General features: G+C 56.1%; 55 protein-coding genes and 2 pseudogenes (1 of these 57 running past the window's edge). 42 read left to right on the top strand and 15 right to left on the bottom strand.

The window, feature by feature from the left end:
• Positions 1–171, bottom strand: partial view of a hypothetical protein gene (locus KGL31_06410; protein MDE2321536.1) — the 5' end (the start) only. It extends 216 nt beyond the left edge of the window; the window shows 171 of its 387 coding nt (coding positions 1–171); its start codon is at positions 169–171; the stop codon falls past the left edge of the window.
• 260 nt (positions 172–431) lie between these two features.
• Here KGL31_06410 and rplU point away from each other — a divergent pair, with 260 nt between their 5' ends.
• The 38 genes and pseudogenes from rplU (at position 432) to KGL31_06220 (ending at position 37006) form a co-directional block, all read left to right on the top strand.
• Positions 432–743, top strand: a complete 312-nt coding sequence (gene rplU / locus KGL31_06405) for a 50S ribosomal protein L21 (protein ID MDE2321535.1) — start codon at positions 432–434, stop codon at positions 741–743.
• Positions 744–765: 22 nt separating this feature from the next.
• On the top strand, positions 766–1020 hold the full coding sequence (gene rpmA, locus KGL31_06400; GenBank protein MDE2321534.1) for a 50S ribosomal protein L27: 255 nt from the start codon (positions 766–768) through the stop codon (positions 1018–1020).
• Positions 1021–1070: 50 nt separating this feature from the next.
• Positions 1071–2150 carry a GTPase ObgE gene (gene obgE, locus KGL31_06395; protein MDE2321533.1) on the top strand — a complete coding sequence of 360 codons (1080 nt, stop codon included), beginning with the start codon at positions 1071–1073 and terminating at the stop codon, positions 2148–2150.
• Positions 2147–3325, top strand: coding sequence for a glutamate 5-kinase (proB, locus tag KGL31_06390; protein MDE2321532.1), 1179 nt, complete (start codon positions 2147–2149; stop codon positions 3323–3325). Before obgE ends, proB begins: the two co-directional genes overlap by 4 nt.
• Positions 3326–3341: 16 nt before the next feature.
• On the top strand, positions 3342–4592 hold the full coding sequence (locus KGL31_06385) for a glutamate-5-semialdehyde dehydrogenase (protein ID MDE2321531.1): 1251 nt from the start codon (positions 3342–3344) through the stop codon (positions 4590–4592).
• Positions 4593–4767: 175 nt separating this feature from the next.
• A complete protein-coding gene (locus KGL31_06380) occupies positions 4768–5025 on the top strand; it encodes a hypothetical protein (GenBank protein MDE2321530.1) in 258 nt (85 codons plus the stop codon).
• Between the two features lie 81 nt (positions 5026–5106).
• Positions 5107–5799 (top strand): nicotinate-nucleotide adenylyltransferase, encoded by a 693-nt coding sequence (gene nadD, locus KGL31_06375; GenBank protein ID MDE2321529.1) that lies wholly within the window; start codon positions 5107–5109, stop codon positions 5797–5799.
• 46 nt (positions 5800–5845) lie between these two features.
• Complete coding sequence (rsfS, locus tag KGL31_06370; protein ID MDE2321528.1) at positions 5846–6262, top strand: ribosome silencing factor; 417 nt, start codon at positions 5846–5848, stop codon at positions 6260–6262.
• Between the two features lie 177 nt (positions 6263–6439).
• Positions 6440–6793 (top strand): TraR/DksA family transcriptional regulator, encoded by a 354-nt coding sequence (locus KGL31_06365; GenBank protein ID MDE2321527.1) that lies wholly within the window; start codon positions 6440–6442, stop codon positions 6791–6793.
• A 221-nt stretch (positions 6794–7014) separates the two neighbouring features.
• Positions 7015–7527 carry a ComF family protein gene (locus KGL31_06360; protein MDE2321526.1) on the top strand — a complete coding sequence of 171 codons (513 nt, stop codon included), beginning with the start codon at positions 7015–7017 and terminating at the stop codon, positions 7525–7527.
• Between the two features lie 241 nt (positions 7528–7768).
• Positions 7769–8770 (top strand): type I glyceraldehyde-3-phosphate dehydrogenase, encoded by a 1002-nt coding sequence (gene gap / locus KGL31_06355; GenBank protein MDE2321525.1) that lies wholly within the window; start codon positions 7769–7771, stop codon positions 8768–8770.
• Positions 8771–9017: 247 nt separating this feature from the next.
• Positions 9018–10979, top strand: a pseudogene (tpiA, locus tag KGL31_06350) (triose-phosphate isomerase).
• 43 nt (positions 10980–11022) lie between these two features.
• Positions 11023–11394, top strand: a complete 372-nt coding sequence (gene secG / locus KGL31_06345; GenBank protein MDE2321524.1) for a preprotein translocase subunit SecG — start codon at positions 11023–11025, stop codon at positions 11392–11394.
• Positions 11395–11559: 165 nt separating this feature from the next.
• Complete coding sequence (locus KGL31_06340) at positions 11560–11883, top strand: hypothetical protein (GenBank protein MDE2321523.1); 324 nt, start codon at positions 11560–11562, stop codon at positions 11881–11883.
• 1 nt (position 11884) lies between these two features.
• A complete protein-coding gene (locus KGL31_06335; GenBank protein MDE2321522.1) occupies positions 11885–13687 on the top strand; it encodes a glutamate mutase L in 1803 nt (600 codons plus the stop codon).
• A gap of 13 nt (positions 13688–13700) precedes the next feature.
• Positions 13701–14840, top strand: a complete 1140-nt coding sequence (locus tag KGL31_06330) for a hypothetical protein (GenBank protein MDE2321521.1) — start codon at positions 13701–13703, stop codon at positions 14838–14840.
• Positions 14837–16099 carry a hypothetical protein gene (locus KGL31_06325; protein ID MDE2321520.1) on the top strand — a complete coding sequence of 421 codons (1263 nt, stop codon included), beginning with the start codon at positions 14837–14839 and terminating at the stop codon, positions 16097–16099. Before KGL31_06330 ends, KGL31_06325 begins: the two co-directional genes overlap by 4 nt.
• Positions 16096–16734 carry a hypothetical protein gene (locus tag KGL31_06320; protein MDE2321519.1) on the top strand — a complete coding sequence of 213 codons (639 nt, stop codon included), beginning with the start codon at positions 16096–16098 and terminating at the stop codon, positions 16732–16734. Before KGL31_06325 ends, KGL31_06320 begins: the two co-directional genes overlap by 4 nt.
• Positions 16731–17543: pseudogene (locus KGL31_06315) on the top strand (hypothetical protein). The gene KGL31_06320 and the pseudogene KGL31_06315 overlap by 4 nt, the downstream one beginning before the upstream one ends.
• Before the next feature lie 77 nt (positions 17544–17620).
• Positions 17621–18346: a hypothetical protein gene (locus KGL31_06310; protein MDE2321518.1), complete on the top strand. Its 726-nt coding sequence runs from the start codon at positions 17621–17623 to the stop codon at positions 18344–18346.
• A 254-nt stretch (positions 18347–18600) separates the two neighbouring features.
• Entirely contained in the window at positions 18601–19254 is a 654-nt protein-coding gene (locus tag KGL31_06305; GenBank protein ID MDE2321517.1) for a response regulator transcription factor, read from the top strand.
• 362 nt (positions 19255–19616) lie between these two features.
• A complete protein-coding gene (locus KGL31_06300) occupies positions 19617–20087 on the top strand; it encodes a response regulator transcription factor (GenBank protein ID MDE2321516.1) in 471 nt (156 codons plus the stop codon).
• A 61-nt stretch (positions 20088–20148) separates the two neighbouring features.
• On the top strand, positions 20149–21468 hold the full coding sequence (locus tag KGL31_06295; protein ID MDE2321515.1) for a hypothetical protein: 1320 nt from the start codon (positions 20149–20151) through the stop codon (positions 21466–21468).
• A gap of 359 nt (positions 21469–21827) precedes the next feature.
• Entirely contained in the window at positions 21828–22724 is an 897-nt protein-coding gene (locus tag KGL31_06290) for a polysaccharide biosynthesis/export family protein (GenBank protein MDE2321514.1), read from the top strand.
• Between the two features lie 165 nt (positions 22725–22889).
• Positions 22890–25247, top strand: coding sequence for a polysaccharide biosynthesis tyrosine autokinase (locus tag KGL31_06285; GenBank protein MDE2321513.1), 2358 nt, complete (start codon positions 22890–22892; stop codon positions 25245–25247).
• A gap of 217 nt (positions 25248–25464) precedes the next feature.
• Positions 25465–26742, top strand: coding sequence for a tetratricopeptide repeat protein (locus tag KGL31_06280; protein MDE2321512.1), 1278 nt, complete (start codon positions 25465–25467; stop codon positions 26740–26742).
• Positions 26743–26787: 45 nt separating this feature from the next.
• The gene (locus tag KGL31_06275; GenBank protein ID MDE2321511.1) at positions 26788–27192 is read left to right on the top strand and encodes an endonuclease domain-containing protein; all 405 of its coding nucleotides are present in this window, start codon (positions 26788–26790) and stop codon (positions 27190–27192) included.
• 306 nt (positions 27193–27498) lie between these two features.
• On the top strand, positions 27499–27738 hold the full coding sequence (locus KGL31_06270; protein MDE2321510.1) for a type II toxin-antitoxin system MqsA family antitoxin: 240 nt from the start codon (positions 27499–27501) through the stop codon (positions 27736–27738).
• Between the two features lie 36 nt (positions 27739–27774).
• Positions 27775–27927 (top strand): hypothetical protein, encoded by a 153-nt coding sequence (locus KGL31_06265; GenBank protein MDE2321509.1) that lies wholly within the window; start codon positions 27775–27777, stop codon positions 27925–27927.
• A gap of 144 nt (positions 27928–28071) precedes the next feature.
• Positions 28072–28356, top strand: a complete 285-nt coding sequence (locus tag KGL31_06260) for a BrnT family toxin (protein MDE2321508.1) — start codon at positions 28072–28074, stop codon at positions 28354–28356.
• Positions 28357–28849: 493 nt separating this feature from the next.
• Complete coding sequence (locus KGL31_06255; protein MDE2321507.1) at positions 28850–29083, top strand: DUF2283 domain-containing protein; 234 nt, start codon at positions 28850–28852, stop codon at positions 29081–29083.
• A 71-nt stretch (positions 29084–29154) separates the two neighbouring features.
• Positions 29155–30597, top strand: a complete 1443-nt coding sequence (locus tag KGL31_06250; GenBank protein MDE2321506.1) for a sugar transferase — start codon at positions 29155–29157, stop codon at positions 30595–30597.
• Positions 30598–30797: 200 nt separating this feature from the next.
• Positions 30798–32372 carry a Gfo/Idh/MocA family oxidoreductase gene (locus KGL31_06245; protein MDE2321505.1) on the top strand — a complete coding sequence of 525 codons (1575 nt, stop codon included), beginning with the start codon at positions 30798–30800 and terminating at the stop codon, positions 32370–32372.
• Positions 32372–33484 carry a DegT/DnrJ/EryC1/StrS family aminotransferase gene (locus KGL31_06240; protein MDE2321504.1) on the top strand — a complete coding sequence of 371 codons (1113 nt, stop codon included), beginning with the start codon at positions 32372–32374 and terminating at the stop codon, positions 33482–33484. The genes KGL31_06245 and KGL31_06240 overlap by 1 nt, the downstream gene beginning before the upstream one ends.
• A gap of 166 nt (positions 33485–33650) precedes the next feature.
• The gene (locus tag KGL31_06235; protein ID MDE2321503.1) at positions 33651–34574 is read left to right on the top strand and encodes a hypothetical protein; all 924 of its coding nucleotides are present in this window, start codon (positions 33651–33653) and stop codon (positions 34572–34574) included.
• Positions 34477–34863, top strand: a complete 387-nt coding sequence (locus KGL31_06230) for a DegT/DnrJ/EryC1/StrS family aminotransferase (GenBank protein MDE2321502.1) — start codon at positions 34477–34479, stop codon at positions 34861–34863. Before KGL31_06235 ends, KGL31_06230 begins: the two co-directional genes overlap by 98 nt.
• Complete coding sequence (gene wecB, locus KGL31_06225; GenBank protein MDE2321501.1) at positions 34860–35963, top strand: UDP-N-acetylglucosamine 2-epimerase (non-hydrolyzing); 1104 nt, start codon at positions 34860–34862, stop codon at positions 35961–35963. Before KGL31_06230 ends, wecB begins: the two co-directional genes overlap by 4 nt.
• A 155-nt stretch (positions 35964–36118) precedes the next feature.
• The gene (locus tag KGL31_06220; GenBank protein ID MDE2321500.1) at positions 36119–37006 is read left to right on the top strand and encodes a glycosyltransferase family 2 protein; all 888 of its coding nucleotides are present in this window, start codon (positions 36119–36121) and stop codon (positions 37004–37006) included.
• Positions 37007–37197: 191 nt separating this feature from the next.
• Here KGL31_06220 and KGL31_06215 read toward each other — a convergent pair whose 3' ends face one another.
• The 13 genes from KGL31_06215 to KGL31_06155 form a co-directional block, all read right to left on the bottom strand.
• A complete protein-coding gene (locus tag KGL31_06215; GenBank protein MDE2321499.1) occupies positions 37198–38325 on the bottom strand; it encodes a glycosyltransferase family 4 protein in 1128 nt (375 codons plus the stop codon).
• A gap of 407 nt (positions 38326–38732) precedes the next feature.
• The gene (locus KGL31_06210) at positions 38733–39770 is read right to left on the bottom strand and encodes a hypothetical protein (GenBank protein ID MDE2321498.1); all 1038 of its coding nucleotides are present in this window, start codon (positions 39768–39770) and stop codon (positions 38733–38735) included.
• Between the two features lie 19 nt (positions 39771–39789).
• Complete coding sequence (locus KGL31_06205) at positions 39790–41124, bottom strand: glycosyltransferase family 4 protein (protein MDE2321497.1); 1335 nt, start codon at positions 41122–41124, stop codon at positions 39790–39792.
• A gap of 166 nt (positions 41125–41290) precedes the next feature.
• Entirely contained in the window at positions 41291–42460 is a 1170-nt protein-coding gene (locus KGL31_06200; protein MDE2321496.1) for a LegC family aminotransferase, read from the bottom strand.
• Positions 42461–42470: 10 nt separating this feature from the next.
• Positions 42471–43454 (bottom strand): SDR family NAD(P)-dependent oxidoreductase, encoded by a 984-nt coding sequence (locus KGL31_06195; GenBank protein ID MDE2321495.1) that lies wholly within the window; start codon positions 43452–43454, stop codon positions 42471–42473.
• A gap of 42 nt (positions 43455–43496) precedes the next feature.
• Positions 43497–44135 carry a class I SAM-dependent methyltransferase gene (locus KGL31_06190; protein ID MDE2321494.1) on the bottom strand — a complete coding sequence of 213 codons (639 nt, stop codon included), beginning with the start codon at positions 44133–44135 and terminating at the stop codon, positions 43497–43499.
• A gap of 99 nt (positions 44136–44234) precedes the next feature.
• Complete coding sequence (locus KGL31_06185) at positions 44235–45305, bottom strand: GNAT family N-acetyltransferase (protein MDE2321493.1); 1071 nt, start codon at positions 45303–45305, stop codon at positions 44235–44237.
• Positions 45306–46422: 1117 nt separating this feature from the next.
• A complete protein-coding gene (locus KGL31_06180) occupies positions 46423–47130 on the bottom strand; it encodes an NTP transferase domain-containing protein (GenBank protein ID MDE2321492.1) in 708 nt (235 codons plus the stop codon).
• A gap of 115 nt (positions 47131–47245) precedes the next feature.
• Complete coding sequence (locus KGL31_06175; GenBank protein ID MDE2321491.1) at positions 47246–47599, bottom strand: peptidoglycan bridge formation glycyltransferase FemA/FemB family protein; 354 nt, start codon at positions 47597–47599, stop codon at positions 47246–47248.
• Positions 47600–47688: 89 nt separating this feature from the next.
• Positions 47689–48396 carry a class I SAM-dependent methyltransferase gene (locus KGL31_06170; protein ID MDE2321490.1) on the bottom strand — a complete coding sequence of 236 codons (708 nt, stop codon included), beginning with the start codon at positions 48394–48396 and terminating at the stop codon, positions 47689–47691.
• Positions 48397–48478: 82 nt separating this feature from the next.
• Positions 48479–49783 carry an ATP-binding cassette domain-containing protein gene (locus KGL31_06165; GenBank protein MDE2321489.1) on the bottom strand — a complete coding sequence of 435 codons (1305 nt, stop codon included), beginning with the start codon at positions 49781–49783 and terminating at the stop codon, positions 48479–48481.
• Between the two features lie 201 nt (positions 49784–49984).
• Positions 49985–50929 carry an ABC transporter permease gene (locus KGL31_06160; protein ID MDE2321488.1) on the bottom strand — a complete coding sequence of 315 codons (945 nt, stop codon included), beginning with the start codon at positions 50927–50929 and terminating at the stop codon, positions 49985–49987.
• Positions 50847–51128 (bottom strand): hypothetical protein, encoded by a 282-nt coding sequence (locus KGL31_06155; protein ID MDE2321487.1) that lies wholly within the window; start codon positions 51126–51128, stop codon positions 50847–50849. The genes KGL31_06160 and KGL31_06155 overlap by 83 nt, the downstream gene beginning before the upstream one ends.
• Before the next feature lie 228 nt (positions 51129–51356).
• On the opposite strand from KGL31_06155, the gene KGL31_06150 reads away from it, so the two are divergent.
• The 4 genes from KGL31_06150 (at position 51357) to KGL31_06135 (ending at position 56657) form a co-directional block, all read left to right on the top strand.
• The gene (locus tag KGL31_06150; GenBank protein ID MDE2321486.1) at positions 51357–52712 is read left to right on the top strand and encodes an O-antigen ligase family protein; all 1356 of its coding nucleotides are present in this window, start codon (positions 51357–51359) and stop codon (positions 52710–52712) included.
• A 71-nt stretch (positions 52713–52783) separates the two neighbouring features.
• A complete protein-coding gene (locus tag KGL31_06145; GenBank protein MDE2321485.1) occupies positions 52784–53914 on the top strand; it encodes a glycosyltransferase in 1131 nt (376 codons plus the stop codon).
• Positions 53915–54194: 280 nt separating this feature from the next.
• Positions 54195–55313 (top strand): glycosyltransferase family 4 protein, encoded by a 1119-nt coding sequence (locus KGL31_06140; GenBank protein ID MDE2321484.1) that lies wholly within the window; start codon positions 54195–54197, stop codon positions 55311–55313.
• A gap of 309 nt (positions 55314–55622) precedes the next feature.
• Positions 55623–56657 carry a glycosyltransferase gene (locus KGL31_06135; GenBank protein ID MDE2321483.1) on the top strand — a complete coding sequence of 345 codons (1035 nt, stop codon included), beginning with the start codon at positions 55623–55625 and terminating at the stop codon, positions 56655–56657.
• 35 nt (positions 56658–56692) lie between these two features.
• On the opposite strand, the gene KGL31_06130 is transcribed toward KGL31_06135, so the two are convergent.
• A partial coding sequence (locus KGL31_06130; protein ID MDE2321482.1) for a hypothetical protein occupies positions 56693–57671 on the bottom strand: 979 nt, incomplete at its 5' end.

Genomic DNA, 57671 nt, shown 5'->3' with positions numbered 1-57671 from the left:
GGTCCGGCTCGAGCTGGGGAGGAGCGGCCGGAGCAGCCCCCCGAGGGAACCGGCATCGCCATGATCGTGGGGGTCAGGGGCCAGCAGCAGAAAGCCGATGGCCAGGACCACAAGGGCGGCCGCCAGACGTCTGCTTCTACAACCTCTATCGCTTTGCCGACCTCTGTCCACCTTCCTCCATCCCAATATCGATCGATATCTACCTGCCTTCCGCCAGGCAACTCGCGACGGTCTGTGTTTCAGGCATAGGCATCTCATACCAATGGGGGTCCAGCCGTGTCAAGGCGAAACTTCCGGCCCAGTGGGCGCTTCTGCTTGACAGAGCGCCATAAGCCGTCTAAACTACTGTCTATTAGTAGTTGGTTACTGGGAAAAGGAGGCCTATGGCCTCCTCGCTCTGTTTGATGGCATCAATTCAGGAGGACGAGATCGTGTACGCGATTATCGAGTCGGGAGGTAAGCAACGCCGTGTCAGTCCTGGCGCTCTTGTTACCCTCGAACGAATCGAGGGCGAGGCCGGGAAGCAGGTCGAGCTTTCGAACGTTCTGATGGTGGCCGACGGCGACCAGGTAAAGATCGGCGCCCCCTATGTTGAGGGCGCTGCGGTTGTAAGCGAGATCGTCCGGCAGGGTCGTGGGCCAAAGATTACCGTCTTCAAGTTCAAACGACGAAAGCGCTATCGGCGCACGCAGGGTCACCGCCAGGCCCAGACCACCTTACGAGTCACAGAAATCAGGGGTTAGAATGTAGGTATTTGGAGGAGCAATGGCACACAAAAAAGGAATGGGAAGTTCCCGGAATGGCCGGGATAGCCAAAGTCAGCGGCTGGGCATGAAGGCTGCGGCTGGGCAGACGGTATCAGCGGGAAGCATTCTGATCCGCCAGCGCGGCACCCGTTTCAAACCGGGCAAGAATGTCGGGATCGGTTCCGACGATACACTGTTTGCCAAAGTGGCCGGGGTTGTAACGGTCGAGCACCGCGGGGGACAAGGCCGTTTCCTCAGCATCATCGGTGTCTGAACGGGATAGGGTGTCTCGCCCCCCACACCCCGTACGTCGAATCGACTTCGATGTTCATCGATGAGGCCTACATTCGAGTCGAGGCAGGCGATGGCGGCCGGGGCTGTGTCAGCTTCCGGCGCGAGGCGCATGTCCCACGAGGCGGGCCTGACGGCGGCGACGGCGGCGACGGCGGGAGCGTGTACCTCGTTGCCAGTCGTTCATACCGAACGCTGGACGATCAGAAGTATCAACGGCATTATCGGGCCCAGGGTGGCGTACATGGACGCGGGAAGACCATGCATGGTCGACGCGGCGCCGACCTGATCATCCCGGTTCCGCTCGGTACGGTGGTCGTCGATGATGAGACGGGAGAGCTGCTGGGCGACCTGGTTGAAGACGGCGTGCAACTGCTGATCGCCAGAGGAGGGAAAGGCGGGCGAGGCAATGCTCGCTTTGCTACTCCAGTGCGACAAGCCCCTCGTTACGCTCAGCCTGGGGAATCCGGGCAGAGGCGTCGGTTTCACCTCACCCTGAAACTGCTGGCCGATGTCGGCCTGATCGGCCTGCCAAATGCGGGTAAATCGGCCCTGCTGTGCTGCATCTCGGCAGCCCGCTCGAAGGTGGCCGAGTACCCATTTACAACGCTGACCCCGCACCTTGGCACTGTCGAGATCGATCCGCTGGGCGCCTTCGTGGTGGCTGATATCCCCGGGTTAATCGAGGGAGCATCCTCAGGCGCGGGTCTCGGCATCCGCTTTCTGCGACATATCGAGCGGACCCGCCTGTTGGTGCATGTCATTGATGTCTCTGATACTGCAAGAGATCCTCAGGAAGCGCTGGCTGTCGTCGAGGAAGAACTCCGAGCCTTCAATCCCGAACTGCTGAAGCGCCCTCGCGTTATTGCCGCCAACAAGATCGATCTTCCCCACAGCAGACGCCTTCCTGCGCTGCGTGCGCTCTGCGCGGAGCGTAATCTGCCCCTTTTTCCGCTATCAGCCATGGCAGGTGAGGGGGTCGAGCCGCTCGTCCAGTACCTGGCCGATCAGCTCCAGTCCGCCGCTGGATACGAGATGCGACCTGCGAGATGCGAAGGACAGAGTATGGGGAACATCGCGCATCGCACATCGAACCTCGGACCGTTCTCATGAGTGGCGCAGAAAGATCATCGCCTGACGCCCGATCCGCTCCTTCGACCGCGCTCAGGACAGGCGCGCGGGAGGCAAAACGGCTGGTCGTGAAGGTCGGCTCAGCCGTTCTGTCCAAGGGTGATATTGCCCTACATCAGCCGACGCTACAGCGGATCTGTCATGATCTTGTGTGGCTTCGCAAGGATGGGCGCCAGGTGGTGCTGGTTACTTCTGGCGCCATTCTCGCTGGGATGGGTCGGCTTGGGCTGACCGAGCGGCCCGGAAGCATCCCGTTGAAGCAAGCCGCTGCCGCTGTCGGCCAGAGCCTGCTCATGCGCTACTACGAGGAGGCCTTCGCGCCGTATGGCCAGAAGCTGGGACAGCTTTTGCTCACCCAGGAGGACTTTCGCTCGCGACATCGGTACCTCAATGCGCGCAACACCTTATTTACACTGCTCCACCTTGGGGTGCTCCCGGTTATCAACGAGAACGATACGGTGGCCGTGGAGGAGATCAGGTTTGGAGATAACGACCGTCTCTCGGCGTTGGTGGCAACGCTGCTCGGGGCGGACCTGCTGATCATCCTGACCGATCTGGACGGATTGTACACGGCTGATCCGAGGAAAGATCCCGCCGCGACGCTCGTCTATGAGGTGCCTCGACGATCTGCTGGCGTTCACTTTTGGGCCGACGAGTCGGGGACCGGGCTCGGTACGGGTGGGATGGCCACAAAGGTGGAAGCGGCGTACGCGGCCGCGGCTGCCGGCGTCCCTACCATTATTGCGAACGGCCTTGTGGAGGGGATTCTGGAGCGGATCGTCCGCGGCGATGCGGTCGGCACCGTCTTCCAGGCGTCTGCGTCCAAGATGCGGAGCCGAAAGCGCTGGCTGGCTTTTGCGACGGGGCGCAGGGGGCGGATTGCTGTAGATGCCGGAGCGAAGGAGGCCCTCATCCGTAACGGTAAGAGCCTTCTACCATCCGGAGTCGTCTCCGTCGATGGCGAGTTCGAGGGAGGCGAGGTGGTGAGTCTCTGTGACATCGGCGGCGTAGAGTTCGCGAGGGGTGTGGTGAACTATGACGCTGAACAGGTGAAAAAGATCAAGGGCATCAGAAGCGTCCAGATCGAGGATGCGCTTGGCGCCAAGCCGTTCGATGAGGTGGTGCACCGGGATAACCTGGTGATATTGGAGAGGTGAAGACGTGACGGCGCAGATGGTGCGAGAGCTTGGGACAGCGGCGCGGCTTGCGGCTCGGGCCCTGGCCATGGTGGTGCCGGAGGTGAAGAACCGGGCAGTTACGGCCGTGGCAGACGCGTTGTGGAACGGCCGGGCAGCGATCCTCTCGGCTAACGCGCTCGATCTCGCGGAAGCCGGGTCGGCGCATCATCCGCCTGCGTTGCTGGACCGACTGGCGCTCGACGAAAAGCGGATCGAGAAGATGGCGGCCGGCGTACGACAGGTGGCGGCGCTCCCCGATCCTGTCGGTGAGATCACCGGAATGTGGCGCCGCCCAAACGGTCTGCTCGTCGGCCGGATGCGGGTGCCGCTCGGAGTTATTGGCGTTATCTACGAGGCCAGGCCCGGGGTGACTGCCGATGCGGCGGCCCTCTGCCTGAAGTCGGGAAATGCCGTCATACTGAAAGGGGGTCGAGAGGCGATCCGCAGTAACCGGGTCATCAGCAGTTTGCTTGCGGATGCGGCTATGGCAAGCGGTCTGCCCAAGGGTTGTGTAGCGTTCATCGATTCGGTTGACCGGGAGGCAGTGAGCCACCTGCTTCAACTTACGGGACTCGTGGACCTGATTATCCCACGAGGAGGGGAGGGGTTGATTCGGGCGGTGCAGCGAACCTCAACTATTCCAGTTCTGGCCCACGATAAAGGGCTCTGTCACACCTATGTCGATGAAGGCGCCGATCTTCACATGGCGGAGGAGATCGCCTTCAACGCCAAGGTTGAGCGACCCGGCGTCTGCAACGCCATGGAGAGCCTGCTAGTGCATGAGCGGGTGGCCGCTCTCTTCTTGCCGCGAATCGTCGGACGCTTGCAGGAGGCCGGAGTTGAAGTCCGGGGTTGCCCTCGAACAAGGGCCCTGGTGCCGGGTATTGCGCCTGCCACCGAGGTAGACTGGGATACCGAGTATCTCGACCTGATCCTGTCGATAAAGGTAATCGGCTCGTTCGAAGAGGCGGTGGCGCACATCGCCGCGCACGGCTCGGGTCTGGCCGAGGCGATCGTCACAGCGGATCACGGCCGAGCCATGCGTTTCCTTCGGGAGGTGGATGCCGGGGCCGTGTTCGTCAACGCTTCCACCCGTTTCACTGACGGCTGGGAGTTCGGGATGGGGGCCGAGATGGGGATCAGTACGCAAAAGCTCCATGCCCGGGGCCCGGTTGGTCTTACGGAGCTGACCTGCGAGAAGTTCATCGTATTCGGTGACGGCCAGGTGCGGGACTCACGGCAATGATGGTTTGAGGTTGTCCACCTGTTTTCTGATATCCAGTGTGTGAGCTGGCGACGTAAGATCCTAGATTGAGCTGCAATTGGCTAGAGAAGTTTCTTTCCTCTACCCCTTGTCAAGCGATCTTTGTAATCGACTAAGGGTGAGGGCCTTGGTAGCTGAAGGAAATGTGACGGGATTCATGAGAAAAGATGATCTGGCCGCGAGGAAGCTTAACCTGCTGGATGAGTTCATGCGTTACGCGTTTGACCATCCGGCCATCCTCGAGCAGATTCCTGAAGACGCACATGTTGTGATCCTGCCGGCCGATGACCCGGAACTGAGTGCAGAGAATCAGCAGATGGTGACTCAGCTTCGTGCGCACGGAGAAAGAGTCGTGTTGATTAAGTTCAAGAGGCCTGAGGTCCATGCGCCCGAGTTGGAACTCCTGACGGCGTAGTTCCCGACGGTCTTGAGCTGTAAATGCCATGATCAACCAGGAACTTGGAGCCCGGAACCGGGTACCCGCTATGAGGCGACTATGCATATCGGTGTGATGGGGGGGACCTTCGATCCGATACATCTCGGCCACCTGCGGGCCGCCGAGGAGATCTACTGGGCCTTTGAGCTGGACAAGATTATCTTTGTGCCGGCCGCCCAGCCCCCTCACAAAGAAGAGGAGTTCGAAGCCTCAGCCATGCACCGATACGAGATGGTCTCGCTGGCGACGGTCTACACGCCGTACTTCAGCGTTTCCCCGATTGAGCTGAGCCGACCGGGCCGATCCTATTCGGTTGAGACACTCCGAGAGTTTCGAAAGCTATACGGGGATGAGAGTACGATCTACTTTATCATGGGGGTCGACGCGTTCCTTGACATCGCCACATGGAAAGAAGCGCGGGAGTTACTGTCGCTGGCGCAAGTCATCGTCACTGCCCGTCCTGGCTGGCGGCTTGATGAGGTTGAGCGCTCCATGAGGCCTGAGCAACGGCATCTTCTGGGTAACCCTCGGTTTAAGTACGTGAAGATCTCTGAGATCACGCGGGAGACCGCAACGGCACACCGTGAACCCCGCTTGGTCTTGTTGGTTGAAGTGGTGTCGTTGGATATCTCCTCCAGCGAGATCCGGCAACTAGTGAAAGAGGGGAGGAGCATCCGGCATCTGGTGACCGACACCGTGGCCGCTTACATAGGCAAGAATCGCCTGTATCAACCTGGACGAAAAGGCTCATAGGCTGACCTGTCTGCGTGCTACGCACAGGCAGGCGCGAGGCTTCGACATGAACTCACCCGAACGACCTGCATTATCGACAGACACGAGCGGGCGGATCGACACCGACACGCTGTTGCGGCTCGCAGTGGCGGCAGCCTCCGAGGTGAAGCCCACCTCCCTGGTACACCTTGACCTCCGGGGTTTGTGTTCCTTTACCGATCATTTCCTCATTGTGAGTGCCCCCTCAGTCCGACAGGTCCGAGCCGTCGCCGAACGGATTGAGGAGCAGCTTCGGGAAGCGCGCGTTCGGATGTTCCACCGGGAGGAGGACCTGGAAGCCCGTTGGATTCTTCTTGACTACAGCGATGTAATCATTCATATTTTCGACGAAGAGATGCGGCTATACTATGATCTGGAGGGGTTGTGGGCCGACGCGCCGAAACGAGAGTTGGTTCATAGCGATTCGTCGGTTCCTCTGAGATAACCTGTTCATGAAGTCGATATCTGTGAAGCGGAGGGCGCATGAGCCCCGCTTCTTTTTTTGTTGGGGGCTGGCCGTGCCCGTACTCCCCTTTCTCTCCTTGGAGGGCGAGGGTGATCTTCCGAATCGCCGGGGTGGCCTGTCTGCGTGCGGCCACAAATAGGCAGGGAGGTGATGGGGATGCCGTTGAGGGCAGCGATCCTGGAACGGTTAAAGGAAAAGCTGTTAGAGAAGCGACGTGCGTTGATTAACACAGTTCGGGAGAAGCGCGCAAATAATCTGGAGGGCGGGAGCGATGGCACACAAGATATCGCCGATCAAGCGACGACCGCTTACACCAAGGAGTTTCTGCTCTCAATCAGCGACACTGAGCGCCAGCAGTTGAAGCAGGTGGACGCTGCGCTGGAGAAGATGCGGCAGAAGACGTACGGCGAGTGCGAACGGTGCAGTGAGCCGATCAGCGAGAAGCGGCTTGAGGCGTTGCCTTTTGCCAGATTTTGCATTGCCTGTCAGGAGGAAGAAGAACGGAGCTGAAGGAACTGCTGGCGGCCTTTCTTCATCTCATCTTTCCCTCCCCCTGCCGAGTCTGCCATCGACCCCTGGATGCCACTCGCCGCTCACTTATCTGTGGCTGCTGTTGGCTCAAGATTCAGCCCGTTACCGAACCGTTCTGCCCCCGTTGCGGCAGGCCCTTCGCCTCGCCGAAGAGCCTAGAGGCGAGTCCTGACCACCTGTGCGGATCTTGTCGAGAGCGGTTGCCGTCGTTCGCCATGGCGAGGGCGGCAACGTTGTATGAGGCCGAAGGGACAATGCGCCAGGCCATCCTCCTGTTCAAGTATGGCGGTCGCCGTATGCTATCCCGTCATCTGGGTCGTCTGATGGTCGAGACCGCCGGATGTCTATTTGATCCCCGTGAGTTCGATCTGCTGATTCCGGTCCCACTCCATCCCAATCGGGAGCGTACGCGAGGCTTTAACCAGGCGGCGCTCTTGGCGAAGGAGGTCGGGCAAAGCTTCGGCCTTGAGGTTGGCGAGCGCCTGCTGCGGCGGGTCCGAGCCACGGAGGCCCAAAGCGGGGGTCGGCGAGAGCGGGAGAACAACGTCAAGGGCGCGTTTGCCGTCACGCGGCCCGATCGAGTGAAGGACAGGAGGCTCCTGCTGATTGACGATGTCTTTACAACCGGCGCGACCGCCGGCGAGTGCGCCAGAACCCTCCTCGCCGCCGGCGCCGAAAAAGTCGGAGTCTACACCCTCGCTCGAGTAGAGTGAAGATACCTGTGGAGCCCCGCCAAATCATTGAAGCGGGCGGATCAGCCGTTCGAGAGACTAAGGGAGCGAGAGGGAGCGCGAAAAAATTCTATGGAGGGTTGACCTTAAGGGATTGACATTTGGGATCAAAGGCCTTATAAAAAGGCGCTGACCTGCCTTCAAAGGGAATACCTTGTGGTCATTCGTTCGTCCATTGGAACAACCGTCGTCGTTGTCTCATTTCAAGAAGGAGAAGAGAGGTATGGCGATTAAGGCTGCGATCAACGGATTCGGTCGCATCGGTCGAAATGCGTTTCGAGCGGCGCTGGAAGATCCCGCGTTGGAGTTCGTGGCGGTCAATGACATCACCGATGCCAGGACGCTCGCGCACCTGTTGAAGTACGATTCTGTCCATGGGACGCTACAAGCAGAGGTACAGGCCAAAGAGAACGCTATCGTCGTAGACGGCCGCGAGATCAAGGTCTTTGCTCAGAGAGACCCGGCGGCGCTCCCCTGGAAAGAGCTGGGGATACAGGTCGTCGTCGAATCGACCGGACGCTTCACCGACAAGGCGGGCGCGAGTAAGCATCTTCAGGCCGGGGCGCAGAAGGTCATCATTTCAGCGCCGGCCAAGGACCCGGACATCACCATTGTTCTGGGTGTCAATGAGACGATGTATGATCCGACGAAGCATGCGGTCATCAGCAATGCATCCTGCACCACCAACTGCCTTGCGCCCATCGCGAAGGTGATCATGGAGCAGTTCGGGATTCGCCATAGCCTCGTGACCACCATCCATTCCTATACCAACGACCAGCAGATCCTGGATCTGCCCCATTCTGATCTCCGCCGGGCGAGGGCTGCCGCTCTCTCCCAGATACCCACCAGCACCGGGGCGGCCAAAGCGGTGGGCCTGGTGCTTCCTGCGCTTCAGGGAAAGATGCACGGGCTCGCCATCCGCGTCCCGACGGCGAACGTCTCGCTGGTCGATCTCGTTGCGGAGACGGAGCGGGTGGTCACGGTCGCAGAGGTCAATGCGGCCCTTCGGAAGGCTGCCGACGGAGAATTGAAGGGGATCCTCGGTTTCTGCGAGGAGCCGTTGGTCTCTGTCGATTTTAACGGCAATTCGCTTTCGTCGATTGTGGATAGTCTTTCGACATCGGTCGTAGACGGCACCCTAGTCAAGGTGCTGTCCTGGTATGACAATGAGTGGGGCTATTCCTGTCGAGTCCGCGATTTGATCAAGTTTATCGGTAGTCGGTGACGACTCTCTTACAACCGCATTATTTCGGGAAGCGTCATTGCGAGGGAGCGCAGCGACTGAAGCAATCTGGCCCGAAGGGTCATTCCGAGCAAAGCGAGGAATCTCATCGAGATGGCTTCGGCTCCGCCTCGCCACGACACTGCGTGTCGGATTACCGCGCTTCCTGCGGTCGCTTGCAATGACAATACAGCAAGACTGATTTCTGTTGCGGTAGTAAGTTCCAATCTCCTTTTGCACCGTGAGTGATATGGCTAAGCTATGCATCGATGACCTGGAACTTCAGGGCAAGCGGCTCCTGATTCGCGTCGATTTCAACGTCCCGATTGACGAGCAGGGAATGATTACCGACGACACGCGCATCCGCGCGGCCCTTCCGACCATCGGCTACGCGGTCCGACATGGGGCGAAGGTCATACTCATCTCCCACCTTGGCCGGCCCAAGGGCGGCCCCAACCCGCAGTTCAGCCTCGGGCCGGTGGCACGGCGGCTGGCTGCATTGCTGGGGGCTCCGGTAGAGATGGCCGAGGATTGCGTGGGGCCGGAGGTGAAGGCCCGGATCGACAGGATGGGGCCGGGGCATGTGCTCATGCTGGAGAACTGCCGCTTTCATCCGGAGGAAGAAAAGAACGATGAGGCGTTCTCCAGGGCGCTGGCGGAGCTGTGTGACCTGTACGTCAACGACGCCTTTGGGACGGCGCACCGCGCTCATGCCTCCACTGTCGGCGTGACACGGTTCGTCAAGCAGTCGGCATGCGGTTTTCTCATGCAAACGGAACTCAAACAGCTCGGGGCGCTGCTCGACCACCCCGCGCGCCCCTTCATCGCCATCCTTGGCGGCGCGAAGGTGTCGGACAAGATCGGTGTCCTGGCCAATCTGCTCCCGAAGGTGGACGGTTTCCTGATCGGCGGCGGCATGGCCTATACGTTCCTGAAGGCTCAAGGCCACGAAGTGGGGAGCTCTCGAGTAGAGGCCCACGGACTGAAGGTCGCGCAGGAGACGATGGAGCAGGCCGGCCGTTCGAATGTGGCCATCCATCTGCCCAGTGACCATGTGATTGCCGAGCGAATCGACGCAGATGCGCCTACCCGGCAGGTGGAGGGGAGTATCCCGATCGGTTCGATGGGTCTTGATATCGGTTCCGCGACGATCAGCCGGTTTGTTCGGGAGGTTGAGCGCGCAAAAACGATCCTGTGGAACGGGCCGATGGGCGTCTTCGAGCTATTGCCGTTCCGGGAGGGGACGTTTGCTCTGGCCAAGGCGGTCGCGACCTCGGGTGCGCATTCAGTGATCGGTGGCGGTGATACGGCCGCCGCTGTGGCCCAGGCTGGAGTTGCTGACCGGATGACTCATATTTCTACGGGAGGGGGCGCATCTCTGGAGTTTCTGGAAGGGAAGGAACTGCCGGGCATCGCCGCGCTTACCGATAAGAGCTAGGGGATAGGAGAGAGGGTGCGGATCCCAGTCATTGCCGGTAACTGGAAGATGTATAAAACTCCTTCAGAGGCTATCGTCTTGGCGGAGGGAGTAGTAAAGGCTTTGTGGTCGTTCGATGGGCCGGAGCTGGTGGTGTGCCCTCCATTTACGGCGCTTGCTGCGGTCGGCCAGGTCGTTGCCGGGTCAAAGATAGGCCTTGGCGCGCAGGATCTGCATTGGGCAAAGGAGGGGGCCTATACCGGCGAGGTATCGGCCGAGATGCTCCGGGATATCGGGTGCCGCTATGTCATCATCGGCCACTCCGAGCGACGCCAGTATTTCGGAGAGACCGATGAGTGGGTGAATAAAAAGAGCCGTGCTGCCTTGGCAAGCGGCCTTAGGCCGATCATCTGTATAGGTGAGACCCTCACCGAGCGAGAGGCGGGTCGCGCGTACGCTGTTGTGGAGACACAGCTTAAGGGGGCGCTGTCGGGGCTGTTGCCTGAGCAGGTTCAACGGCTCGTCCTCGCGTATGAGCCGGTTTGGGCCATTGGCACAGGCAAGACGGCCACCCCGAGCCAGGCTGAGGAGATGCACGCCCATATCCGCAAGACCGTCGCCATGCTGTTCGATGCCGAGATCGCGTCCGATATCCGTATCCTCTACGGAGGAAGTGTCAAGCCGGAGAACGCCAAGGAGTTGCTGGAGCGATCTGAGATCGACGGCGCACTGGTCGGCGGGGCAAGTTTACAGGCCGATTCGTTCGCGGCGATCGCAAAAGCTGCCAGAAGATAACAGTGCAGAGGGTTGAGGGTATAAGGTATTTGAGGAGGCATGAATGATCATCGCGCTTTCCGTTTTGCATCTGCTTATTGCAGTGGTACTCGTCGTGATTGTGCTCCTTCAGAGCGGCAAGGGCGCCGATATTGGCGCCGCATTTGGCGGCGGCTCGAGTCAGACCGTCTTCGGTGGGCGCGGCGCGGCGACCTTCTTGAGTAAGCTGACGCTGGCGGCGGCTGTGCTCTTTATGGTCTCTTCGCTCTTACTGACTATTTTGTCGGAGCGCAGGGGTACTTCCTCGGTGATTACAGAGGAACGGGTCAAGCAGACCGCCCCGGCTCCCGCATCTCCTCCGACCGGTGTTCCAGCGCCGTCAACGTCTCCAGCCGGACAGACGCCGCAGGGGCAGGTCCCTTCAGCCGCTAAGTAGCTCGATGTCCCTAGGCCCGCCACCCCTGATTCTTCGCCGAACCATATCTTCCGGCGAAAGAGGCGTTCACGATTTGCAGCGCAGGGTTGTTGGTCTATGGCGACTCCTTCAGTAGTTCCCCAGGTTTCAACTTATAGGGGCCGCTGGTCGAGGGCCCGGTCCCGCTTGCGCCGCGGCTTCGCCCATGCCTTCGCACTCCGCGGGCAAGACAGCCGGCTCGACGCGGAAGATCTTGCGTTGCTGGATCGTTTTGCCCGCCTTCTCGCGGATCGCGGTCTTGTAACCCCTGCCATATTCCTGGTGGAGTCTCTCGTCCCACTTGGTTTCCTTGCAAGTCAACTGATCCATGCCCTGACACCGATCATGGGCATGGTCGCCTCCCCTGACGACATTGAACGGCTGGCGCGCGTGCTGGAACGGGAAGAGACTCCGGCGGTTTTTATCGACAGGCTTCGACTCATGGAGGAGGGCGGGCGCCGTGAGTCATGAGATGACGGCGATCCTGGCCACCGACTGCGGGAGCACGACCACCAAGGCGATTCTGATCGAGAAGGTGGGGGAGGAGTACCGTCAGACCTTCCGCGGCGAGTCCCCGACCACCGTAGAGGCTCCATTCGACGATGTGACGCGCGGGGTGCTGAACGCCATTCAGGAGGTGGAGGAGCTGTCGGGGCGGAAGATCCTGGATGGGGAGAAGATTCTGACGCCTGCCGAGGAGGGCCGCGGTGTTGATCTTTACGTCTCCACGAGCAGCGCCGGTGGAGGCCTCCAGATGATGGTGGCGGGCGTAGTGATGGCCATGACGGCGGAGAGCGCCCAACGGTGCGCCCTTGGCGCCGGCGCCATCGTCATGGACGTTCTGGCCGGCAATGATGGCAGGGCTGCCCATGAGAAGATCGAGCGGATCAGGGTGCTGAGGCCCGATATGATCCTGCTGTCGGGCGGGACCGATGGCGGAACGATCTCACACGTGGTTGAGTTGGCGGAGTATATCCGGGCGGCCGATCCGAAGCCTCGGCTCGGCGGGAGCTTTAAGCTTCCGGTTATCTTTGCCGGAAACAAAGATGCGCGGAATCGGGTTCAGGAGATTCTGGGCGATCGAACGGCCCTCGTCATGACCGACAACATCCGGCCCATCCTGGAGCGGGAGAATCTCGGACCGGCCCGCCACACGATCCACGACCTGTTTCTCGAGCATGTCATGGCTCAGGCGCCGGGGTACGGAACGCTTATGGGGTGGACGGGTGCGCCGATCATGCCGACGCCCGCCGCCGTCGGCCTCATCATGGAGCAGGCGGCAAAGGCGCAGGGGTTGAACCTGCTGGGTGTGGATATCGGCGGTGCCACAACGGATGTGTTCTCAGTGATGGACGGGCAGTTTACCCGCACAGTCAGCGCCAATCTGGGGATGAGTTATAGCGTAAGTAATGTCCTGGCCGAGGCCGGTATCGAAAAGATCGAACGGTGGCTGGTCGAACCGATTGCAGAGCAGGAGCTGCGGAATCGGATCAAGAATAAGATGATCCGCCCCACCACGATCCCTCAGACGTTGGCGGATCTGGCCCTGGAGCAGGCGATCGCTCGGGAGGCACTCCGTCTTGCCTTTGACCAACACAAGGCGCTGGCCGTCAGTCTGAAGGGTGTTCAGCAGGAACGAACCATCGCGGATGCCTTCGAGCAGGAAGAGGGCGGGAAGAGCCTCATCGACCTCTACCGGATCGATCTCATCATCGGGAGCGGCGGGATCCTGTCCCATGCGCCGCGCCGCGTTCAGGCGATGATGATGATGATCGACGCCTACCAGCCGCTTGGACTGACGCAACTCGCAGTAGACAGTATCTTCATGATGCCGCACCTCGGTGTGCTGTCCCAGGTCAACGAGCGAGCCGCCACTGAGGTTTTTCTGAAAGATTGTCTGGTTCCACTGGGCAGTTGCCTGGCCGCCGAGGGGAGGGCGAAGCGCGGCGAGCCGTGTTTCGCATATACCGCCCGATTTCCAGATGGTCGGCAAGCGCAGGGTACGCTTCGCTTCGGGGAGATTCTTTGCCTCGATCTTCCCACCGGAGCAGAAGCCGAACTTCTGGCGGAGCCGTCGAAGGGCTTTGATCTGGGGGCCGGGAAGGGGAAGCCGGTGACGGTGAAGGTAAAAGGCGGCGTAGTCGGGCTGATCTTGGATGCCAGAGGACGGCCGCTCTACCTGGCAGAGGAGGAATCGGAGCGAGTTACCCAACTGCGTGACTGGGCAGCAGCAATGGATCTGTATCCTACATACACCCTATCCCCTAACCCCTAATCCCTGCTGAGTGATGGCTCATTCATACACACCAGGCTTGCGTATGGCGCCGCAGACCGTGGTTCGGAAGCGGCGGATCTTGCCGATTCCGGGGCAGGTGCTTGTCCACCAGGGGCAGGCGGTCACCGCTGCTACGGTGATTGCTCAGACCGAGTTGCCGGGCAAGGTCCACGCGGTGAATGTGGTCAACCTGCTGGGGATCGTTCCGCAGGAGGTCCGGCGCTACATGCAAAAAAAAGAGGGCGATGCGGTCCGCGCCGGGGAGCCGTTGGCCGAAAATAAGCCACTCATCAAATGGTTGAAGACCCAGGTCCCTTCCCCGATCACCGGAACGATCGAGACCGTGTCCGAGGTGACCGGGCAGGTGTTCCTGAGAGAACCGCCAAGACCACTGGCCTTGACGGCCTATCTCGACGGCCTTGTGGTTGAGACCATCCCGGGTCAGGGAGCCACCGTGGAGACGGCGTGCAGTCTGGTGCAGGGGATTTTCGGCATCGGCGGCGAGGCTGTGGGCACGATCGCAGTCGCTGTCGACAACCGCGAGGACGAACTCACGCCGGAGCGGATTACCGATGCGCACCGGGGGACGATCCTCGTGGGCGGCTCGCTGATCGGTCGGGACGGCTTTGCCAGGGCAAAGCAGGCGGGGGTGGCCGCTGTCGTCGTAGGCGGTATCCACGACCTCGATCTGAAACTGCTCCTCGGGCGGGACCTTGGCGTTGCCATCACCGGAACTGAACAGGTTGGTCTCACGCTGATCATTACCGAAGGATTTGGCCGAATTGCCATGGCTCGGCGAACCTTCGACCTCCTGTCATCCAAGGTCGGCCGGCGCGCATCCTGCTCAGGAGCGACGCAGATCCGGGCCGGCGTTATCAGGCCCGAGGTGATTGTTCCGATGGGGGAGCCTTCAGCCTTCAGCCTTCAGCCTTCAGCGGATGAGACCGCAGGCGTGGGAAGCGGACTGCAGGTCGGCGATCAGATCAGGATTATCCGGGAGCCGTATTTTGGCCGGATTTGTAAAGTATCCGCCCTTCCGGCGAACCTTCGGTTGCTGGCCACGGGAAGCAAGGTCCGCGTTCTGGAAGCGGAGCTTGACGACGGGCAGCAGATCGTCGTCCCTCGCGCCAACGTAGAACTACTGGAAGCGTGAGCATCGTGCGCGCTCTTGCCGTCGCAGTTCTTTTCGTCCTGTTTCCCCTCCTCCCTCCACCTTCCACTTTCGCCTTATCCCTTTCCCCTCCCGAGCAGTTCGAGGCCTTCGATATGCCCGGCGATGGCGGGGGCAGCATCGGACTGTCGTGGCGGGCAGCCCCGTTCGATGGACCGACAGTTCGCTATCAAATCTACATAGCCGATCAGGCGCAAGGACCCTTTACGCGACTCGCCGAGTTTGCTGCCGACACCCACTACAAGAGTGATGTTGATCGCCCCTGGTGGAGCTGGGATCGGAGCAAGGCGTATCACTTTTACCAGGTAAAATCGACGCAAGATCTCCGCCTCGAGAACGGCCGGACTTACTTCTTCAAGGTGGCGGCGACCGACCTGTCTGCCGGCCAGGCAGGCGGGATGCAGACGATTGAAGGGCCGGTGCAATCCGCCGTCCCGGCGCCAAATTTTTTCAACCTGGCAAAGGCGAACAACTTTCTGCTAATGGTTCTCTTCTCCGCTCTTGTCCTGTTTGCGATTGCCCAGGCTAAGCGACATCCCGCTATCTTCCTGCGCCGGATTCCGGGTCTGGATGCGGTGGAGGAGGCGATCGGTCGTGCGACCGAGATGGGACGGCCGATCCTCTACCTTACCGGTTCCGACGATATGTCGAGTCTTTCGACTATTGCGGCGACGGTGATCCTTGGGCAGGTTGCGAAGAAGACGGCGGCGTACGATACGCAGCTCCAGGTGCCGCATCGGGACCCGATCGTCATGGCCATCTGTCAGGAGATCGTCAAGGAGTCATACCTGGAGGCTGGACGACCCGATGCCTATCGTGATGACTCCAACTTCTTCATCACCAACGATCAGTTCAGCTACACCGCCGCGGTGAACGGTATTATGCTCCGGGAGCGGCCGGCAGCTAATTTCTTCATGGGCTTTTACTATGCTGAGGCGCTGTTGCTGGCAGAGACCGGCGCCGGGACCGGGGCGATCCAGATCGCCGGGACCGACGCCGATCTGCAACTGCCTTTCTTCATTACGACCTGCGATTACACACTGATCGGCGAGGAGCTGTACGCCGCGAGCGCGTACCTCTCGCGCGAGCCGGTACTGGTTGGGACCTTGCGGGGGCAGGATCTGGGAAAAGCGTTTCTGCTGCTCTCTATGGTGATCGGGACCGTCCTTGCCACCATCGGCGGACTTGTCGGGCCTGAGGCGTTTGTGCCGCTGCTGCAACTGTTCCGGGATTTCAAATGACACTATTTCTGCGGCGGACGTTCCCGCTGATACTGACCTTCGTGTTTGGTGTGGCGGCTGCCCTCCAGTATTACATTCCCCACCCGGTCTCGGAAGCGGCGCTCACCGAGGTCTCGGTCTGGCTGCGGATCATCCTCGGATTTGCGATGATCCTGGGGATCGCCAGCCTGTGCCACGTCCATTATGCGAAGATCCGGACACGGGTCGCCGGCTGGGGGTACAGTCTGGTGGTCTATCTCTCGATGCTGGCCACGGTCGCGGTAGGATTATGGTCAGGAGGACAGGAGGAGGGGACAGGTTTCGGTTGGATCTACACGTATGCCCTGCTTGCGCTTCAGGGAACGATGTTTTCCATGCTCGGATTCTTCGTAGCCTCCGCTGCATTCCGCGCCTTTCGGGCCAGGAGTAAAGAGGCAGCCGTATTGCTGGTGGCGGCGGTCCTGATGATGTTCGGTCGCGTGCCGTTGGGTGAGTATCTGGTTCCTGCTGCAGGGCCTATAGCCGGCTGGCTTCTGAACGTCCTCAACACGGCAGCCAGGCGGGGGATCATCATCGGAATCAGCCTTGGTGGAATCGCCACCTCGATCAAGATTATTTTCGGGATCGAGCGATCGTACCTGGGGGGCCGAGATTGAGGGAGCTGGCCCGCAAGCTGCTGCGGCTGGATCGTCGGGTGATCTTCGTCCTGGTCGCGCTTGCCACGCTGATCCCGCTCTTGCGTCCGATCGGCTTTCCGATCCGGATCTCGCCAGAGGTCAGGCGAGTCTACGACTACATCGAGTCGCTTCCGCCGGGATCGGTATTTTTGTTGTCGCTGGACTTCGATCCGGCCTCCAAACCGGAACTCTATCCGATGGCGGTCGCGTTGCTTAATCACGCCTTCAAACGGAATCTGCGGGTCGTCGGGATGACGCTTTGGGTGACAGGAACGGGAATGGCCGAAAAGGTAGTGAGCGGGATCGCAAGCGAGCACGGGAAACGACGAGGCGTGGACTACACCTTCCTTGGATACTCGCCAGGCGGGACCAACGTCATCATCAACATGGGCCAGGACCTGGCTGCCGCCTTTCCGACCGACCACTATGGCGAGCGGACTGCGGACCTGCCGGTCATGCAAGGGGTCAAATCGCTGAGGCAGGTCAACTACGTGGTCAGTCTGGCCGCGGGGACCCCCGGCGTCGAAAGCTGGTACCTGTATGGTAAGGAGAAGTACGGTTTCGAGTTGGGGGGCGGCGTGACGGCCGTGATCGCGCCAGGCCTCTACCCATTCCTCGATACCGGGCAGATCAACGGCCTGATCGGCGGGTTGCGCGGGGCAGCCGAGTACGAAACGTTGATCGGGATGAAGGGGAAGGCGGTGGCCGGGATGGACGCGCAATCAGCCACGCATTTTATCATTATCGGCCTGATTCTGCTCTGCAATCTCCTGTACTTCCTGACGCCCCGATTGGGGATCCGGCCCTCAGCGGGTACCCATAGTGGGTCTAGTGTGCCCGGCTCGCCGCGAGAGGCGAGACGCTGATGACGCCTTCTGTCCTGCTCGGCGCCTGGGTGGCCGCCGGTCTCACTCTGTGCATGTTCAGCTTCCTGTATAAGGATAACCCGTTCTTCCGATTTGGTGAGCATCTCTACGTTGGAATCTCGATGGGGTACACCATCGTCCGGATCTATTACGATGTGATGGTCAAAAGCCTCTACGCTCCGGTGATGCAGGAAGGGAAATGGTGGTTCCTGATCGCCGCTATCCTGGGTCTCCTGGTCCTGACCCGCTTCATCCCGAAAGTGAGCTGGCTGAGCCGGATCTCGTTTGCCGTGATCGTGGGTTTCGGCTCCGGCGTCGCCATTCCCCGCATCATCTCCTCCAACATCCTTCAGCAAGTGCAGGGGACATTAAGGCCGATCCTGAATGCCGGGCAGTCCTCCTTCGGGATGGCGCAGATCAATACCCTGCTGATCCTGGTCGGCGTCGTCACGGTGCTGGTCTATTTCTTCTTCTCCATCGAGCACAAGGGACCGATCCAAGTCGCAGCACGAATCGGCATCTATTTCCTCATGATTAACTTCGGCGCCGGCTTTGGCTATACGGTCATGGCCAGAATGTCGCTCCTCATCGGCCGGTTCGATGATCTGATCCTCTTTGCCTCCCGCGACTTCGGCTATGCCTCGTTGGTGCTTCTCGGCATAATCGCCTTTGGCCTGTTCATGTGGGAGCGTAGCCGCACGCGCTCACAGCCTCCTGCTCAGTAGGTTCACTTGGTGAGGCACAGGAGGAGGGTACAAAGTAGCGACCAACAGTGTCATAGTATGGACAAATAGTGTCATTTTGACGTTTGGATATGGATGGTTAGATGAACTGTGATAAGACTTGACAGTTGGCGCTCGGTTTATTATGTTATCATTTGGATTACTAGTAGGTTCTTTGATTGGTTAAGTACACAGAGGGCTGTTGCGGCACTACTCCTCGATTGCTAATGGCTTAGCCAAGTAGGGAGGGAAGGGGGATGAATCGGATTACGGTACTCATCGCTGACGATCATGCCCTTTTTCGAGAAGGACTGCGGATGCTGTTGGAGCAAGAGTCGACCATTTCCGTGGTCGGAGAGGCCGCTGATGGCCTCCAGGCCGTCAGCATGGCTGAAACGCTTCAACCGGATATCCTGCTACTGGACATCCAGATGCCTGGGCTTGGAGGTATTGAGGCGCTCCCGCAGATCCACAAGAAATCTCCCCGGACACGTGTGTTAATCCTCTCCGGATTTTCCGACGATGAGTTCATGATCCAAGCCTTACAACTTGGCGCGAAAGGATATTTGGAAAAAACACTCAGCCACAAAGATGTTGCCAGGGCCATCCGGGCCACCTATAACGGGGAGATCTGGGCGGATCGCAAAGTCCTGACACATGTGCTGGAGAACTTGTACCGGAAAGTGCACGGGGTGAATGCGCCCCTCCTGGAGACGCAAGAGACTCTGACCGACCGGGAGCAGGAGATCGTCAGGTGGGTCATCCAGGGCATGACGAACAAAGAGATCGCCGTTCGACTTGGGATCAGCGATAAGACGGTAAAGAGCCATTTAAGCAATGTTTTCAGTAAGTTAAAGATTAGTCGGCGCTTGGAGCTCACCCTCCATCGGATCGCAGAACGTAACAGCTAACCCCTGATACCGCTCCACGCACTTCATCTCACCCACCTGCACAACATCTCAAACAAACTCTCTTTAAAAAAGGGAAAACTATTTTACGTTTTGAGTAATATCTGGCCTAGGCCATTTTTTTTGGTAAAATACGCTAAATAGCCGATTGCCAATAAGGGATTTCGTACTTATCTTTTCATATATAAGGATGGCGAGGGTGTTGCGCATGCGATTGTAAGGTCGCTGTCGGAGACGGCGTGAACCTTGCGCATACAGATGTGACATGTTGCACACACGGAGGATAGGTGTGGATTGCGTAGCTGGACCGGATGTCTTGGCGAGTCCATGGGTCATCCAACGGATCATCAGAAGGAAGTGTGACGATGTCATCTATTCGAATCGTTATTGCTGAGGATGATCCTGGGCTTCGCGAGCTGGCTCGGGAGCAGCTCGCATGCGTGCCAGACTTTCAAGTTGCTGCAGAGGCGTGTGACGGGCTGGAGGCGATTGCTGACGTCGCGCGGCTGGACCCGGACATACTGATTCTTGATCTGGATCTGCCGGGGATCGATGGCTTCGAGGTCCTCAGGCTGGTTCGATGGTTCAACCCGAACACAAGAGTAATTATTCGCTCCGGCCATGACGAAGAAGAGATCATCCAGCAGACACTTGAACTCGGGGCCAGAGGATACATCGTTAAAGGCGAGAGAACCAGCCTGGAAAAGGTGATCCGAGCTGTGGAGCGTGGGGAGGTGTGGGCCAGGCGGCGAGTGTTGGCGCAAGCGCTGGATCACCTCATTGGTCTTGCCGGTTCGATCCTTCAGGCAACCGAAGGGGAGCCGGCGCCCGCATAAGTGAGTGTTGGTAGTTTTTTGTGAGCCGTTCGATCGTAAGAGAAGAGAGGAGGTATTGATAATGTTGACCTCTGGAACAGTCCGCAGAAGTTGCGCGAGTTTTGCGTTTGCGATACTCGCGTCGGCCGTCTTGTCAGTATTTATATCGGGAGCGATCGCGGCAACACCTCGGTTCAATCAGCCGCTTGGTGAAATCCGAGGGACGTCGCCCGCGCAGATCTCCTTCGACGGCAAGGGCTGGATCGCGTTGGGCTCGGGAACGCTTCCCGTATTCGACAAGACGTTGGTCAGGGCTAGAACAGGAACCGTTGCTTTGGGCCTGTTCGACGGAAGCCGACTGGAAGCCAGTCCTACGACAGAACTGGCGGTCACTATGATGGGATCGTCCATGATCGTACGCATCGCAGAGGGTAATGTGCTGTTTAGATTGCGACCCTCATCGTCTACCCGACTTGTGATGCCGGGTGGATTCATCCAGACCGCCGCAATTACTACGGGTGGTACCGGCCACGCAGCGGCGACCCGTATCAGCACGAGTTCACAGACTCAACGGGACACGTTGGGTGTGATTACGGCTCAGAAGGGTGGGATTCCTCGAGTCCGCCTGCTGTCCGGTGAAGCGTTCCTTGTCTCACAGAACGGCTCTGTCACAGAACGACTGACAGAAGGGCAGGTACGGACCGTGGCTGCGCAATCGTCGGGAGCGGTCCCGTTCAAGCAGTACGCGGCCGCTCAGCCTGGTGGACAGCAAGCTCCTCCGCCGACCGATCCACCCAGCCAGGCGCCAAAGCCTGAGAACGTTTGGACATGGCACCCCTCTCACCCCCAAGACGTTCAGGGTGGGTGGCAGGAGATGAAGCTCGGCATCCCGCCGGTGACCCCGCCTCCGCCTGCGCAGGAGGTGCGCGAAGGCTTTGCGTGGGCGTGGAAAGATCAGTGGGTCATCGCCAAGCGAGAGTGCGGCCAGTTTGCGCCGTTCCGTCGGGCTTCCAATGAGGAAACCGCCAAGCTCCCGCCGCCAGTCAATCCGCCATCCCAAGCTCCCAAGGCGGATTATGTATGGGCGTGGCATCCCTCGAACCCACCGGATGTGTGGGGCGGATGGCAGGAGGTGCAACTCGGATCTCCGCCTACCGAACCGCCGCGACCGGATCAGGAGCTGTACCGAGACTTTACCTGGGCCTGGGAAGAACAACCTGAAAAACGATGGGTCGTCGTTGAGGAATGCGGCTTAGCTGCGGCATTTCTGGTCCCCGCGGGGCCTGGTATTGCGGCCTTGGTAGCTGGGGGTGCGGCAGGCGGTGCCGCTATTGGAGTGCCGCTCGGCGTGTTGCACAGTGGCGGTGGATCCACTCCTGTCGCCAGCAACGTCGCCCCCTAGATGAGTTCTACCGGTTCGTATGAGTCCGAAGACGGACGAGAGCGGGGGATGTAGCGTATCGACGGCATGTCTATTGCAACAATTAAAGTAGTGAAAATAGCTGATGAGTGTCGAAGACACGAAGGTAGGAGGTTGTAGGGATGCCGTACAGAGGTTCAAATAGCAACATCCCCCCATCAACCCCCAAAACCGGGACTGCGTGCGTCCGGAGTACGATGCTCGTTGTGGGCGCGATAGCAGCCCTCCTTGCGTCGGGTTGCGCGACAAGTTCCGGGATTTCAAAGACCGAAGCTCTGATCGCCAATTTGGCCCATGATGAGAACCATGACAATCTAGCACTGAACAGCAGGATCCTTGCCATGGCAAATCCAGATGGCCTGGCTGGCGATTACAAGTTGGGGACAGGCGATCTTCTGGAGATTTCCGTCTTCGATATCCCGGAACTCAGCAAGATCAAAGCCAGAATCGGCGCGGAAGGACTCATGACGCTCCCGCTTGCGGGCACAGTGGCTGCTGGTGGAAAAAGTGCGATGGAGCTCGAAGAAGTTATAAAGACAGCGCTTGGCTCCAGGTATGTCCGGGATCCTCAAGTCAGCGTCTTTGTGCTCGAACATCACAGCCATCGGATCAGTGTCTTCGGCGCCGTGAAAAAGCCCGGTGTCTTTGAGGTCAGCGGCCCGCGCTCGGTCGTGGATATGCTGGCGATGGCCGAAGGACTCACTGAGCAATCCGACCAGGTTGTCTATCTGATCCGCAAGGCGGCGAAGTCGCCGGGTCTGCCGGACCCACCTGGTTCGCAACCCCAGACTGGGTCTAATGGGAAATCTACCCAGGAGGCGGTTCTCGAAATCAATCTGGAGGAGATGCTGGTCGGTGGAAAAGAGGAGTTGAACGCACCCCTGCAGTCCGGAGATGTCGTCCATGTTCCTAAGGCGGGCAGCTTCTTTGTAGGGGGAGCGGTCCAGAAGCCTGGTTCGTATCTCTTGAAAGGGAGAGAGGTCACCGTCGATCAAGCGATCATCGAAGCCGGCGGTGTTACGCGTATCGCAGATTTTGAGGGCGTCAAGATATTTCGCGAGATTAAAGGACAAAAGAAACAGATCATTGAGGTCAGTCTCAACGAGATAGAGCAGGGTCAGAAAGGCCCTCTTGTAATGAAAAACGACGTAATTTTGGTGAACAGCCATGGGTTCAAGTCGGCCTGGTTCGGGTTCCTTGAGTTCATCCGTTTCGGCGTTGGGGCATCATTTTACTGATTATATGTGACGGCATATATGTTTCAGCCAGTTCGTCATTCCGGGCGTGACCCGGAATCCAGTCGGGCCTTCTGAATACCGGCTTCCGCCGGTATGACGTACTCGCGGCAAGTCGCGGGGAATGCACCCCCAGTGGATTCAAAAAAGGTCAAGAGAGAAAAATAGATGGACCCCGATAATGCGCTCGTAAAAGTGAGGGACGAGAGCGGAGTTCCGGCGAAACCCCAGCTATGGCCTGTCCAGGCGTTTCCCGAGCAAAAGAAAGATCCGCATCTCAGAGACTACTGGCATGTGCTACTCAAGCACCGCTGGATCGTCCTCACCTGTTTTCTTGTCACGGTAATTACCGTGGCGACGGCAACCTTCATTCAGCAGCCGGTGTATAAGGCCGCCGCGACCATCCAGATTGACAAAACAGAACCCAGGATCCTGAAATTTGAAGAGGTCTCGCCGTCGGTCAACAAAGAAACTGACGACTATTATCAAACGCAATACAAGCTGTTGACGAGCTATTCCCTGGCGGAGCGGGTCGTGAAGCTACTCAAACTTGAAACCAACCCGGAATTCTCGGGAACGGATACAGGTGGTCCGGTTTCCAATGCCTGGGCCGGGTTAGCCGGCATCGTTGCCTCTCTGCTGCAACAATCCTCTACGCAACGGGTTCCCGGCGAGGTGTCAACGATTGAGTCGCCTATAGTGAACCGTTTTTTGAGTAAGCTCGAGATTGAACCCGTCAAGAATACCCGCCTGGTAAAGATCGCTTTCCTTAGTACCTCGCCGGAGCTCTCTGCCCAGGTGGCTAACGCGATGGCAGAAAACTTTATCGAACAGAGCATCGAGCAGAAAGTGGGCGCGACGAAATATGCCGGCGACTTCCTGGCGAAGCAGATTCAAGAGGTGAAGGTGAAGCTTGAAAGCTCTGATGAACTGCTCCAAAAGTTTGCCAAGCAGAAGCAATACCTCGTGCTCGATGAAAAACAGGAGCAGACAACCAAGCAACTTTCACTGCTCACCGATGCTCTGATGAAAGCGCGCAGCGATCGATTGGCGAAAGAGGCGCTGTATCGACAGGCTCAAGGACAAGAGTCCCAGTCGCTTCCATCGGTGCTGGAAAATCCGCTGATTACTAGCTTGAAGACAGAGTATTTCCGCCTTCAAGCCGAATACAGAAAGCTCTCCGAGACGTTTCTGCCGGACTACCCGAGGATGGTGGCGCTGAAGAGCAATATCGATGAGGTGAAGGCACGGCTCGATGGTGAGGTTCAAAAGATTATTGGCGGGCTGCGGTCGAGTTATGAGGCAGCTCTGAAATCGGAACATCTGCTACAAAGCTCGGTGGACCAGCAGAAACAGGTGACCCTCAAGACCAATGAAGATGCCATCCAGTACAACATCCTGAAGCGAGAAGTGGATATTAATCGTGAGCTGTACGCCGGTCTCTTGCAGCGCATGAAGGAGACGGCCGTCTCTGTGGGACTCGATTCCACGAATATCCAGGTCACCGATCGGGCAAAAGTTCCGCTCTGGCCCGATCGCCCTAAGAAGCTGCTCAACCTGACGCTCGGGATCGTCCTTGGTTTGAGTCTGGGGATCGGCTTAGCGTTCTTCGCCGACTACCTCGACAATACTGTCAATAAGATCGAAGAGGTCGAATCGACGTTCGCATTGCCGATTCTGGGGGCCGTGCCGGCATTAGCCTCCGCCGAACGAAGAAGGCGACTGAAAGGAACCAGCAACGGCCAGGAAACGAAGTCGTTTGAACTGGCCATGTATCAGGATCAGTCCTCGTTGGTGAGTGAGGCTATCCGGAATATTCGGACCTCGCTCCTCTTCTCTCTCCCGGAGAACCCTCCCAAGTTGCTCCTCGTGACGAGCGCGGAACCGGGCGACGGTAAAACAGGAGTATCGATCAATCTTGCTATCGCGCTGTCGCAACTCGGCGGTGATATTCTGCTCATCGATGGGGATATGCGCTATCCCGATTGTCACCGGATCCTGGGGGAGGATCGGACGCCCGGGCTGTCGAACTTTCTTGTGGGGGATGCAGAGCTCGGCGCCACGATCAAACAAACGACGATCCCCAACCTCTATCTGCTGCCGGCGGGACAATCCCCATTGAATCCGGCGGAGTTGCTCGGCTCCGAGCGGATGAAGGACGCCATGGATCTGCTCTGTCAGAAGTTCAAGCATGTGATTATCGACGCGCCGCCGGTGTTGGGGTTTACCGATAGCGTTCTGCTGTCCACATTCGCCGAGGGCACCTTGTTTGTTATCCGTGCAGGTAAAACGGTTCGAGATGCCGCTCAAAGAGCGGTAAAAACACTCAACGCAGTCAACGCGAAAATCTTGGGCGTCGTCCTGAACAATATGGATCTGCATAGCCATGGGTATTCGTATTATCAGGACTATCAACACTACTATCATCGGAAATCCGAACGACACGGTATCGTTGCGAGGGAGCATCATAATCAAAGCCATACCCCAGCAGGAGCCTCCCACTCCCATGAGCATGAAAGTTCGTGACCACGACCCACAACCAGGTGGTCATTGCGAGCGACCAACGGGAGCGCGGCAATCCGACACGCAGTTCGGTGAGATTCCTCGCTTTGCTCGGAATGACCCTTCGGGCCAGATTGCTTCGGTCGCTCCACTCCCTCGCAATGACCCGCGAGAGAGGCTTTCGAACTAATGACCTGGAATAGTTTTCCCGCGTTGGCTTCAGGATGGGAGGTGAGATCGCATGGTCTTCGAGCTCAGGACTTCGTCAAGCAAGGCCGCCTCACTCCTCGTGCTCTCCTGCCTCGCCATCCTGACCGCCTGGGTGATCATCCACCCTTGGGCGGCCAGCTTCGCGATCCCCCCCCTTCCCAATGATCCCGACCTCCTGCGCGCTTGGCGGTCTCATCCTGAAGACCCCCAGTATCAGCATCAGTACGTGGGAAGGATCCGCCATTACAGCGTGGCTTTCCAGGATTATCAGGAGGCGCTGAACCAGTATCGAATGGTCCTCCGAGAGAATCCCCTCTCAAGTCGGACGTGGTTCGATGTGGCGAGGACCTACTGGTGGCTGGGGCAGACTCAGGAGGCGAAGTCAGCCCTCAGGCTGGCGTTGCGTTTCAATCCCAGCGAGGCGAGACTGCGCTGGGAGGCCGCCCTATTTCAGATCCAGCTTGGAAGCTTTGACGAGGCGGTGGCGAATCTCACCTATCTCATGAGAACGGATCGGAGCAAACGATGGAGCTACTTCGCGTTGGTTCGCACGCTGACCACACCGGCAGATCTCATTGAATCAATTCTGCCGCCGGATCGTGAGGTGCTGTCGGACTATCTGGGGTATCTCATCAGGCATCAGGAAGCCAGCGACGTCCGAGCTGTCTGGAAAAGGCTGGTCCAGATTGCAGGACCGGCCATTGATCCTGCCCTTGCGCTTTCCTATGCCGACTTTATGCTCGCCCAGAAGGAGATACCGGAGGCAGGGGTTGCCTGGTCAATGGCTTTGAAGGGGAAGGGGATCGGTGATCGCAGCGCCTCGGACAATCTTATCTGGAATGGTGGATTTGAACGCGATGAGACGCTGGGGAAGGGATTCGACTGGAGACTGTATTCCGTCGCCGGTGCGGATGTCGGGATCGATGCGTATCATTCGAAAGAGGGGAACCGGTCCCTGAAAATCTCATTCGATGGGACTCATAATGTCGATCTTTCCGGCATTCGACAGGTTGTTCGGGTCATGCCGGACACCAGATATCTCCTGGACGGTTACATCAAGACTCACGGCATCACGACCGGGAGTGGCCTTCGCATCGAAGCCTTTGACCTGCTCGACGGAAGGCTCTATGGCGCAACAGAGGAACTCGTCGGGGACCACGACTGGTCGGAGCTGAAGACTTCGTTTCTGACGTCCTCTCGATCGCAAGCGATCGTAGTCAGGATCCGTCGAGAACCGAGCCAGAAAATCGATAATCTTATCGCGGGTACAGCCTGGATCGACCATGTGTCCCTCAAGAAGATCCACTGACTGGATGTCCCTTCCCCCCTTGTGGGGGAAGGATAGGATGGGGGCATGAACGGCAGGGCCAGGCGGTTGAGGAAAAATATGACCGATGCAGAACAGGCCTTGTGGAAGTCCCTGCGCATGAGACAGATGGCTGGAGCGAAGTTTCGACGGCAGCAGCCGATTGGACCCTACATTGTGGATTTCGTATCCTTCGGGAGCAGACTCGTGGTCGAGGCGGACGGGGGGCAGCATACCCAGCAAGCGGACTCTGACGCAAAGCGCACGGCATGGTTGGAAGGACAAGGCTTCCGGGTGCTCCGATTTTGGGATCACGAAGTCTTGCAGGCTCCTGATGCGGTGAAGCGCGTCATCTGGGAGGCATTAACCCCCCCACCTGAATCCTCCCCCACAAGGGGGGAGGAGGTCGGAGAGGGAATCCTCCCTCGGAAGGGAGATGAGCGTCAGGCGTGATGGCGAGGAATCCACCATGGGTACCCTTTCCCTTTACCGGGTGAAGGTACCACCGCACTTCCCTTCCCCCCTTGCGGGGGAAGGTGAGGATGGGGGGTGAATGAAGGACGGCGTGTGCGGTACATAGGCAGACGCGCAGTATCGTTATAAGCAGAGATGGACATTGAAGAGATAAAGGCGAGGGTTCGCGACAACGTATGTGTACAGCCATCATGCCGAGATTGAGCGGAGAGCGGATGGATTAACCTTCGCCCAAGTAGAAGAGGCGCTATTGAACGACCCTTGGACGCGAGGATAAAGAGGAAGATAACAATAGTGTGTAATTTCTGCGGCAGTGACCGCCATGAGGAACGAAGGATTGAGTATCTCTATAGCCACGAGGGGAAATACTTGCTGGTGCCGAATACCCCTGTTGAAGTATGCCTGAATTGTGGCATGGTTTACTACGATGCGGTTGTTCTCAAGGAAATCGAGCGGCAGTTCTTTGCCATTCATGGTAAGAAGGTGCCACCGCACTTCCCTTCCCCCCTTGTGGGGGAAGGTTAGGATGGGGGGGCGCGGGGGGATTTTTGGAGGGTCAGTATGACTGCTAAAGTAGCTCAGATGACAAAAGGCGAACTCAGGGAGATGATTGAAACCTCCATCGAGCAGAAGTTGTTGGAATTACTTGGCGATCCTGATGAAGGATTGCCGTTCAGAAAGTCAGTGCGAGATAGGCTTTTTCGCCAGAAATAGGCTGTTCGCGCAGGGGAGCGCGGCGAGCCATTTGAAGATGTGGTGCGGCGACTCGGATTGGAGTAACCACCGTGTACTAGGGTGAGGAGAAAGCTGCCTGGCACCGTTCACGCACCCATTGACAGAACCTTCTGGGGAGCCATAGTGAAGCTAAGATTTGAGTGGGATGAAAAGAAAGCCGCAGCTAATCTTAAAAAACACAAAGTCACTTTTGATGAAGCAACAACGGTTTTTATTGATCCGTTGTCAATAACGGTACCTGATCCTGACTACTCGGTGGATGAGCAACGGTATATTGACCTCGGTAGTTCTGAGAAAGGTCGTGTGCTGGTAGTAGTTTATACCGAACGCGGCTCCAATATACGTATTATAAGTTGCCGTAAGGCGACCTCATCGGAGCGGAAACTTTATGAAGAAGGTGGCGACTAAAATGGTACAGGTGGAAGACAACGACATGCGTGCCGAATATGATTTTAGGGGTGGAGTGCGTGGTAAACATTATAGAACTATGCAAGCTGGGTATACGATTACTATCCGTAAGGCAGATGGTACAACTGTTGTTAAGGACGTGATGCCTAAAGAGGGCATAGTGGTTCTAGAGCCGGATACTCGAGCATATTTCCCAAACTCAGAGTCTGTAAATAGGGCTTTGCGGTGTTTAATCCCACTACTCCCCAAAAAGCATACAGCGAAGCCAAAGAGAGCCTGACCGCTCGTATCTGGACTCCTCTCGCAAGCTGGAATGAGCACGGCGGGGTAGGCGATTCTTTCCCTTCCCCCCACCGGGTGAAGGTGCCACCGCACTTCCCTTCCCCCCTTGCGGGGGAAGGTTAGGATGGGGGGGATGCAGGGGCGGGGTTTATCTCCGCCCATCCCACGGGAGAGCGTAAAGCCTTCCCCTACGACATTGGGGGTATAAGCCATGAAGTTGAAATACTATCCGGACACTGATTCTCTCTACATAGATTTGTCGGGCAAGGTCAGCGCTGACAGCAAAGAGATATCGGAAGGAGTTATCCTCGATTATGATGTTGATGGGAATATCGTGGGTATTGATATTGATAATGCCAGCAAGAAAGTAGACATGAAAGAGCTCCTCGTAAGCAAGGTCCCGATAGAGGAGCAAGTTCTCAAGGGATGGCAGGATCTCCACTGATGAAGGGTCACCAGCGCTGAAAAAGAGGAAACAGTTGCTCACGCTCAAGTATCAGATCGGAAAGAACTGAGATGCCTAGGAAACGAGAGTTGCTGCTTGTCGGGATCGATGTGGCCATCATCATTGGCTCAATCGTCAGTTCAGCATTCTTGCGATTGGGAATCGAACCGGGAGTTCAGTACCTTGAAGCGCACACTATTTCATTCCTAGTCAGCGGACTGACGTACATCGTTCTTTTGTTTATCGGAAACCAGTATGATGTACGAAAAGACTATCGTTCCCTTCCCGAGTTCTTGACCCTACTGTATGTGTCCATAGGCGCTTTTATGCTTTCGACGAGCTTATTTTACGTCGACTGGTCACTGAGGGTTGGGCGAGGAGTCTATTTGCTGAACGCGATCTTGGTTACGCTGGGTATCGCCCTCTGGAGAAGGCTCTACAGCCGGCTGGTCGTCCGCCCATCGTTCCAAAGGCGAGCACTTCTTTTGGGATTGGGTAAGGAAGAGGGGCAGTTACTCCACGAAGTGATCGAGATAAAGACTTCAGGAATTCGGCTTATCGGAGCGCTGGTTGATGACTGGCCTTCTCACCATAACGATGAGAGAAATGGGATCACAATACTGGGAGGCATGGATCGCTTGGAGAAAGTGCTTGTTGAGCAAGCGCCTGATTTGCTAATCACGTCAAACGGCTGTTTGTCGCGCCATGACGTGTGTCAGGAGCTTTTTATCCAACAGCGTCATGGAACGGAGGTGATCCACCTTTCCGATCTCTATGAAAAGACTACTGGTAAGGTACCGATCCACTATGTTTCGGATTATTTGTTACATATGGGCATTATTCGGTCGCCAATATATGCAAAGAGGGTCAAAGGGTTGATTGACAAATCAGCGGCGCTCCTTGCGTTAGTTCTCCTTTCCCCTATTGCTTTTCTCATAATGGTGGGAACCATGCTCACGTCGCCTGGGGGCATTGTCTACGTCCAGGAAAGGCTTGGTGCAGGTGGCCGGAAGTTCAAATTGCTGAAATTTCGAACCATGACTGAAAATGCGGAGCAGAACACCGGCCCTGTCTGGGCTTCAGAGAATGATCAGCGTATTACCCGGTTCGGCCGTTTCTTGAGGCGATCGCGCCTTGATGAAATCCCGCAACTCATCAATGTCCTCTTGGGGGACATGAGCTTGGTGGGGCCTCGCCCTGAACGAGAGCCGTTCATCAGGCAGTTTCAAGGTCGGGTGCCAGTATATCGAGAGGGGAAACGAAAGAACGATCCAGCTAACGCGAGGGTTCAAACCGGCTGGCAGGAAACAATTCCACTTTACTCACTGCGGTTTGCGGTCAAGCCAGGAATCACTGGTTGGGCTCAGATCAATGGAAATTACGCTGCATCAGTGGAAGAAAGCTGGGAAAAATTTGCGTACGATTTGTACTATATTAAGAATCAATCACTCCTCCTTGATGTCACCATCCTTACCAAGACATTATGGGTCGTTCTCGGTGGAAATGGCCGCTGACCTCTCGATATTTTCCACTTTTCTACACGTTTCTCGTCCAATGGTTTCTCTGACCGGGAGACAGGAGGTTTGTGAGATTCTGTGGGAGATACTGAAACTGCTTAACGTGGTTAGGCTCCGGCGGTTTATGCTTGGGTCCGTTCTTTCGCGAGGGATGTCGGATTTCTAACACGGTTGGCGCCGTAGGGCGTGTGAAATCAATGTGTAATACCAAGATTGCTTGCATTGGTGCTGGATACTGGGGGACAAACCTGGTTCGCAACTTCAGCAACCTTGGTGTCCTCTCATGGATCTGCGATTCGAGCCACGAAAGGTTAACGCAGCTCTCTACAGAATATTCGTCGGCAAGATGCGCTGATTCGTTCGACGAAATTCTTGCTGATCCGGACGTAGCTGGCGTGGCGATTGCGACCCCAGCCGAGACCCATGGGCGCATTGTGCGACGAGCACTCCTGGCCGGCAAAGACGTCTTTGTTGAAAAACCTCTCTGCCTGACAGTTCCTGAAGGTCAGGAACTCGTGGCCCTGGCTTCGGAAAAACGCCGCGTGCTTATGGTAGGCCACCTCCTTTGGTATCATCCAGCCGTGCTCAAGCTCAAGGAACTGGTTGAAGCAGGCGAACTTGGCCGAATCCAGTACATCTATTCCAACCGACTCAATCTTGGGAAGATCCGCCGTGAAGAAAATATCCTCTGGTCATTTGCGCCCCATGACGTCTCGGTAATCTTGGGTTTAGTGGGAGAGATGCCGGATGTTATTCTCTCCAAGGGTGGCAACTACCTTGACGACCGGATCGCTGATGTTACTGTGAGCCTTCTGTCGTTTCCCAGCGGCGTCAAGGCCCACGTCTTTGTGTCGTGGCTGCATCCATTCAAGGAGCAGAAACTGGTTGTTGTCGGGACTCGCAAGATGGCAGTATTCGACGACGTGGAAAAGAAAGACAAGCTGTTGCTGTATCCCCATTCTATCAACTGGAAAAATCATATTCCGGTTGCCAGCAAAGCTGAGGCTCAGCCTGTTGAGTTCGACTGGGTCGAACCATTGAAGGCCGAATGCGCCCATTTTGTCGAGTGCATCAGAGAACGCGCTACGCCACGGACCGATGGCAGCGAGGCACTTCGGGTCCTGACGGTTCTTAGTGGCTGTGAGGAAAGTCTCAGGCGCGTCGAAGCGCCAATCAATCAACCTGCCTCACAACGTACGCGACCATACACTGCGCATGAGACCGCAAGTATCGACGAGGGCGTTGAGATCGGCGAAGGGACCACGATCTGGCATTTCTCCCACATCCTGAAAAACTCCAGGGTTGGAAAGAATTGCAGGATCGGCCAAAACGTGATGATCGGCCCGAACGTGAACATCGGCGATGGGGTCAAAATACAAAATAACGTCTCTGTGTACGAGGGGGTGACCCTGGAGGATCATGTCTTTTGCGGTCCATCCATGGTGTTCACCAATGTGTTTAACCCGCGCAGCGAGATCAGGCGCATGGATGAGCTTCGTCCGACGCTGGTCCGGCGGGGTGCGACGCTTGGGGCCAACTGCACAATCGTCTGTGGCGTGACCATCGGTCAGTATGCTTTTATCGGCGCCGGCGCGGTCGTTCTGAAAGATGTCCCGGACTTTGCGCTACTTGTTGGAAATCCCGGCAAGATTATCGGATGGATGTGTGTCTGTGGGAATCGTATCGATATTGATGATCGGGCCGAGTCTGGTACCTGTCAGGTGTGCCAGAGAATGTATCGAAAGAAAGGTCAAATGGTGTCATTGACATGATGACCGTCCCGTCTCTCGATCTGAAAGCCCAGTATGCTACCATCCGCTCGGAGGTCCGAGAAGCGATAGACCGGGTCTGCGAGTCTCAACAGTTCATCCTTGGTCCGGAAGTGGCGGCGTTTGAGCAGGAGGTCGCCGCGTTCTGTGCTGGTCGGTTCGCTATTGGGGTGTCATCCGGGACCGATGCGCTGTTGGCAGCTCTTATGACAATCGGCGTTGGACCGGGTGATGAGGTGATCACCACCCCATACTCCTTTTTTGCTACGGCCGGAGTGATTGCCCGGTGTGGCGCCCGCCCTGTCTTCGCGGATATTGATCCGTTGACCTTCAATCTCGATCCGGTGGCAGCGTGTGAAAAGATCACATCCCGGACAAAAGCGATCATGCCGGTTCATCTATTCGGGCGGTGCGCCGACATGGACTTGGTCGTCAAGGTCGCCGAAGAGCGTAGGATCGTTGTGGTCGAAGATGCGGCCCAGGCGATCGGATCCCGAGACAATGCGGGAAGGCATGCCGGAACCATTGGGCAGATGGGATGTTTTTCGTTCTTTCCTGGCAAGAACCTTGGTGCGTTCGGTGACGGCGGGATGGTCGTCACGAATGACGCAAAGCTGGCCGAGACGATTCGAATGATGCGAGTTCACGGCTCCAAGCCGAAATATTACCACCGTATTATCGGAGGAAACTTTCGTTTAGACGCGCTGCATGCGGCAGTTCTTCGAGTGAAGCTGAAGTTTCTACCGGCGTGGAATGAAATGCGCCGGAGCAATGCGGAGCGGTACCGGATGTTATGCGATGAAGCAGGCTTGACGGGTCTCGTAACGCTACCACAGGACAGGCCGGGGCATATCTATAATCAGTTTGTCATCCGAGTCCCTAAGCGGGACCAACTTCGGGCATTTTTTCGTGAGTCAGGAGTGGACACGCATGTCTACTACCCACTTCCCCTGCACCTCCAGGAATGCTTTAAGGACCTTGGCTACCAAAAAGAGGATTGTCCTCACGCAGAGGCTGCCGCGGATGACTCGTTAGCTCTTCCAATATATCCGGAATTGACCACGCCCCAGCAGCAATACGTCATGGGTCTCATAAAAGAGTTCTACGAAAGATGAAAATTGTTACCGTCGTGGTGGCTCGCCCACAGTTTATCAAGTGTGCCCCGGTATCTCGTGAGGTTCGTAAAGTGGCAAGCGAAGTGTTGGTTCACACTGGCCGGTACTCCGATGAGATTCCGAGTGAGGTATTTTTCCGCGAACTCGACATGAAGGATCGAGACGTATGAGATGGCCTGAGAATAAGGAGTTCGCGTTCACAATATTCGATGATACCGATGGGGCCGTTCTGGAAGAGGTTTCCCTCGTCTACAGATTTTTAACTGAACTGGGCTTTCGCACTACAAAGTCGGTATGGGTTTTAAGGGCCGCTGGGGCCGCGTTTCATCCCGGTGCTACTTGCGAGGACTCTGACTACCTTGCATGGCTAAAGCAAATCAAGGCTACTGGGTTCGAACTCGGGTTGCACAACGTTTCTGCTGGCAGCTCGACGAGAGACAGAATAGAAAAGGGGCTGGACTTGTTTTGTCATCACTTTGGGCATCTTCCCTACATTCACGCAAACCATAGTAGCGCTCTAGAAAATATTTACTGGGGCCTAAAGAGATTCAGCGACCCACTGGTACGCTCGATTTATCATGCGCTCACGATTAGAAAGAACCGTCGCTTCCACGGAGACGAAGAAGGGAGCCCATATTTCTGGGGTGACCTCTGCAAGGAGACGATCCGTTACGTTCGGAATCTAGTTTTTAAGGAGATCAATACACTTCAGATGTGCCCAGAAATGCCATACTACGATCCCCAGAGACCGTATGTGAATCTTTGGTTTGCTTCTTCGGACGGTGGAGACGTCGAAAGATTCATTCACACCTTGGGTTCAATTGACGATCTCCAGCGGGAAAGAGGCGCCTGCATTATTTACGCTCACTTTGCCAACGGATTTGTCAGTAATGGGCGGTTGGACCCCCGGTTTATTCGCGTGATGAAAGATGTTTCAGAGCGTCCTGGGTGGTTTGTTCCAGTGAGTCAGCTCCTTGACTGGCTAAAGAACAATCGGCCATCAACGGAGCAAACGATCTCAAAGCCCTCCCTTGTCAGGATGGAGCGGAGATGGCTATTGCAACGAATCATGGCTGGTGGCACCCATTAGACAGGAATTTAAGGGTTGTCCAGGAACCGGCGTACAACTTGTCATCCGCGTCCCTCAGCGGGACCAACTTCGGGCATTTGTTCGTGAGTCAGGGGTGGACACGCATATCTATTACCCACTTCCCCTGCATCTCCAGGAATGCTTCAAGGACCTTGGCTACAAAAAGGGAGATTTTCCTCACGCAGAGGCTGCCGCGGATGGTTCGTTGGCTCTACCAATGTACCCAGAATTGACCGAGGCTCAACAGCGATATGTCGTAAGCGTGCTGAGTGAATTCTATAAGAGATGAAGATTGTTACAATCGTAGGAGCCCGCCCACAGTTTATCAAGTGTGCCCCGGTATCTCGTGAATTTCGTAAAGTGGCAAGCGAAGTGTTGGTTCACACTGGCCAGCACTACGACGACAACATGAGCGATCTGTTCTTTCGGGATCTCGAGATCCCGAAGCCGGATTACAATCTTTGTGTTGGTTCTGGTTCTCATGGGGCGCAGAGCGGCGAGATGCTGAAACTGATCGAAGAAGTATTGCTAAAGGAGCGGCCCGACTACGTCGTGGTGTTCGGGGATACCAATTCTACGCTCGCGGGGGCTTTAGCGGCGGCAAAGCTGCATATTCCGGTCGCGCACGTTGAAGCAGGTCTGCGGAGTTTCAACCGGCAGATGCCGGAGGAAATCAACCGGGTGATAACCGACCACCTTTCATCTTTACTCTTTTGTCCTACCGAAACAGCGGTGAAAAATCTGGCGCAGGAAGGAATTACCAAGGGGGTAGAGCTCGTGGGCGATGTGATGTACGAAGCTCTGCTCAACAACTTGCAGATTGCCGAATGCAGATCAGCGATTCTCACACGACTCAACTTGCAACCCAAGGGGTACTTCCTCGCCACGATTCACCGGGCGGAAAATACAGATGATGGCAGGAGGCTCCAGTCCATCCTTGTGGCACTTCAGGAACTCAGCGCTATCCATCCTGTCATCTGGCCGGTCCACCCCCGCACTCGCCTAGCCCTCGAGAGTCACCACCCATCACTCCAAATCAATCAGTCGTTGCGCCTGATTGATCCCGTCTCATATCTCGACATGCTGGTATTGGAAAAGCGTTCGCATGTGATTCTTACGGACTCGGGAGGCGTGCAGAAAGAAGCCTATTGGTTTGGAGTGCCGTGTGTCACGCTACGCGACGAGACCGAATGGGTGGAAACAGTGGAGCAAGGCTGGAATACGGTAGCGGGCACTGACCCCGACCGTATCGTGGCTGCGGCGAAATCGCCCGCTATTCCGGTAAGTCCCCTGAGGCTCTGCGATGATGGCCGCGCTGCCGAGCGCGTTGTAGGGATTCTGGCCGGGTCCTGGAAGGCTCATGTAGGATCCGCCGCTACAATCAACTGAGCGATGCACACAGCTATGGACGTCGGCTGTGGCGTAGGGCGTTGGTGTGATGGCTCGGCATAGGTACTTTTCCTTGGGCTAATGGTATTTCTATTGCTTATGCGTAGATCAGTAGTTCACTGGGAGATCCGTGGGGAACACACGGATCTCCCCGATTGTTTGTGGCCGGAGGAGATCTCGAAATTTTGGTCTCAGTTGTAATCTGCACAAAGGACCGCCTCGAAGATCCTGTCCGCTGCATCGAGTCGCTTCTTTGCCAGACACGTTTGCCCGATGAGATTGTCATTATCGACGCGAGCGGAGGAGATCAACTCAAAAAGCGGATCGAAGAGACATTTGCCGCCTCGCGAGTGCCCTTGGTGTACAAGCATTCGAAACCTGGTCTGACGTACCAGCGGAATGTCTCTCTGGGTGTGCTGAGAGGAGAAGTTGTCTTCTTTTTTGATGATGACGTTGTTCTTGAGCCAGATTTCTTGGCTGAGATTCTTCGAGTGTTCGAGAATGATGTTACGGGACAAGTTGGGGGAGTAATGGGTCGGATTGTAAATCTTCCTCACAGAAGATGGTTACTGAACTTATATTGTCGTGTGTTTTGCTTGAGCAGGCCCGGTAATGGTCGCTTTCTGCGCTCAGGATTGGCGACATTCCCATGCAACAAAGATGGAGAGGTCTTAGCAACGGATTTTCTTTCGGGAGGAATAACAGCTTATCATCAGCGCGTACTCAAGGAGTTTTCCTGGGACGAATCGCTCGAAGGTTATGCGCTGATGGAAGATGCGGACTTTTCATACCGAGTATCGCGACGATTCCGAAATTATTATGTGCCGGCTGCCCGTTGTAGTCATTACCCATCACCAATTGGGGGCGACCGCGTTGAGAAGCTTAGGCGTACGAGGTTTCGAAATCACAGGTATCTTTTCGAGAAGAATATGCCGAAGTCATTGATAAATTGGTTTGCGTTTTGGCTTGCGGTGATTGGAACGGGGCTACTCTTTCTGTATGGAGATGTTGTTAGATGGTTCCGCCCAAAGAAACTCGTATGAAGTCCGTGCATCGTAAGGTCCTAACGCTTGCGCACCTCTTTCCCCCCACGCCTGAGACAGGCGCTGTGCGGGTTGGCAAACTTGCGAAATATTTGCCAGCGTTCGGCTGATATCCGATCTTGGGAGCCAAGCGACACCCTGTTTGGGTTTCATCGTTGCGACTCACCACTGTGCTGCTGCAACCCCACCGGTTAACTTCGCAGATTACCTGATGATGCACTTTTTACTAACGGGTAGCTCTCGCCATTCCGCGCTCCAGCCATTTGCAGGAACTTCTCAACGGCTCTTTCGGGCTGCATTTCGTCCACAATACCGCCACGCCACACGAAGCCTTTTCGAACCGGGCTTTGCCCCCTCCAAACTCGCACCATAGCAGAAGCAAGACCTTCGACGTCACCCGGAGCAACAAGTTCGCCCGTTACGCCTTGTTCAACAAGCTCATCAATGCTCGCGCCGCGGGTTCCGATGACCGGAATCCCCACCATCAGACTTTCAATCACGGTGTTTGGCAGATTGTCCACAAGCGACGGAAGTACGGCCGCATCGGCATGCTGCAATACGCCGTACATTTCCGGTTTTGGGAGTGGATACAGAACCTGGACTTTTGAGCGATGCCGCCCAAGTCCGGAGAGCAGGGTTCCCACTTCGGTGAAGTTACCACGTCCCACCCAGACCATCCGTAGGGATGGTTCTACCTCGAAAACGCGCTTGAGCGATTCGCCAAGCCAATGCGTTCCCTTCGGGCGTCTGAGATGGCCAAAATGGAGAAAGAATCGCTCAGGCAGTCCACAGGGACGACTTGCGGAAGAGGCTACCTCCAGCCCGAGTGGTGGACGCAAAACCTCGACTGGTATTCGGTGCCGGGTTCGGAAGTGTTCAGCCACAAACTGGCTTGGTGCATATGCTTTGTCCGCGCGTCGTATTGCCGCGCGCTCCAATCCTTCTTGCCATCTTGCAGCCCTGTGATGGCGCCCATCAACCTTATTAAACAAGTCAGCCGCCCAGCTACACCGAACAAGATGAACACGGCTCTTCGCTCGGCGTATAGTGAGACCGACGGCGAGGTAATCTGCACTCTGAACTATGTCGAAGGGGAGTTCTCGGTGTCTGCGTTCCATTGCTTCCGTTAGTGCAAGCGACCTCGCAACCGACCCAAATAGAGTTCCCCAATGATCTCCAGCCACCGTTAACACTCGCCCCAGGATTCTAGGCCACAACCGCGGCGGAACCCGCTCCACCCGAATGCCCTCGTGCATCAAGATTCGAGGCTCAAGAGAACTGGAAACAAAAATCTCTGGTTGATGCCCATGGTCAATCAAGAGCTTCCCGATCCTGTTCAGGTAGTTTCCTAGACCGCCGCCGTCTGGCACGTCGGTGATAAACTCTGGTGTTATAAACGCTATTCGCATCAAAGCACTGTTAATGTTTCAGGTAGCTGCGCGTTTCCCAAAACGGAATGAATGGGAGCGCCGCCAGCGCCCGTCGCCCAGGCCATATAGAGGCCCTTCGCTGTGAACCAGTCAACCAGCATGGAGAGTATCAGCAGCAGGACGAAAGGCGGATTTCATGCCCCGTTGAACACATAGCTCGTCCAAAAAAGATTGACCTTCTTGACGGGCAAGGCATCGGCAGGTTGTACAGCCCCAGCACAACCTCGGAGAAAACCGAGAACGTCAACGAGTTGAAAGGCATCGAATGCGCGAGTCACAGCCGGCACCAGGCCCTGCTACGAGGAGCCAGGGCTTCTGACGCCAAGGAACTTCTCTCTGTATTCGGAGAGCGTGCAGGATTTGATCCCGCAATCGGCCACCGTATCAAACACCGCTCCTAAGGTGTTCAGGTACTTCTTAACGTCTGCTTGTGTTTGCGGATAGGGAGAAGCGCCGGCCACCACCTCCATGCTGTGAAACATCATGACCAGCGGGCGCCGAACACCTTGCGAGGGTGGCGCAGACGCGGTGGCACGCACGAGCTGCTGCAGGAGATCCTTAGACGTGTACCAAGGCCGAAACCATATTGGATTGCTGCCTCTCGACGACGGCACCTCCGGCGCGGCCACAATTGTGACTGGAATTTCCAACAGGCCAGAACCGCCATTCTTGAAGATGTCACCATCGTCCGCGGCCCAGTAGGGCAGTTCCTGCGCCTCAGTAAAATCTGGAAATCGAGCGCCGTCCTGGCTGGTCCACCGGACATGCGGTGTCACGGAACTGTCCACTACGTATCCGAACTCCATCAGAAACTTGCCAGTGTGATGACCTATCCCGAACCGGCCTGCCCGGAAAGATCGCGGCGCCTTCCCAAAAGCATCCGAGAATAACTGCGTTAGATTCTGGAGCTTCTGTCGTTCGATCTCAGGGGCGCACTCCCATTGCATACCCCGATGGGGTCGAGTCGGACCGACAGCGATGAATTCTGGCGGAACATCCTCTACGTGAAGATGAGCACCAAGTTCGCAGTGCGCTAAGCTGCGCAGGACGGCTCGGCAGTCGTTACGCTGCAGGACCTCTGGACTGATCAAATAGGTTGGACGGACGTCGTGCCGAGCGAAGAGCGGATGGAGTTGGTTCGGCATTGTCTCGAGGACACTCTTGAATGTCCGCACGGCAGGTGCGCCCCAGTTCTTGTCGGAGTCAGCTTCCACATCGATTGTCACTATGAGGCATGTATCCAGCCGGCAGCCGTCCATATCCCTATCCGGTCTCCGCCAGGCGGTTTGGCGCAGCCGATTGCGAATGGAGCGGATCTGCTGAAGAAGCGTCATAAATCCTCTGGGCGGTGCATTAGAAGTGGAGGAACATTCGTAACTCTCGCCAAGCAGAGCGTGCGCTGTTAAGCGGATGACTGCACCCCCGGCGGAGACGCACAAGATTGGACAGCAGCCCCAAGTGTTTGCGTCCGCCGATGATCTCATCAATCACTGCCAGGGTATATGAAATACCTGCGCGCGCGCTCTCTTCCGTGCGCACCGGGCAACTGGCTATCAAATCAAGCAGTCTCAGCATGTTGTAGTCGTTGTCTTCGTACTTCTCCAGATACCGCTGGTTCGCCGCCGCGACCTCTGCGCGGAGTGCGGGGTCATGGATCGCACGTTGCACCGCTGCAACTACGGCTGAGGCATCCAGCTTCTCGGTGAACAACGCCCGGAAGCCAAGACGTTCCATCTCCCGATTTGACGCGATATCGCTCACCACGGGCGTGGCACCCGCGGCGGCGCCTTCCTTCACGCTGTCTGAGCCCATATCATTGAGCCTGACGAGAGAAGTGAATATATCCGCCACCGAAACGAGTTGCCGCACGGATGCATCGGGGATATGCCCATCAAGAATCGTGATCCGACGCGCCAGGCCCTTCGCCAAAATCCGCTTGCGAGCCTCGGCGACAAACGACTCACTGCCCTCTCCGCCAAGCGCGAAAAACTGTAATGTGGCATCTTCCAGCGCAAGCCGACTAAAGGCTTCTGTCACAAGGTCACAACCCCAGCGTGGCTTGAACCGCCGGATATTAAGGATGATCAGCGACGCCGGGTCAATTCGATGTCGTATACAAAATGCGCGCCGCTCCTCTTCAGAGGCTCTGCGGAATAGCGTCCGATCAATTCCCCACGAATTGACGTACACCTTCTCAGCCGGCACCCCGAATCGGTCCACGACGCGCTGAGCTCCGACCACTGCACCCGGCACGACCAGATCCACCCCATGGAGTGCTCGGCGGACCATTGTGAAGGCCACTGAACTAGTTTCGGAAAACCGGAAGACATCGCCACCCCAGGGCATCAGCACCTTAGGGCCAGCCGTGCACAAGGCCGTGGCCAGACCATAGGTGAACACCTCCTGGCCAAAGATAAAAGCGGGATCAAGTTGGGCGACAAATGGAGGAATGCTCACTGCCTCCACGAGCGAATTCGCAAAGGACGGATGATAGTCTCGATGTTCCGGCGGACCCATCGCACGCCGGTATCGTGAACGCTCCCAAGCATTTACGCCGCGTTCGACGCGCAACCAATGTTCATGGAGCGCACTCAATCGCTCGTGCAGCGCTGGGCTTTCCGAATCGACACTCTGAAGAATCTTGGTCCCATCTTCCAACTGAAGGGGTCCCTGCCACCGTCGCGTCACGATAGCGACCTCCAGGCCCTGTCTCCGCCAGAAACTCGCCAGCCGCTGGGGAAACACGCTCGCTGGATCCCCAATGATAACGGCAGGTTTACCCTGTGGCCACGTCTTCATTGCATCGGATTAGAGCAAAAACCCCATGGTTCTTACGCAGGGCCGAGTTAGCGGACTAACCCTCTAGCAACAGATTAAGGACCCTGCCTACCTGCGCCTCAGTGATCTCAACACTGCATGGAAGGCTTAGCCCGGACCGGTGCAGCGTCTCGGCCGCCGTCACGTTGAATTGGAATGCCCCGTCCGAAAAAGCGGGCAGTTTGTGAATCGGTATCCAGATTGGGCGACTCATCACGCCCTCTCTCATCATCGAGTCGATGACCGGACGGGCAACTCGGTCCAGCATCACGCTGTACATCCAGAAGGTGCTCCGGCAGTGCTGCGGTGCGGGATGCGCCTTGATGTGCGGGTTGTTTTTGAGCAACTCAGCATATCGGGCGGCGATTCCACGCTTGATCTTAACGTATTCGTCGAGTTTCTCCAGTTGGGCAACTCCCAGGGCCGCGGCAATGTTGGTCAGGCGGTAGTTGTAGCCCACCTCGTCGTGGAAGAACTCGATCTTGTCGGCCTTGGCCGTGGTGGTGAGGTGCCTGGCATGTGCCGCCAGCCCCGGATCCTCCGTGAAAATCGCGCCACCGCCACCGGTGGTGATGATCTTGTTCCCGTTGAAACTGGTGATGACCAGCCGCATCGGCCCCCGGTAGGCGGGGCAGGGGGCAGCAATCGGACGACTTTTGTAAGCGGCCCCCAAGCATTCGGCGGCATCTTCAATCAACGGGAGATCGTATCGTGTTGCCAGCTCTGCGACCCGGTCCACATCGCACATGCCGCCAAGCAAATGTACAGGCAGGAGTGCAGCTACCTGTCGTCCTGTGGCCTTGTTGATAAGTCGACCTCCACGCCGCTCGCATCCGTTAGCGAGGAACCGCTCCAACTGTACGACGTCCAGTTGCCAGTCGTTTGGGGAAATATCGATGAGCGCCGGCCACGCGCCACAATAGCGGACTGCATTTGCAGGCGCTACGAAAGTCACCGCCGGCATGACAACTTCATCGTCGTGGCCCACTCCCGCCAACAGAAGGCAAATGTGAAGCGCGGCGGTTCCACTCACCGCTGCGACCGCGTGCTTCGCTCCGACTTTTGCCGCCAATTCCCGTTCGAACCGGTCCACGAAAGGCCCCGCATAGGACACCCAATTTGTATCCAAGCACTCCTTGAGGTAGGTCCACTCGTTGCCGCGGAGCGAGGGCTCACTGAGTGGAATGATTGGTTGTGGCTGCTGCAACTGAACGCTCCTAAAGTACGTATTTGCCCGGGCGGTACATCTCCAAGTTCTCGCGAATCCAGGTAACCGTTGCGGCCAAGCCATCTTCAAGATTTACTTTGGGCTTCCACCCGAGAATCTTCTCTGCCAATGCGTTGCTGGCAAGCAAGCGCTCGACCTCACTCTTTTCTGGTCGTACACGTTCCGCGGTGCTTTCAATCTTGATAGGATGGCCGACGAGTGTGCCGATTAACCGGGCAAGGTCGCCCACACTGATTTCCCGACCTGAACCGATGTTGATAGTCTTGCCGATGGCACCCGGCACGGTGGCGGCCAGCAGATAGCCTTCGACCGTGTTGTCGACGAAGTTGAGATCGCGGGTGGGATGCAGGTTCCCTAAGCGCACGGTTTCGCCCGCCAAGCATTGCGTAACAATTGTAGGAATAACCGCGCGTGCTGACTGGCGCGGGCCAAAGGTGTTAAACGGACGCAACGTGACAACAGGTAGTCCGAACGAGAAATGGAATGCGTCCGCCAATTTGTCCGCTCCAATTTTGCTGGCGGAGTAGGGTGACTGACCTTGGAGTGGATGCTCCTCGGTGATCGGGACGAAGCACGCGGTTCCGTATACTTCGCTCGTAGAGGTGTGAATGACTCGCTGCACGTTGAGGTCGCGTGCGGCCTGCAGGATGTTCAGCGTTCCTTCGATATTCGTGCGCACATAGGATGCAGGCGCATGATAGGAGTAGGGGATGCCGATCAACGCCGCTAAATGGAAGATGACCTCTGTGCCTCGCATGGCACTGCGAACGCTATCGCGGTCGCAGATGTCGCCGGCAAAAATCTCCATCTGGTCGGACAGGGGAGAATCATCGAGCCAGCCCGCGCCTCCGAGCGCGTTGTAGTGAACGAAGGCGCGGACGCGGGCGCCTTCGTTCACGAGCTGCTCCGCCAAGTGGCTCCCAATAAACCCTCCGGCGCCGGTGACCAGGACGTGTTTGGATTTCCAGTTCATAGTTTGGATCTGTGTTGCGCCAGTTGTCGAAAAGGCTGTGGTTCAGTCCTGGATCGAGTTTGAAATAGCATTTGTATAGATCGACGAGCCACCGGGGTAGATACGAAGACTGTTTTGTGTCTGCCGAAGGATGACGCGGAAGCCGCGAGCGACAAATATATCATGGTGCAACGCGTTTTCATAAGCAATCCATATCTGACGTGGCGCCTGCGCAAGACTGGTTTCGATGTTGTGCAAAACGCGAGCGAGGACACTCGACCCGAACGGATTAAAGAAGAAGAAAACTGTGGCTTCCGGCGGGATCTGGTATTCCGCGGCGTCGGCGTGGACTATCTCGAAGTTGTTGACAGTGCATGTGGACCGCTGGTACTTCTTCAGATTACGCAGGCAGATATCACAGAGATTCCTGGAGAACTCGACTCCGATGATTTTTCGGAATCCATACTGTGAGGCCAGCATCATCGCCAATCCTTTGCCGCAGCCGAAATCCAAGAACGTGCGTTCACAAAAGTCATGGATCGGTATCTGTTGCATCATAAGGTGAAACACGACGGGGTTCGCGCCTTCGTAGCGTCCACCATCGCCTTTGTTGGCAGAGTCGATTCCCAGTTCGTGGAGGTCAACAATGCCGGCGGTGTCAGTGCCATGCCTCCAGTCGAATGCGCGCTCGGCGTAGACCAATTTGGCGGTACGCACGACCCCTCTGTCTTTAAGGGATATGGCGATCCGATAGAAGTAGGAGCGGGAGATACTCATGGTTCTGTTATGATAGCAGCAGACTCACTGCTGAGCATGTCGGTAACACAGTAACCGGGTCCCATATTTTGCCACCAGATGAGGATACCGCTTCGCCCAGAGTTCACGCAGTTGAGTGTAAGCTTCCGGGTTCCGAATCCTCTTGCTGATGTAGAAACGATGCGAATCCGTCGCCATAGACTTCTTGAAGTCTAGCAAGGAATCATCCGGGTCCGCCGTGCGCCCTCCACCCAAGTGGAGGCGCTCAAGCCCTTCATGCCGGCCGACTTGAGCGGCGGTGAACAAAACCAAGTTTGTGGCGCCAGGAACGCGTCGATCGGGACTTGAAGCGGATAAGTGATAATGCATCCATGCCTGGCCCTTCAGAAACAAAGCCGCAGAAATCCATTCATGCCCGAGTGCCGCCACGTAGAGCCAACCGGTCTCTTTCACAAGTTGCCCGAGACCGCGGAAGTATGCATCACTGAAGTGATAGTAATCGTCAGCGCCGATTCTCTTCATCGTGTCTAAATAAAGCTGCCGGAATCGGTCAAATCCTTCGCTAGCAGGGTAGGCTGCCACGCGCACCCCCAGGCGCTCGGCTCGCCGCAGCTTGTTGCGCGTCGTGCTGCTCAATAGAGACTCGTACACGCCGAGGCGGTTGAGATCAAGCGACACGGTTTCGCGGTCATAGGTTACTTCGCCACCGCTGAGCCATTTCTGTCCCATTAAGAGCGGGTGCAGTCGCATGAATTCGGAAACGACTCCTCGCAGGTCGCACCAAGAGGCAAAAGCGAGATTCGCCCTTTCAATGAAATCGCGTGCGTCCGTCGTGGAAAGCGGCCCCCCATACCCATAGGCACTTTCAATGTCAAACCAGTTGCTCTTGAGAACTTCTTCGCCGACGCGCGAAATTGGATGCAAAACAAACGGATACGCCCAAGTGTCCATTCCTTGTCGATACGCAAAGAGGAGTGCGCGACTGCCGGGTTGAAAGAGATGCAGGCGCACATACTCGGGGCGGAAGTAGATGTCTCTGCATTGCGCTGGGAGGTGACTCAGCACACTATGCCATCGCGCCGCGTCATCGAAGGCGTCAAGAATCTCCGTGGCCATAAAGATCTAAAGAGCCGTCCTTACAGCTTCGGCAAGTCGCACCATGTGGTCAGCACGGTATCTCTCATCTATCGGCAAGGTTAGAGATCGGCTAGCCAACTGCGTCGCTTCCGAAAAGCGTTGACGGCTCACCTCCGGCGGCAGAAGCCAGTGAATGGGACTACAGATGCGTTTCGTCGCAAGGCGCTCGCGAAGACGATCTCGATCTGGCGCGCACACAACGTAACCGAGAGGTACTTCATCTTCTGACAGATCTCGTACCAAAGCTTCTGCTTGGCCTGAGAGAAGGCTCTTGAGCAAGTTCCAGTTTGAACGACGGGTGGCACGGATCTGGTCGAAGTCCAAACCAGCAAGCATTGGCAACACAATCCCCGACAACTTGGCGTGTAGTTGTTGCGTGTTTAAGAACACCTCAACAGATTTGAAGGCATCCAAGTAAGTCGCCTCAATCTCTGGGCTAACAGGCGACCTTGGCTCAGCCGGATAGGCAGCCTTTATCAACCTCGCGGCCAAGAAACGCCGTGTTAGTGCGTCCACCACGGCGGAGGAAGCGCCTTCAGATACTCGCAGGTTACACCACCCGCCTAGCGAGGTCGGAAAAGGCTTGCGAAGGCTGAATATCAAAAACTGGCTCTCGCCTTCCTGCAAGTGCCAACTGCTAAGCGCGGACTGGCTTAACTCTTCGACGAGATAAAAGGAACCCTGGCCCGCCGCCGCGCCTAGTTCTCTTGCGGATTGATTTAGTCGACCGAAATAGTGGATTAGAAGCACAGCCGAACTCCTAGGTGGGTCTGGGTGTGCAGTGAGGTCTTGGTCTACGGGATAGAAGGAGAATTCCAATCCGCTCCACTTCACTGGCTCCAGGATGCTCCCGCATACATATACCGGCAGATGGGCATGTTTAACACCTGTCTTCTTCAGATACTTAAGAACACTCTACGATGCAGATCGCCCACCGTTACCGGAGAGCCATCGATTCCGCAGTCGAGGTGATCCAAGCGCGCCGAGGCACCAAATCTCGGCAGGCTGATTTCCAAATCACCACCCATGAGAGTACGGCCAACCCTGAGATTCATTGCTCTTGTTTCTGTCTCCTAAAATCTCCCGCCTCCAATGTTCATTTCGATTTATCCGAAAAGTAAGTCCTATAATCCTGCTGTGCCTTGGTGTAGTCCTCGACTTGCCCAATATCGAGCCAGTACTCATGGATCACATAGCGGGAGACGTGCTGGTGAGCGCTGAGGAGCTTCTTGATCAGCGTGTCCATCCCGAAATATTCGTTGTCTGGAATCCAAGAGAAAATCTCCGGTTTCATGCAGTAAACTCCTGCGATGATCTCCATTCGCAAGTTCGGCTTCTCCTCGACATCAACAATATGGTCGTTGTCATCCGCCGTCACGTTACCAAAGGAAAACGGAGTGAAGATGGTTTTTGTAGCAACCGTGAGCAAGGAGTTGGCGCGAACCCCAAAGTCGTAGAACTTTTGGAAGTTGAGTTTTGTCAGAATGTCCCCATTCATTACGATGAATGGCTCCGTCAGTTCCTTGCGAAGCAGCGTGAGTGGGCCGCAGGTTCCCAAGGGTTTCTTCTCGCGGCTGAAATGCAATGTCACTCCGTGCTTGGAGCCGTTCCCGAGAAATGCCTCGACGTAGTCTGACATGTAGTTCGTAGCGATGAATATCTCATCAAGCCCGTGGTTGCGTAATGCGTGGATTTGGATTTCCATTAGGGATTCCTCACCCAGGGGTAACAAGGGCTTGGGAATCACCTCCGTGAAGGGTCGCAATCGCGTTCCAAGTCCACCGGCAAGAATGACGGCCTTCATCTTTCGTGTCCTACTGTTGCAGAGTAGATTGATCTCATTTCAGAGAAAACGGAGATATCACCACGCCTTTCTTTGGCCTTCTTGGTTCTGCCGCGGCAAGAATTCTGTACATCATTCAAAGCAGAGGCTGATGAGTTTTCCTCAGCCCTCTAAGCAGGCGCCGCCAGAGGCGCCTGCTACGTGAAACTGAAAATCGGTACGAATAATCAAGTAGCCTCACCGGGGTGCCACCAAAGCTCAGCTTGAACTGCGTTATCGAGTAGCGCGGATCAGTTGAGTCCAATACAATGCCACCCCAATCGTAAGTCTCAAACCCTTCTTTTCTAAAGTAGAGAATCATCTCCCAGTGCAAAAGCGCCGCGGCATAGCCTCGGTCCGATGATTTCGGATAGGTAAGATTAGTTTCATCTTGACCATTTGCTCGTCTAGCGAGCTGTGCTATTTCGCTTAGAGGCGGAAAGAAATTCACAAAAGCGTTAGATTCTAGCTACTTGTAGACCATTACTTTCTGATCATCAATGATTCTTGGAGTGATTGGCCTCTATCAATCGGGGCCAGTTATTGTCTCGAAAGAATATAAACGCATCGCGGAATCTCTGCAACTTGACTCCGGCGAGATATCGTATGGACCACCTTCATTTCTGCACAGCTTGCGGCGTGAAACACTTGTTCCTGTGAATACCTTTTCTTGTATTCTGAAGGCCCTCTCTCAGTCGCTGGCTTATTCCTGTCGGACGTGAGGTATTGATTATCGGGCATTGAATTATAAGCAATATCCACAACATCCAGCGCAAGGAATCCACGGTTCGTTAGGTGGCTGCGGTAAGTTATAAGAAACCTAATCAAGTCAAACGCTTCAACTCCATAGGTCCAATTAACGGCCAAGATGGCATCAAAGGTTTGCTCAGAGAGGTGGAAAGGTCTAAGACCATCATCGATCCAGAGTGTTGCAGAAATATTCGCAGCAGAGCACAGTTGTGTACCGGCCTGAATCGCATCCGGGTCGTTGTCAAACCCGTAGAGCTGGCTAAATCCATGCTGGCCAAACCAAATGAGATTCAAGGCGCATCCGCATCCCGTCTCAAGAATCCTCGCCTGCGATTTGAGACGCGTGGCCAACCAGAAGGAGACTTTCCATACGTGCCACCGCGATCCGCGAGTTTCAAAAGCATAGACAAACCACGGTTGTGCTCTGGCACGCTGTACAACATCGGTAACAAGTTCGGTCGGTAAGTCAATTCTCTTCCGACGCAGGAGAACAGCCATCAATCCGCGCAGGCTCATCGTTCTTGCCAATTTGCATGACTACTAATCAAAGGCCAACACCGCCAAATCCGCGATATGAACTCTACATGTGAGAGCTTACTAGCTCGGTTTCCCACTGGAGCTGCGGGCGCACGGGGCCAATGAATTTGCCGTACCATAGGTCTTGCCTGCCAGCCATTTCGTGAACAGCAAATGTTGTTGCCTCATGGTTGTCGTAAAGCTTTCGTGAACAGTCGTCTACGAACAGGACTCTGATACGATACGTTCCTTCATTTAGCAGATCTCCGGGAATATGACAGGTGCTTCGAAAAAGCCCACTCGGAAACGGCTTGTCGTGCCAATGGGGCTCCTTCCAACTGAGCGTTTCGAAGACGGGACTGTCTTCCAAGGTATATAAGCAGAGATCTATATGTAACCGGGTCAAGGGCGTCAAATTCCAGTATTCAATCTCGACTCGGAAAGAGGTGGTTAGGTCGATCAAGTGTGCGCTACCTTCCGGAACGACTGCTATCCGATGCAGACGAATTTTATCGTTTCCGGGTGCTGTATCCATGTCGTCCCAAACTTGCTCGAGCCGCTCCGGAACGTGTCCCGTCGCAGAGGCTAGATACACCTTGACTACTGAAGCCACGTCTCCGCTTCCTGCAATCTTACCAGTGCTGAGGAAAATCCCTCGAGAGCAAAGGCTGTTTACCGCCTGCATATTATGGCTCACAAATAGCACTGTACGGCCAGCCTTGGAAACGTCGCTCATCTTGCCCAAACATTTCTTTTGGAATGCGGCATCACCCACCGCGAGCACCTCGTCTACCAGCAGGATTTCAGGTTCCAGGTGGGCGGCCACAGCGAAGGCCAGGCGCACATACATGCCGCTGCTGTAGTGTTTCACCGGCGTGTCGAGAAATTTCTCGATTTCGGCGAAAGCAACAATCTCATCGAACTTGCGGTCAAGCTCTATCCGTTTCATCCCCAGGATGGCGCCATTGAGGTAGATATTCTCCCGCCCGGTCAATTCAGGATGAAAGCCGGTGCCCACCTCTAAAAGCGACCCCACGCGGCCGTGGAGTTCTACGGTGCCTTCCGTGGGCTCGGTGATGCGGGAGAGGATCTTGAGCAGCGTGCTCTTGCCAGCTCCGTTGCGGCCGATGATTCCGACTACCTCGCCACACATGATTTCAAAGGATACGTCTTTCAAGGCCCAGAAGGTATTGTCTTCATTGGCATGCTCGGACGCTGGGACGCTGGGACGCTGAAAGGCGGAACGGATTCGGCGCAACGGCGCATACATGGCATCGGTCAGTGTATCACGTAAGGCCCTGTAGCGCTCCCGATGGCCGATGCGGTACAACTTGCCCAGGTTTTCGGCGCGAATGGCGATGTCGGTCATTTCGGATTTCCAATTCCGGATTTCGGATTCTTAGCCTTCGTACTCTTGCCAATAGCCGTGAAGATGGCCAGGAGTTCGTCAGATTCTTTGAGCAAAACCCGCCGCTCTGTCATATTTCCATGCCCGACCTCTTCAAATAGCTCCAACCTCGTCTTGCGATCCGCACCTCGAAATTCGCAATTCGCACTCAGAGATCTATAGTTACACCACGTCGGCAAAGGTCTTCTCCATACGCCGGAAGTAGTACAGGCCGCCAACCAGGATCAGGATGACAATGGTGACCGAGACGGCCAAGAGTGCTCCAGGCCCTTCTGCTTTTCCCAACAGCGCCCAGCGGAAGCCCTCGACGACACCCGCCATGGGGTTCAGCCCGTACAGCGCCCGCCATGACTCTGGGACCAGCGTGCTCGAGTAAGCCACCGGCGTGGCAAACAGCCAGATCTGTGTCAGGAACGGGATGGTGTATCGCACATCACGGTACTGGACGTTCAGCGCCGACAGCCACATGCCAACGCCCAAGGCAGTTCCCACTGCAAGCACGACAAACAGGGGCACGGTCCATACGGCGAGGGTGGGCTTTACGTGGTAGTACATCATCATCCCAATCAGCACCACAAAAGCAATCAGAAAGTCCAGCAGCCCGGCGAGTACTGCCGAAATCGGGATTGCCAGCCTGGGAAAATAGACCTTCGTGATCAGTCGCTCATTCGCGACTAGGCTGTTGCTCGACTCGGTCAGCGCATGAGCAAAGAGCTGCCAGGGGAGCAACGCGCAGTATGCAAAGATTGGGTAGGGGAGCCCATCGGACGGGATCCGGGCCAGCCGGCCGAAGAAGATGCTGAACACCACCATGGTAAAGAAGGGCTGGATGATCGCCCAGGCCGCGCCCAGCACGGTCTGCTTGTACCGCACCTTGATGTCGCGCCACGTGAGGAAGTAGATCAGTTCGCGGTAGTGCCACAGGTCGGCCAGATTGAGCGCACTCCACCCCCTGGAAGGGCGGATGACTAGGGTCAGCGTTCCTTTTTCGGCGCCGTAATCAGGAGCCTGGATCCCGCTGGCCCTACCCTGAGTCTTTTCCACAATATTTCCGATGATCGTACCGCTCAATGTATGATTCCGCAGTGTGAAGCGAACTCCCTGCATTCGGCTCGCGTCTAGGCTTCATGACGACAACTGCGCTGGCCTCATGGATAATCTCGCTGAACCTCGCAAAGCGAAAGATCCGGGTGCAGGCGCTGGCACCCCCGATAATCAACTTGGGCCGGTGCTCCTTGGCCAGGCGCCGGAGGGCCTCAAAGTCCCCCTGTTTGGTTCCCTGACGCTTGATCTCGAGCCGGACCATTTAAGCGATTTTGTGGTCAACATCGATAATATTCTTCAACCTGGGATCCCTTTGATAAGGGGTGGGGCCAATAACTCAAGTCTATAGAAATAGTAAACTTGTGGGCATGTCTTGTCAAGGCAAATGGGGACTTGGCAACTTGACATGCCTATTACACCTATCGCATAATATGTAATTAGGTCAAACCGGCGTTAATCAGCTAAATATGGTGGCGCAGAGTAGAATAAAGTGAACGGTGAGAGAATCCAGCGCTCCCGGATTACGCAACAGGCATTGGTCATTGGCCTTGGGGCCGGAAGCGCATTAATTTTGGGTTTGGCGATGGTTCGGGGCAACTGGCTCTACCTCACACTGTTCGGTGCTCTGGCGGCGATTCCCGTGGCGGTTCGCTGGCCGGTGCAGGCTTCGTTAGGTGTTTACGCTTTTCTGATTCCGTTTGATTCCATTGCTGTTCTGGGCGGGGGGTCAACCGGGCCGACACTCAATAAGCTGATCGGGGTAGCGACTGCAGGGATCCTGCTGGCAACAGGAGTTATGCGGCATCGGTTGGTGCGCCCGCCGCGTGCTGCCCTTTGGTGGTTTCTGTTCATTGTATGGGGCGCGGTGACCGCAGCATGGGCACTGGACGCCCAGACTGTGTACGATCGCCTGCCGACAGCCGTTAGCCTGCTTCTCCTGTACCTTGTTGCTGTTTCCGCGCGTGTCTCTGAAAAGGAATTATTCAGCATTGGTACGCTTGTAGTCCTCGGCGGGATGGTTGCAGCGGCTTACGCGTGTTATATGTACAGCGAGGGCGTTCTTTATCTTGGGGCAACAGGCCGGGCCTCGTTAATCGAGGGCGAGCGTGACACCGATCCGAACCAGTTCGCAACTAGTCTGCTTCTCCCGTTGAGCTTGGTGATAGGCAGATTCTTGGAGGCCCGAAGATGGTCTGAAAGACTCTTTCCCCTGTACGCGATGCTAGTGATAGCCGCCGGGATTTTTCTCACTATGTCTCGGGGTTCGTTGCTGGCGGTCCTGGTGGTAGTTCTCGCATATATGTATCATGCTCGGTCAAAGTGGCAGGTCTGGGTTCCTGTCGCGCTTTTGGGATTGATAGTCGTGGTCATGCCCGATCAGTTCTATCGACGACTTGAAATGCCCTATGAGACCGCGTCGGCTGGGCGCATCGATATCTGGCGGGTGGGTCTCCGCGCCCTTCTTGACTACGGGATTATTGGTGCCGGCCTGAGTAACTTTCCATTTGCCTATGATGAGTTCGCGGGACACCAATACGGGTTCCGCGGGTACTCTCGCGGAGCCCACAATATCTACTTGGGCATATGGGTCGAACTTGGGATCGTCGGGTTCTTCTTTATGATGGCTGCAATCCTCTCTCAGTTGCGTTCAGTGAGGTCATGGCGGCGAAACTCCACGGATGAGAGCAACTCCTATATGCTTGCGGTCAAGTGCGCGTGCTTTGGGTTGCTGGTTTCGGGGTTCTTCTTAGATATTGTCTGGCGCAAGGGGTTCTGGTTTGTGTGGATTCTGCTGGCTCTCGCCGTGTCCGTTTCTAAAAATCAGAGTGTCTCTGTTGAATCATGAGAGTCCTTTTTCTCTCGCATATGTTTCCTTCACCGGCGAATGCAATAGCGGGGATATTTGTTCTAGAGCAGATGAAGGCGCTGCGAGAGCTCGGGGTAGAGATCTTTGTGGTCACACCAACGCCATGGGCTCCTCCAATACTGGGATTTCTCCCGCGTGTGCAGAAGTACAGCACGATCCCTCAGCGAGATAATCTTCAGGGATTTCCTACGGAGTACCCCAGGGTACTGTGTCTCCCAGGAAGTAGGCTTTTCTACCTGTATGGCGTATTTTATTATCTGGGATGCTTACGTCTTGTAAGACGTCTAGTAAACGAGCACAAAATACAGGTAATTCATGCGCACACGATTATGCCTGATGGGTTCGCGAGTGTGCTCCTCGGACGAACATTAAACCTCCCTGTGATCTGTACCATCCACGGCTCTGACATCAATCTCTACCCATTCCGCAATGGCTGCACCAACTTGGCTACAAGATGGGCTTTGAAGCATGTCGGTCGACTGGTTACCGTCAGCCATCGTTTGAGAGAGAATGTCGTATCCCTGGCAGGTCCGCTGGAGGTCGACGTCATCCATAATGGTGCCGACCCTACTAAGTTCATGCCGCGCTGCAAGAAAGAATGTCGTAGGGAGTTGAATTTGCCAGCCGAACGGACCATTCTCTTATTTGTTGGCAACTTGGTTGGGGTAAAGGGTGTGGAGTTTCTTCTTCATGCGTTCGCGAGACTTGGCCATGTTGACGCTATGCTCTATCTGGTGGGTGACGGCCACTTGAGGCAAGCCCTGGACTCGCTGGCTAATACACTTAGCATCCGTGGATCAACGGTGTTTGTAGGTCGAAGGCCCCATGAGGAGATACCGCTCTGGCTGTCTGCCGCAGATTGTTTGATAATGCCGAGCCTGAGCGAGGGCTTTCCAACTCTCCTCCCCGAAGCCATGCTATGTCGTATCCCAATTGTGGCAACCGATGTCGGTGGGATACCTGAACTGCTCTCACATGGAAAGAATGCCTGGATGGTCCCTCGCGGCGATGTGACAGCACTCGCTCGCGGGATAGAAACGATGCTTTCAAGGGGTGACCAAGTCGAGAATATAGTGATTGAGGCGCGGCGAGCAGCGTCCGCAGGATATACGTGGGTCGCCAATGCCGAAAAGACACTTGCCGTATATCGAGCGGCGATTCAAATGGGAACGCCTGAGTGAGGCCGCTTCAAGCCCCCTATATTTTCGTGCTGCCGAACCATTCACTCGAATGGTCGATAATACGATGGGGAATCGAGTGTGGGTTGCGGACTCATGACATGGCAGGCGTCAACATCCCCTGTATCGCTCAATTCAAGAGGGGTTTTGGCAGGCGATTCGTACCATGTGTCACGTTTCATCGTAGCTACGGCTGGCTGGCGTGCCGCGGCGAGTATGGATACAAGATACTAATGCCGCTGGCCCAGCGGATTGCATCAAAGTTCGGCAAATGAAGGTCTGCATGCTCACCTCGGTCCACAGGGCCTTTGACAATCGGATCTTCCATAAGGAGGCCAAGAGTCTCGTTCGAGCGGGTTATGAGGTGACTCTTGTGGCTCCGCATGAGCAGGATGAGCAGCTGGATGGCGTTCGGGTCCTTAGTGTACCTAAGAGGCGCACGCGCTGGTGCCGAATGCTGGTCACTTCTGGCCAAGTTTTGCTACGGGGCCTGAAGGTGAAGGCGGCGATTTATCACTTTCACGACCCGGAATTGATTCCTGCGGGACTGTTTCTTCGTTTGCTTGGCAAGAAGGTCATTTACGACATTCATGAGTATAATGCCGACACCATGTTGACAAAGCATTGGCTGCCGACAGAGGCGAGGCGCACGGTGAGCAGGGCCGTAATGTGGTTGGATCGTTACGCTGTGAAGAAGATGAGCGGCATCGTGGTCGTTAATGAGGATATGGCCAAACTCTTCCGAGCAGGGCTCTCATCGCCTCGTCCTGTTGTTACCGTCCACAACTACCCGGAGCTACAGGATGCCGCGCTGGACGGCGGGCATTCTGCTGATGAGCCAGTGGGGATCTATGTGGGTGGCCTCTCGAAAGATCGAGGACTGGAGGTACTGCTCGAGGCGGGCGAGCGGTTAAGGCGGGCGTATCCCGAGGCGAGCATTCAAGTTCTAGGTCCCTTAGAGTTAGCCGGCGTTCGTCGGGAGTACGCATTTGTTGACGGGTGGGGTGCTTATGGAGTGGAATACCTGGGTAGAGTTCCCCATCGGGACATCTTGAAGTGGCTTCAACGCGCACGGGTTGGCTTGATTCCGTGGCTTCCTACGCCCAACCACCTTAAGGGCACACCCGTGAAGCTGTTCGAGTACATGCTGGCAGGGATCCCAGTTGTTGCTTCGGGTTTCGGCTTTATTTCACTGATCGTCCGCGACACCGGATGCGGATTGCTCGTGCCCCCTGGAGATGCCGCTGCCCTGAGCAAGGCGATTGAAGTTCTTCTTCGTGATCCGTCGAAGGCTGTTGAGATGGGGCAAAGGGGCCGCATAGCGGTCCTCGATCGGTACAACTGGGGCTCTGAGGAAAAGAAGCTCGTGGCGCTATATGAGAGTCTCGTAGGGCATGCGTAGAGGCCGGAGCTGCTGTGCTGCGTCTCATGCTATCGTGGAGTCTCCCTGTATTTGCCCCTGGTGTCACAAGTGTTGATGGTACGCCAAAAGATGAAGAATTTGCCAATATCGTTAAAGATTTGATCCACTTGAGGCGCCGATGATGCCATAGGCGCTAGCTTGAGCTTGCTAGCGGGGATTGTCAAGTATATCGCTCGATATCCACATGATGGCTAAGGCTGGTGCTCAGCACAGCCAGGTGCTTCCTGGTATAGCGAAGCTCGCCGAGCATGAGACATATGGGGTAAAATAGTGGGGTGGCAATTTCCCATGGTTTCTATTGTGGTTCCTTGCCGGAACGAAGCGGGCTCGATCGAGGGGTGTCTCAGATCGCTCGCTTCGGATAGCTACCCCAAGAATCAACTCGAGATCCTTGTCGTTGACGGTGAAAGCCACGACGGAACTCAAGAGGTGGTCGAAAGGATGGCACGACAGCATGGTTTCGTGCGCCTGTTAAGAAATCCCAAGCACAATACCGCAACCGGAATGAACATTGGAATTCGAGAGGCCAAGGGCGACATAGTGATGGTCGTTAGCGCTCACGCCGAATATGGAGAACAATATATAAGCCGGTGCGTTGAAACCCTTCAGAAGGTAGGAGCTGACTGCGTGGGCGGGCCTATCACGACTCTTCCGAGGGCAGACACTCCTATGGCAAGAGCGATTGCCCTAGCCATGTCGAGCCCCTTTGGGGTCGGGACCGCAAAGTTCAGAACGTCGCAGTACCACGGGTACGTTGACACGGTGGCATTTGGTGCCTATCGAAGGGAGATTTTCCAGAAGGTGGGGCTATTCGACGAGAAATTGATCCGGAATCAGGACGCTGAGCTGAACTACCGTATACTGAAGGCGGGCGGAAAGATATTCATGGATCCGGGTATCTGTTCAACCTATCGCGCTCGCGAGACCCTGTCTAAGCTTTGGCAGCAGTATTTCCAATACGGTTACTGGAAGCTCCGGGTCATTCTGAAGCACGGCCGGCCCGGATCTTGGCGCCAAGTAGTACCGGTACTGTTTGCATCGGCTCTGATTGGGTTACCTGTGGTTGGTATTTTCAGCTCTGTGGCACTTGAACTCTGGGCGCTTATGGTCATCGCATACTTAGGGTTCTCGTTCAGCTTTTCCGTAAAAGCTATGCGGAATCGGGGATGGAGGGTTGCGCTAGCCCTGCCTGCGGCGTTCTTTGTCCTCCACTCTAGTTACGGAATAGGGTTTATGTGGGGAATGCTGGACATTGGCGTCCTGGGCGTCCTGCGGGAAGCTGCCGTGCGAGCTATAGCCCACATTTCTAAGGCACTGGGTTAGAGGAACATCCCATTCTGGGAAATCTGGGAATTGTCCTACTGCGCTACCGCCTTCGCCAAATGCCCTGAGAGCGCGATCCTCCCATGGAGATTATCTATGCTGTCGAGCGAGGGGTTCGCCACTCCAGCCAGCATCGTCTTCAGCGTGGCGTCAGCCACTTGCAGAACTTGCGAATCAAATTCGGCCAGCACGACCCAGCCTGAGTAAATTTGCCCAAGACCCCACTCCGTTTTATTCAATGCTGGGTAGTTCGTGCCGTCTATGAAATTCGTGAATCGGGGATCCGCCAAGGATTGATTCCAGATCACGTTTGTCAACAGCGCAGATACCCCAACGACATCGTCCTTGGTGAATACAATCCCTGCTTCGTAGAGATCTACGAGAGCAAAGAGAAAGCGATTGGCATGCGAGGTGTCCATAAAGGTTGTGGGATCATTGGGAGGGATGGGGCCATAGTTGCCGAGCCCCTTGTCCCATATCAGCCCTCCCTGATACGGCTGAAACCGACCCTTGAATCCTTGTGCGAGTTCAATAAGGATGTCCGGATAATTGTACGTGCTATTGTCGGCGCTTCCCAAAGAGGCGCTTGTGAGGTAGACATCCCTCAGGACGCGGATTAGTAGAGCGGCTTTATCGTTCATGTTGCGAGTTGTGTGAACCACTTCATCCCGAAACCAATGGAGTCCTCCTCGCGTGAAGAGGTGTTTATTGAGGATTTGGTCTCTCACGAATGTGTAAATGGCAGTGCCGCGAGAACCATAGCTACTCTTTAGTGTTGGATTGGTCAGAATAATGTTTGCAAGTCTGGCTAATTCCGTTGATCCCTGCAAGTCGTCTAACTGGTAGGCAATAGGAGTGGTCGAATATGGTGATGACCACGGTCCCGACCAGTTGTGATTACCGTTACTGTCGATGATTGTAGCCTTTGAGACCATTGTCTCTGCCCATGCGAGGGCTCGTTCCAGATATTTCACATCGTGTGTGGCTTCATACATGGACAGCGTCCCGCCGAAG

This window comes from Candidatus Methylomirabilota bacterium (assembly GCA_028870115.1).
Classification (GTDB): domain Bacteria; phylum Methylomirabilota; class Methylomirabilia; order Methylomirabilales; family Methylomirabilaceae; genus Methylomirabilis.
The sequence above is the reverse complement of the archived record's forward strand: the minus strand, read 5'-3'. Positions and strand labels throughout refer to the sequence as shown.

What these genes read in the sequence shown, in the direction of transcription:
- rpmA (MDE2321534.1), top strand. Translation starts at nt 766, where the DNA reads ATGGCACACAAAAAAGGAATGGGAAGTTCCCGGAATGGCCGGGATAGC.
- obgE (MDE2321533.1), top strand. Translation starts at nt 1,071, where the DNA reads ATGTTCATCGATGAGGCCTACATTCGAGTCGAGGCAGGCGATGGCGGC.
- proB (MDE2321532.1), top strand. Translation starts at nt 2,147, where the DNA reads ATGAGTGGCGCAGAAAGATCATCGCCTGACGCCCGATCCGCTCCTTCG.
- KGL31_06385 (MDE2321531.1), top strand. Translation starts at nt 3,342, where the DNA reads ATGGTGCGAGAGCTTGGGACAGCGGCGCGGCTTGCGGCTCGGGCCCTG.
- KGL31_06380 (MDE2321530.1), top strand. Translation starts at nt 4,768, where the DNA reads ATGAGAAAAGATGATCTGGCCGCGAGGAAGCTTAACCTGCTGGATGAG.
- nadD (MDE2321529.1), top strand. Translation starts at nt 5,107, where the DNA reads ATGCATATCGGTGTGATGGGGGGGACCTTCGATCCGATACATCTCGGC.
- rsfS (MDE2321528.1), top strand. Translation starts at nt 5,846, where the DNA reads ATGAACTCACCCGAACGACCTGCATTATCGACAGACACGAGCGGGCGG.
- KGL31_06365 (MDE2321527.1), top strand. Translation starts at nt 6,440, where the DNA reads ATGCCGTTGAGGGCAGCGATCCTGGAACGGTTAAAGGAAAAGCTGTTA.
- gap (MDE2321525.1), top strand. Translation starts at nt 7,769, where the DNA reads ATGGCGATTAAGGCTGCGATCAACGGATTCGGTCGCATCGGTCGAAAT.
- secG (MDE2321524.1), top strand. Translation starts at nt 11,023, where the DNA reads ATGATCATCGCGCTTTCCGTTTTGCATCTGCTTATTGCAGTGGTACTC.
- KGL31_06335 (MDE2321522.1), top strand. Translation starts at nt 11,885, where the DNA reads ATGACGGCGATCCTGGCCACCGACTGCGGGAGCACGACCACCAAGGCG.
- KGL31_06330 (MDE2321521.1), top strand. Translation starts at nt 13,701, where the DNA reads ATGGCTCATTCATACACACCAGGCTTGCGTATGGCGCCGCAGACCGTG.
- KGL31_06320 (MDE2321519.1), top strand. Translation starts at nt 16,096, where the DNA reads ATGACACTATTTCTGCGGCGGACGTTCCCGCTGATACTGACCTTCGTG.
- KGL31_06310 (MDE2321518.1), top strand. Translation starts at nt 17,621, where the DNA reads ATGACGCCTTCTGTCCTGCTCGGCGCCTGGGTGGCCGCCGGTCTCACT.
- KGL31_06305 (MDE2321517.1), top strand. Translation starts at nt 18,601, where the DNA reads ATGAATCGGATTACGGTACTCATCGCTGACGATCATGCCCTTTTTCGA.
- KGL31_06300 (MDE2321516.1), top strand. Translation starts at nt 19,617, where the DNA reads ATGTCATCTATTCGAATCGTTATTGCTGAGGATGATCCTGGGCTTCGC.
- KGL31_06295 (MDE2321515.1), top strand. Translation starts at nt 20,149, where the DNA reads ATGTTGACCTCTGGAACAGTCCGCAGAAGTTGCGCGAGTTTTGCGTTT.
- KGL31_06290 (MDE2321514.1), top strand. Translation starts at nt 21,828, where the DNA reads ATGGCAAATCCAGATGGCCTGGCTGGCGATTACAAGTTGGGGACAGGC.
- KGL31_06285 (MDE2321513.1), top strand. Translation starts at nt 22,890, where the DNA reads ATGGACCCCGATAATGCGCTCGTAAAAGTGAGGGACGAGAGCGGAGTT.
- KGL31_06280 (MDE2321512.1), top strand. Translation starts at nt 25,465, where the DNA reads ATGGTCTTCGAGCTCAGGACTTCGTCAAGCAAGGCCGCCTCACTCCTC.
- KGL31_06275 (MDE2321511.1), top strand. Translation starts at nt 26,788, where the DNA reads ATGAACGGCAGGGCCAGGCGGTTGAGGAAAAATATGACCGATGCAGAA.
- KGL31_06265 (MDE2321509.1), top strand. Translation starts at nt 27,775, where the DNA reads ATGACTGCTAAAGTAGCTCAGATGACAAAAGGCGAACTCAGGGAGATG.
- KGL31_06255 (MDE2321507.1), top strand. Translation starts at nt 28,850, where the DNA reads ATGAAGTTGAAATACTATCCGGACACTGATTCTCTCTACATAGATTTG.
- KGL31_06250 (MDE2321506.1), top strand. Translation starts at nt 29,155, where the DNA reads ATGCCTAGGAAACGAGAGTTGCTGCTTGTCGGGATCGATGTGGCCATC.
- KGL31_06245 (MDE2321505.1), top strand. Translation starts at nt 30,798, where the DNA reads ATGTGTAATACCAAGATTGCTTGCATTGGTGCTGGATACTGGGGGACA.
- KGL31_06240 (MDE2321504.1), top strand. Translation starts at nt 32,372, where the DNA reads ATGACCGTCCCGTCTCTCGATCTGAAAGCCCAGTATGCTACCATCCGC.
- KGL31_06235 (MDE2321503.1), top strand. Translation starts at nt 33,651, where the DNA reads ATGAGATGGCCTGAGAATAAGGAGTTCGCGTTCACAATATTCGATGAT.
- wecB (MDE2321501.1), top strand. Translation starts at nt 34,860, where the DNA reads ATGAAGATTGTTACAATCGTAGGAGCCCGCCCACAGTTTATCAAGTGT.
- KGL31_06210 (MDE2321498.1), bottom strand. Translation starts at nt 39,770, where the DNA reads ATGACGCTTCTTCAGCAGATCCGCTCCATTCGCAATCGGCTGCGCCAA.
- KGL31_06195 (MDE2321495.1), bottom strand. Translation starts at nt 43,454, where the DNA reads ATGAACTGGAAATCCAAACACGTCCTGGTCACCGGCGCCGGAGGGTTT.
- KGL31_06185 (MDE2321493.1), bottom strand. Translation starts at nt 45,305, where the DNA reads ATGGCCACGGAGATTCTTGACGCCTTCGATGACGCGGCGCGATGGCAT.
- KGL31_06180 (MDE2321492.1), bottom strand. Translation starts at nt 47,130, where the DNA reads ATGAAGGCCGTCATTCTTGCCGGTGGACTTGGAACGCGATTGCGACCC.
- KGL31_06170 (MDE2321490.1), bottom strand. Translation starts at nt 48,396, where the DNA reads ATGGCTGTTCTCCTGCGTCGGAAGAGAATTGACTTACCGACCGAACTT.
- KGL31_06165 (MDE2321489.1), bottom strand. Translation starts at nt 49,783, where the DNA reads ATGACCGACATCGCCATTCGCGCCGAAAACCTGGGCAAGTTGTACCGC.
- KGL31_06160 (MDE2321488.1), bottom strand. Translation starts at nt 50,929, where the DNA reads ATGCAGGGAGTTCGCTTCACACTGCGGAATCATACATTGAGCGGTACG.
- KGL31_06155 (MDE2321487.1), bottom strand. Translation starts at nt 51,128, where the DNA reads ATGGTCCGGCTCGAGATCAAGCGTCAGGGAACCAAACAGGGGGACTTT.
- KGL31_06145 (MDE2321485.1), top strand. Translation starts at nt 52,784, where the DNA reads ATGAAGGCGCTGCGAGAGCTCGGGGTAGAGATCTTTGTGGTCACACCA.
- KGL31_06140 (MDE2321484.1), top strand. Translation starts at nt 54,195, where the DNA reads ATGCTCACCTCGGTCCACAGGGCCTTTGACAATCGGATCTTCCATAAG.
- KGL31_06135 (MDE2321483.1), top strand. Translation starts at nt 55,623, where the DNA reads ATGGTTTCTATTGTGGTTCCTTGCCGGAACGAAGCGGGCTCGATCGAG.